59 protein-coding genes (2 of these 59 running past the window's edge) are annotated in these 55,463 nt (G+C 67.8%); 38 read left to right on the forward strand and 21 right to left on the reverse strand.

Features of this window, described 5'->3' with window-relative positions:
• Positions 1–132 carry the end of a bifunctional metallophosphatase/5'-nucleotidase gene (locus tag AC6CH0_RS08890; protein ID WP_498099828.1) on the forward strand. 1,692 nt of this gene lie to the left of the window's left edge, so 132 of the gene's 1,824 nt are visible here — the last part of the coding sequence; its start codon lies beyond the left edge, outside the window; its stop codon occupies positions 130–132.
• Between the two features lie 44 nt (positions 133–176).
• On the opposite strand, the gene AC6CH0_RS08895 is transcribed toward AC6CH0_RS08890, so the two are convergent.
• The 3 genes from AC6CH0_RS08895 to AC6CH0_RS08905 form a co-directional block, all read right to left on the reverse strand.
• A complete protein-coding gene (locus AC6CH0_RS08895; RefSeq protein WP_498099829.1) occupies positions 177–968 on the reverse strand; it encodes an aminoglycoside adenylyltransferase domain-containing protein in 792 nt (263 codons plus the stop codon).
• Positions 969–1,149: 181 nt separating this feature from the next.
• Positions 1,150–1,503, reverse strand: a complete 354-nt coding sequence (locus tag AC6CH0_RS08900; protein WP_498099831.1) for a Fe-S protein — start codon at positions 1,501–1,503, stop codon at positions 1,150–1,152.
• 81 nt (positions 1,504–1,584) lie between these two features.
• On the reverse strand, positions 1,585–2,283 hold the full coding sequence (locus AC6CH0_RS08905) for a TetR/AcrR family transcriptional regulator (protein WP_498099833.1): 699 nt from the start codon (positions 2,281–2,283) through the stop codon (positions 1,585–1,587).
• A 129-nt stretch (positions 2,284–2,412) separates the two neighbouring features.
• Between AC6CH0_RS08905 and AC6CH0_RS08910 the strand changes: the two genes are divergently transcribed.
• Complete coding sequence (locus AC6CH0_RS08910) at positions 2,413–3,075, forward strand: DUF4386 domain-containing protein (RefSeq protein ID WP_498099835.1); 663 nt, start codon at positions 2,413–2,415, stop codon at positions 3,073–3,075.
• A gap of 8 nt (positions 3,076–3,083) precedes the next feature.
• Positions 3,084–3,977 (forward strand): oxidoreductase, encoded by an 894-nt coding sequence (locus tag AC6CH0_RS08915; protein WP_498099837.1) that lies wholly within the window; start codon positions 3,084–3,086, stop codon positions 3,975–3,977.
• Between the two features lie 94 nt (positions 3,978–4,071).
• On the opposite strand, the gene AC6CH0_RS08920 is transcribed toward AC6CH0_RS08915, so the two are convergent.
• The gene (locus AC6CH0_RS08920; RefSeq protein WP_498099839.1) at positions 4,072–4,650 is read right to left on the reverse strand and encodes a hypothetical protein; all 579 of its coding nucleotides are present in this window, start codon (positions 4,648–4,650) and stop codon (positions 4,072–4,074) included.
• The gene (locus tag AC6CH0_RS08925) at positions 4,647–5,222 is read right to left on the reverse strand and encodes a helix-turn-helix domain-containing protein (RefSeq protein ID WP_498099841.1); all 576 of its coding nucleotides are present in this window, start codon (positions 5,220–5,222) and stop codon (positions 4,647–4,649) included. Before AC6CH0_RS08925 ends, AC6CH0_RS08920 begins: the two co-directional genes overlap by 4 nt.
• 195 nt (positions 5,223–5,417) lie before the next feature.
• Between AC6CH0_RS08925 and AC6CH0_RS08930 the strand changes: the two genes are divergently transcribed.
• Both AC6CH0_RS08930 and AC6CH0_RS08935 read left to right on the forward strand, forming a co-directional pair.
• Positions 5,418–5,930 carry a molybdopterin-dependent oxidoreductase gene (locus tag AC6CH0_RS08930; protein WP_498099843.1) on the forward strand — a complete coding sequence of 171 codons (513 nt, stop codon included), beginning with the start codon at positions 5,418–5,420 and terminating at the stop codon, positions 5,928–5,930.
• Between the two features lie 120 nt (positions 5,931–6,050).
• Entirely contained in the window at positions 6,051–6,500 is a 450-nt protein-coding gene (locus tag AC6CH0_RS08935; RefSeq protein WP_498099845.1) for a hypothetical protein, read from the forward strand.
• Positions 6,501–6,509: 9 nt separating this feature from the next.
• Here the strand turns inward: AC6CH0_RS08935 and AC6CH0_RS08940 are convergent, their stop codons facing one another.
• Positions 6,510–7,409 (reverse strand): NAD(P)H-binding protein, encoded by a 900-nt coding sequence (locus AC6CH0_RS08940; protein WP_498099847.1) that lies wholly within the window; start codon positions 7,407–7,409, stop codon positions 6,510–6,512.
• A 68-nt stretch (positions 7,410–7,477) separates the two neighbouring features.
• Between AC6CH0_RS08940 and AC6CH0_RS08945 the strand changes: the two genes are divergently transcribed.
• The 10 genes from AC6CH0_RS08945 to AC6CH0_RS08990 all read left to right on the forward strand — a co-directional run bounded on the left by AC6CH0_RS08945 (position 7,478) and on the right by AC6CH0_RS08990 (position 18,313).
• Positions 7,478–7,663 (forward strand): hypothetical protein, encoded by a 186-nt coding sequence (locus AC6CH0_RS08945; protein WP_498099849.1) that lies wholly within the window; start codon positions 7,478–7,480, stop codon positions 7,661–7,663.
• Between the two features lie 8 nt (positions 7,664–7,671).
• The gene (locus AC6CH0_RS08950) at positions 7,672–7,794 is read left to right on the forward strand and encodes a hypothetical protein (RefSeq protein ID WP_498099851.1); all 123 of its coding nucleotides are present in this window, start codon (positions 7,672–7,674) and stop codon (positions 7,792–7,794) included.
• A 158-nt stretch (positions 7,795–7,952) separates the two neighbouring features.
• On the forward strand, positions 7,953–9,656 hold the full coding sequence (locus AC6CH0_RS08955) for an ATP-dependent nuclease (protein WP_498099853.1): 1,704 nt from the start codon (positions 7,953–7,955) through the stop codon (positions 9,654–9,656).
• Complete coding sequence (locus AC6CH0_RS08960; protein ID WP_498099855.1) at positions 9,653–11,395, forward strand: ATP-dependent helicase; 1,743 nt, start codon at positions 9,653–9,655, stop codon at positions 11,393–11,395. The genes AC6CH0_RS08955 and AC6CH0_RS08960 overlap by 4 nt, the downstream gene beginning before the upstream one ends.
• Positions 11,396–11,514: 119 nt before the next feature.
• Positions 11,515–11,973 (forward strand): hypothetical protein, encoded by a 459-nt coding sequence (locus AC6CH0_RS08965; RefSeq protein ID WP_498099857.1) that lies wholly within the window; start codon positions 11,515–11,517, stop codon positions 11,971–11,973.
• A 66-nt stretch (positions 11,974–12,039) separates the two neighbouring features.
• A complete protein-coding gene (locus tag AC6CH0_RS08970) occupies positions 12,040–12,639 on the forward strand; it encodes a hypothetical protein (RefSeq protein WP_498099859.1) in 600 nt (199 codons plus the stop codon).
• Between the two features lie 198 nt (positions 12,640–12,837).
• Complete coding sequence (locus AC6CH0_RS08975) at positions 12,838–13,626, forward strand: ABC-three component system protein (protein WP_498099861.1); 789 nt, start codon at positions 12,838–12,840, stop codon at positions 13,624–13,626.
• A complete protein-coding gene (locus tag AC6CH0_RS08980) occupies positions 13,619–13,849 on the forward strand; it encodes an ABC-three component system middle component 6 (protein WP_498099863.1) in 231 nt (76 codons plus the stop codon). The genes AC6CH0_RS08975 and AC6CH0_RS08980 overlap by 8 nt, the downstream gene beginning before the upstream one ends.
• Positions 13,849–15,573, forward strand: a complete 1,725-nt coding sequence (locus tag AC6CH0_RS08985; RefSeq protein WP_498099865.1) for a DUF2326 domain-containing protein — start codon at positions 13,849–13,851, stop codon at positions 15,571–15,573. Before AC6CH0_RS08980 ends, AC6CH0_RS08985 begins: the two co-directional genes overlap by 1 nt.
• Before the next feature lie 88 nt (positions 15,574–15,661).
• On the forward strand, positions 15,662–18,313 hold the full coding sequence (locus AC6CH0_RS08990; protein ID WP_498099867.1) for an ATP-dependent Clp protease ATP-binding subunit: 2,652 nt from the start codon (positions 15,662–15,664) through the stop codon (positions 18,311–18,313).
• Between the two features lie 116 nt (positions 18,314–18,429).
• Here AC6CH0_RS08990 and AC6CH0_RS08995 read toward each other — a convergent pair whose 3' ends face one another.
• A complete protein-coding gene (locus AC6CH0_RS08995) occupies positions 18,430–19,035 on the reverse strand; it encodes a TetR family transcriptional regulator (RefSeq protein ID WP_498099869.1) in 606 nt (201 codons plus the stop codon).
• Positions 19,036–19,078: 43 nt separating this feature from the next.
• Here AC6CH0_RS08995 and AC6CH0_RS09000 point away from each other — a divergent pair, with 43 nt between their 5' ends.
• A complete protein-coding gene (locus tag AC6CH0_RS09000) occupies positions 19,079–19,993 on the forward strand; it encodes an SDR family NAD(P)-dependent oxidoreductase (protein ID WP_498099871.1) in 915 nt (304 codons plus the stop codon).
• 71 nt (positions 19,994–20,064) lie between these two features.
• On the opposite strand, the gene AC6CH0_RS09005 is transcribed toward AC6CH0_RS09000, so the two are convergent.
• A complete protein-coding gene (locus AC6CH0_RS09005) occupies positions 20,065–22,341 on the reverse strand; it encodes a serine hydrolase domain-containing protein (RefSeq protein WP_498099873.1) in 2,277 nt (758 codons plus the stop codon).
• Positions 22,342–22,437: 96 nt separating this feature from the next.
• Positions 22,438–23,331, reverse strand: coding sequence for a LysR family transcriptional regulator (locus AC6CH0_RS09010; RefSeq protein ID WP_498099875.1), 894 nt, complete (start codon positions 23,329–23,331; stop codon positions 22,438–22,440).
• A 114-nt stretch (positions 23,332–23,445) separates the two neighbouring features.
• Here AC6CH0_RS09010 and AC6CH0_RS09015 point away from each other — a divergent pair, with 114 nt between their 5' ends.
• From AC6CH0_RS09015 to AC6CH0_RS09060, 10 genes are all read left to right on the forward strand, one after another.
• On the forward strand, positions 23,446–25,041 hold the full coding sequence (locus AC6CH0_RS09015; RefSeq protein WP_498099877.1) for an ABC transporter substrate-binding protein: 1,596 nt from the start codon (positions 23,446–23,448) through the stop codon (positions 25,039–25,041).
• A 54-nt stretch (positions 25,042–25,095) separates the two neighbouring features.
• Complete coding sequence (locus AC6CH0_RS09020; RefSeq protein WP_498099879.1) at positions 25,096–26,130, forward strand: ABC transporter permease; 1,035 nt, start codon at positions 25,096–25,098, stop codon at positions 26,128–26,130.
• Entirely contained in the window at positions 26,127–27,026 is a 900-nt protein-coding gene (locus AC6CH0_RS09025; RefSeq protein WP_498099881.1) for an ABC transporter permease, read from the forward strand. Before AC6CH0_RS09020 ends, AC6CH0_RS09025 begins: the two co-directional genes overlap by 4 nt.
• A complete protein-coding gene (locus AC6CH0_RS09030; protein ID WP_498099883.1) occupies positions 27,023–27,982 on the forward strand; it encodes an ABC transporter ATP-binding protein in 960 nt (319 codons plus the stop codon). Before AC6CH0_RS09025 ends, AC6CH0_RS09030 begins: the two co-directional genes overlap by 4 nt.
• Complete coding sequence (locus AC6CH0_RS09035) at positions 27,979–28,818, forward strand: ATP-binding cassette domain-containing protein (RefSeq protein WP_498099885.1); 840 nt, start codon at positions 27,979–27,981, stop codon at positions 28,816–28,818. The genes AC6CH0_RS09030 and AC6CH0_RS09035 overlap by 4 nt, the downstream gene beginning before the upstream one ends.
• Positions 28,815–30,005 carry a serine hydrolase domain-containing protein gene (locus AC6CH0_RS09040; protein ID WP_498099887.1) on the forward strand — a complete coding sequence of 397 codons (1,191 nt, stop codon included), beginning with the start codon at positions 28,815–28,817 and terminating at the stop codon, positions 30,003–30,005. Before AC6CH0_RS09035 ends, AC6CH0_RS09040 begins: the two co-directional genes overlap by 4 nt.
• A gap of 228 nt (positions 30,006–30,233) precedes the next feature.
• On the forward strand, positions 30,234–32,816 hold the full coding sequence (locus AC6CH0_RS09045) for a lamin tail domain-containing protein (protein ID WP_498099889.1): 2,583 nt from the start codon (positions 30,234–30,236) through the stop codon (positions 32,814–32,816).
• A 173-nt stretch (positions 32,817–32,989) separates the two neighbouring features.
• Positions 32,990–33,331, forward strand: a complete 342-nt coding sequence (locus AC6CH0_RS09050; protein WP_498099891.1) for an ArsR/SmtB family transcription factor — start codon at positions 32,990–32,992, stop codon at positions 33,329–33,331.
• Between the two features lie 3 nt (positions 33,332–33,334).
• On the forward strand, positions 33,335–33,841 hold the full coding sequence (locus tag AC6CH0_RS09055; RefSeq protein WP_498099893.1) for an SRPBCC family protein: 507 nt from the start codon (positions 33,335–33,337) through the stop codon (positions 33,839–33,841).
• Entirely contained in the window at positions 33,841–34,461 is a 621-nt protein-coding gene (locus AC6CH0_RS09060; protein WP_498099895.1) for a dihydrofolate reductase family protein, read from the forward strand. Before AC6CH0_RS09055 ends, AC6CH0_RS09060 begins: the two co-directional genes overlap by 1 nt.
• A 43-nt stretch (positions 34,462–34,504) precedes the next feature.
• Here AC6CH0_RS09060 and AC6CH0_RS09065 read toward each other — a convergent pair whose 3' ends face one another.
• The 7 genes from AC6CH0_RS09065 to AC6CH0_RS09095 form a co-directional block, all read right to left on the reverse strand.
• Positions 34,505–34,900: a YybH family protein gene (locus AC6CH0_RS09065; RefSeq protein ID WP_498099897.1), complete on the reverse strand. Its 396-nt coding sequence runs from the start codon at positions 34,898–34,900 to the stop codon at positions 34,505–34,507.
• 155 nt (positions 34,901–35,055) lie between these two features.
• The gene (locus tag AC6CH0_RS09070; RefSeq protein ID WP_498099899.1) at positions 35,056–35,799 is read right to left on the reverse strand and encodes a YcnI family copper-binding membrane protein; all 744 of its coding nucleotides are present in this window, start codon (positions 35,797–35,799) and stop codon (positions 35,056–35,058) included.
• A gap of 73 nt (positions 35,800–35,872) precedes the next feature.
• On the reverse strand, positions 35,873–36,517 hold the full coding sequence (locus tag AC6CH0_RS09075) for a hypothetical protein (protein WP_498099901.1): 645 nt from the start codon (positions 36,515–36,517) through the stop codon (positions 35,873–35,875).
• Between the two features lie 9 nt (positions 36,518–36,526).
• A complete protein-coding gene (locus tag AC6CH0_RS09080) occupies positions 36,527–37,204 on the reverse strand; it encodes a response regulator transcription factor (RefSeq protein WP_498099903.1) in 678 nt (225 codons plus the stop codon).
• Positions 37,201–38,331: a sensor histidine kinase gene (locus AC6CH0_RS09085; protein WP_498099905.1), complete on the reverse strand. Its 1,131-nt coding sequence runs from the start codon at positions 38,329–38,331 to the stop codon at positions 37,201–37,203. Before AC6CH0_RS09085 ends, AC6CH0_RS09080 begins: the two co-directional genes overlap by 4 nt.
• A gap of 4 nt (positions 38,332–38,335) precedes the next feature.
• Positions 38,336–39,064, reverse strand: coding sequence for a DUF2306 domain-containing protein (locus AC6CH0_RS09090; RefSeq protein ID WP_498099907.1), 729 nt, complete (start codon positions 39,062–39,064; stop codon positions 38,336–38,338).
• Between the two features lie 152 nt (positions 39,065–39,216).
• Positions 39,217–39,939, reverse strand: coding sequence for a MerR family transcriptional regulator (locus tag AC6CH0_RS09095; protein WP_498099909.1), 723 nt, complete (start codon positions 39,937–39,939; stop codon positions 39,217–39,219).
• A gap of 43 nt (positions 39,940–39,982) precedes the next feature.
• Between AC6CH0_RS09095 and AC6CH0_RS09100 the strand changes: the two genes are divergently transcribed.
• Positions 39,983–40,471, forward strand: coding sequence for a DUF6194 family protein (locus AC6CH0_RS09100; protein ID WP_498099911.1), 489 nt, complete (start codon positions 39,983–39,985; stop codon positions 40,469–40,471).
• Between the two features lie 54 nt (positions 40,472–40,525).
• On the opposite strand, the gene AC6CH0_RS09105 is transcribed toward AC6CH0_RS09100, so the two are convergent.
• On the reverse strand, positions 40,526–41,197 hold the full coding sequence (locus tag AC6CH0_RS09105) for a class I SAM-dependent methyltransferase (RefSeq protein ID WP_498099913.1): 672 nt from the start codon (positions 41,195–41,197) through the stop codon (positions 40,526–40,528).
• A 138-nt stretch (positions 41,198–41,335) separates the two neighbouring features.
• On the opposite strand from AC6CH0_RS09105, the gene AC6CH0_RS09110 reads away from it, so the two are divergent.
• The gene (locus AC6CH0_RS09110) at positions 41,336–41,746 is read left to right on the forward strand and encodes a DoxX family protein (RefSeq protein WP_498099915.1); all 411 of its coding nucleotides are present in this window, start codon (positions 41,336–41,338) and stop codon (positions 41,744–41,746) included.
• Between the two features lie 100 nt (positions 41,747–41,846).
• The gene (locus AC6CH0_RS09115; RefSeq protein ID WP_498099917.1) at positions 41,847–42,527 is read left to right on the forward strand and encodes an NUDIX hydrolase; all 681 of its coding nucleotides are present in this window, start codon (positions 41,847–41,849) and stop codon (positions 42,525–42,527) included.
• 3 nt (positions 42,528–42,530) lie between these two features.
• Here AC6CH0_RS09115 and AC6CH0_RS09120 read toward each other — a convergent pair whose 3' ends face one another.
• Complete coding sequence (locus AC6CH0_RS09120) at positions 42,531–42,821, reverse strand: DUF4287 domain-containing protein (protein ID WP_498099919.1); 291 nt, start codon at positions 42,819–42,821, stop codon at positions 42,531–42,533.
• Between the two features lie 235 nt (positions 42,822–43,056).
• Between AC6CH0_RS09120 and AC6CH0_RS09125 the strand changes: the two genes are divergently transcribed.
• Both AC6CH0_RS09125 and AC6CH0_RS09130 read left to right on the forward strand, forming a co-directional pair.
• Complete coding sequence (locus AC6CH0_RS09125; protein ID WP_498099921.1) at positions 43,057–43,797, forward strand: SDR family NAD(P)-dependent oxidoreductase; 741 nt, start codon at positions 43,057–43,059, stop codon at positions 43,795–43,797.
• Between the two features lie 83 nt (positions 43,798–43,880).
• Positions 43,881–44,906, forward strand: coding sequence for a YihY/virulence factor BrkB family protein (locus tag AC6CH0_RS09130; RefSeq protein WP_498099923.1), 1,026 nt, complete (start codon positions 43,881–43,883; stop codon positions 44,904–44,906).
• Between the two features lie 29 nt (positions 44,907–44,935).
• On the opposite strand, the gene AC6CH0_RS09135 is transcribed toward AC6CH0_RS09130, so the two are convergent.
• The gene (locus AC6CH0_RS09135) at positions 44,936–45,820 is read right to left on the reverse strand and encodes a LysR family transcriptional regulator (protein WP_498099925.1); all 885 of its coding nucleotides are present in this window, start codon (positions 45,818–45,820) and stop codon (positions 44,936–44,938) included.
• Positions 45,821–45,929: 109 nt separating this feature from the next.
• Here AC6CH0_RS09135 and AC6CH0_RS09140 point away from each other — a divergent pair, with 109 nt between their 5' ends.
• Positions 45,930–46,865, forward strand: coding sequence for an aldo/keto reductase (locus AC6CH0_RS09140; RefSeq protein ID WP_498099927.1), 936 nt, complete (start codon positions 45,930–45,932; stop codon positions 46,863–46,865).
• A gap of 27 nt (positions 46,866–46,892) precedes the next feature.
• On the opposite strand, the gene AC6CH0_RS09145 is transcribed toward AC6CH0_RS09140, so the two are convergent.
• Entirely contained in the window at positions 46,893–47,252 is a 360-nt protein-coding gene (locus AC6CH0_RS09145; protein WP_498099929.1) for a hypothetical protein, read from the reverse strand.
• Between the two features lie 65 nt (positions 47,253–47,317).
• Between AC6CH0_RS09145 and AC6CH0_RS09150 the strand changes: the two genes are divergently transcribed.
• The 3 genes from AC6CH0_RS09150 to AC6CH0_RS09160 all read left to right on the forward strand — a co-directional run bounded on the left by AC6CH0_RS09150 (position 47,318) and on the right by AC6CH0_RS09160 (position 51,384).
• On the forward strand, positions 47,318–48,193 hold the full coding sequence (locus AC6CH0_RS09150; protein WP_498099931.1) for an LLM class flavin-dependent oxidoreductase: 876 nt from the start codon (positions 47,318–47,320) through the stop codon (positions 48,191–48,193).
• A 34-nt stretch (positions 48,194–48,227) separates the two neighbouring features.
• Positions 48,228–48,596, forward strand: coding sequence for a PLDc N-terminal domain-containing protein (locus tag AC6CH0_RS09155; protein ID WP_498099933.1), 369 nt, complete (start codon positions 48,228–48,230; stop codon positions 48,594–48,596).
• Positions 48,597–48,804: 208 nt separating this feature from the next.
• Complete coding sequence (locus AC6CH0_RS09160) at positions 48,805–51,384, forward strand: purple acid phosphatase family protein (RefSeq protein WP_498099935.1); 2,580 nt, start codon at positions 48,805–48,807, stop codon at positions 51,382–51,384.
• Between the two features lie 106 nt (positions 51,385–51,490).
• Here the strand turns inward: AC6CH0_RS09160 and AC6CH0_RS09165 are convergent, their stop codons facing one another.
• On the reverse strand, positions 51,491–52,270 hold the full coding sequence (locus tag AC6CH0_RS09165) for an alpha/beta fold hydrolase (RefSeq protein ID WP_498099937.1): 780 nt from the start codon (positions 52,268–52,270) through the stop codon (positions 51,491–51,493).
• A gap of 87 nt (positions 52,271–52,357) precedes the next feature.
• Between AC6CH0_RS09165 and AC6CH0_RS09170 the strand changes: the two genes are divergently transcribed.
• From AC6CH0_RS09170 to AC6CH0_RS09180, 3 genes are all read left to right on the forward strand, one after another.
• On the forward strand, positions 52,358–52,996 hold the full coding sequence (locus AC6CH0_RS09170; protein ID WP_498099939.1) for a TetR/AcrR family transcriptional regulator: 639 nt from the start codon (positions 52,358–52,360) through the stop codon (positions 52,994–52,996).
• A 124-nt stretch (positions 52,997–53,120) separates the two neighbouring features.
• The gene (locus AC6CH0_RS09175) at positions 53,121–54,062 is read left to right on the forward strand and encodes an alpha/beta fold hydrolase (RefSeq protein WP_498099941.1); all 942 of its coding nucleotides are present in this window, start codon (positions 53,121–53,123) and stop codon (positions 54,060–54,062) included.
• Positions 54,063–54,201: 139 nt separating this feature from the next.
• Positions 54,202–55,463 carry the 5' portion of a hypothetical protein gene (locus tag AC6CH0_RS09180; RefSeq protein ID WP_498099943.1) on the forward strand. The gene runs 361 nt beyond the window's last position, so 1,262 of the gene's 1,623 nt are visible here — the first part of the coding sequence; its start codon is at positions 54,202–54,204; its stop codon lies beyond the right edge, outside the window.

Below are 55,463 nucleotides of genomic sequence, written 5' to 3' on the forward strand. Positions count from 1 at the left end.
GATCTGCCGTTCATGACCCTCGGCGTCACCGACCAGCAGACCCTGGTTCAGTACCTCACGGAGGGCCTGGGCGGCGTGGTCACGACAGCGCAGTACCCGGAAGGAGGGTCGGGCCGCATCACCCGCCTCTGACCTGACTCGAGATCGCCGCGCAGGCCTGGCGTGATTGCGAACGGTTATGCGATCCCGTCGGCGGTTGCGAGTTGCCGCGCCTGCGCCGCCAGCGCGTGGCAGAGTGCGGTGACCTCGTCGCCGAGGCTCGTCCAGTCGTCGGCCGCCTCACCGAGGTAGCCGGCGCGAGCGAGCTCGAGGAGACCCCGTTCGTTCGGTTCCAACGTGGCCGCCACCGATGCGGCGGCGACATCCTTCGGTACGATCTCGCCGGTGCGGAGCGTCGTCACGATACGGGCGAGGGCGAGCAGCGTGTTCCGTTCGTCGCCATCGATCTCTTCGAGGATGTCTGGGATGGTCGCGAGCATCGCATCGCGCAGCACAGCGGGCGCCACCGGGTCGACGACTTCGGCGAGCGGGCGGCCGCGCAGCACCCGGTGCGCGGTCTGCGCCGTCGCGAGCAGGATCGGCACGTCGGGGTCGATGGTCGGCTCGAGCGTCAGACCGCCTCGGATGTCTGTGCGCAGCCATTCGCCGAACTGGAAGTCGTGTGCGGCGGGCTCCGGCCAGCGACGATCCTCGTCGATGACCACGCACGTCACTTCGAGCGGGCGGCCGCGACTGCCGTCTGACAGCGTGCGGGTGTGCGCCGATCCGCTCGAGGCGCCGAGCAGCACCCGCGTGAGCGCCTCGCGCTCTTCGTCGGTGAGCGAACGGCGCGTCACGACGAGGAGGTCGATGTCACTGTCTGGGTGGAGACCGCCCGACACGGCCGAGCCGTACAGGTAGACGCCGACGATCTCGCCGGGATCAGCCTCGTCGAGGTGGTCGAGCACGGGTGCGATCTGCTCCTCCATGCCGCCACGCTAGCAAGGCATGCCACGCAACGATGGGGCCTAGCGACTGACCCTCAGGTCCTTCCACCCGAAGCGGCCACCATCGGCAGGCAGCGCACTGCGAATCTGCTCGGCCGTGAACCTGCGCCGCGGCAACAGGTCGTCGGGCACGGGCGCCGCTTCATCGCGTCCCGACCTGTGCTCAGCGCCAGAGCACGGCGATCGCCGCGTTGGTGAGCGCCAGGATGCCGATCGGCCAGAAGATCGCCGGCGGTACGGCGCCGCTCTTACGCTGGCGGCCGGCGCCAATGCCGAGCAGCGCACCGATGACGATCAGGATCACGAGCTTCGTGCCCAGCTTCGCGTAGTTCAGGTCGTACTCGATGCCCCAGGGTGCGGCGAGCACGAGTCCTGCGACCGCGGCGATGGCGAGGCCCCAGTGCATGACGCGGGTGATGCCCCGCTTGCCGTTGACCAACTCGACGACCCAGGCGCCGAACAGCACGGCGAAACCGACGAGATGGACGAGCAGAACGATTCCGCGAAGGGTTTCCATGGTCGGCAGGTTACCGCGTCGTCGGATACACCTTGCGTGGGGATCGCCCACCGCACCGGATGTCACATGATGCGGCCAAGTTCAATTGTCGGCTGACTCGACCTCTTGGCGATGCACCCTCTCGATGCCGTCGAGAATCACCTCGAGCCCGAATTCGAACTCATCGCCGTAGGTGTAGCCGGGCTGGAGGATCAGCGTCGTTGCCATCTCCGCCAGGTTCGGGAACGCGTTCGACATCATCTCCCGCTGCGCCAAGATGTCTTCGGTGACGGCGCCGATGTCGCCCGAGTCATCGAGTGGCAGGGTCGCCTCCTGCATGGCGAACCCCTGCACGTAGCTGTCGAGCAACGACATCGCGTGGCCGACGAGGGGCATCGAGAGTCCGGAGGCGCGAAGCACCCCGATGGTCGCGTCGAGATGACCGAGCGTCGCCGGGCCAGGAGACGTGCGTGCGTCGAGGCTGATGGCCCACGGATGTCGCGCCAGCACCGCGCGCGTCGACGCGGCGCGTTCCACCATCGCCGTCCTCCATGCGACGTCGACGCCAGGTACCTGCATCTCGGAGTAGACGGCGTCGAGCATCCCGTCGAGAATGTCGTCTTTGCTCTTCACGTGGTAGTACAACGACATCGGCGTGATGCTCAGCTCCGTGGCGAGCTTGCGCATACTCACGGACTCGATGCCGCCGGCATCGGCGAGTTCGACGGCGAGTCGCACTGCACGATCGCGGGTCACCGGCTGCCTGGCCGCAGCCGCCGGCTCGATTGGCCTGCGTGGCATTGCCGCCTCCGGTTCTCGGCCCTTCTCGGCCATCCGTGATCTTCCTCTAGCCAAGACCATACAGTGTATGGTAGCTTTCGAGCAATCAACCATACAGTGTATGGTTTGTCACTTTCGAAAGAGGTCACCATGAACGCGACGCGAAACCCGGCACGGCTCACCGCACGCTGGGTGGGGGTGCTCATGTTGAGCGCCTTCCTCCTCTACGGCATCGGGAGCATGCTCGCGACGAGCGCTGCTGAGGTCGGGCCTGCTGCCGCTCCCGACTCCGGCGGCGCAAGCCTCCTCCTGATCACCGGCGCGGCGATGATGCTGCTCAACTCTGCCGCGGTCATCGCTATCGGCGTGCTCATGCTGCCGATCCTTCGGCCGCGCACCCCGATCATCGCGGTCGGCTACCTCGCCACCCGCATCTTCGAGGGAGTGGTGCTCGCCACCGGCGTCATCAGCCTGCTCACGCTGTCAGCGGGTGCTGTGGCAGGCAACTTCCTCGCCTACAACGTCGCCATGGCCGGCCTCGGCATCGGCAGCCTCTTCTTCTGCGTCGCGCTCTTCCGGTCACGCCTCGTGCCGCGCTTCCTCGCCGTGTGGGGCTTCGTCGGCTACGCGTCGTTCGCGCTGGGCTGCATCCTCGAACTCATGGGGTTCGCCGGGGCCGGCCTCGTGTCGACCGTACCCGGTGGGCTCTTCGAGCTGTTCTTCGCCGTCTGGCTCATCGTGAAGGGGTTCACTCCCGCGGCGATCACAGCGCCGACCGCGCCGGTTGCGGCCCGCACGTTCGCGACGCGATGATGACCGCCATGACGGCAGCTCGGCTGGGGTGGACGGCCGAGCAGATGCCTCGACTCGACGGCACGACCATCATCGTCACCGGCGCGAACAGCGGCATCGGCCTCGAAGCCACCCGTGCCTTCGCCCGCCACGGAGCGCACGTCGTGCTCGCGGTTCGAGACGAGCAGCGGGGCCGGGATGCCGCGGCGAACGTCGAGGGCTCCACCGAGGTTCGCCGGCTCGACCTGGCCGACCTGGCGTCGGTGTGCCGGTTCGCCGCGGAATGGACCGGCGACATCGACATCCTCGTCAACAATGCAGGCGTGCTGATGCCGCCATACGGTCTCACGACCGATGGCTTCGAACTGCACTTCGGCACCAACCACCTCGGCCACTTCGCGTTGACCAACCTCCTGCTTCCGCACATCACGGGCCGCGTCGTGACCGTCGCCAGCGGCGAGCACCGGTCGGGCACGATCGACTTCGACGACCTCAACTGGGTGACCCGGCGCTACGGCGGGGGATCAGCGGCCTACGGGCAGTCGAAGCTCGCGAACCTGCTCTTCACGCTCGAATTGCAACGGCGGCTGGATGCCTCTGGGTCGCACGTCGTGGCGACGGCCGCGCACCCGGGCATGGCCGCCACCAACCTCGGGTCGAGCATGACGAATCCCCTGCTGACCGTGGTCGCGAAGATCGCCCTGCGCCTGTTCGCACACGACGCCACAAGCGGAGCCGCGCCTACGCTCTACGCGGCGACCGAGCAGATGCCCGGCGCCGGCTACGTGGGCCCGGCAGGCCGCCGGGAGCTGACCGGGCCGCCCGTGCTCGTCGGCCGCTCCGATGCTGCCACGGATGCCGCGATCGCCGCACGACTCTGGGTGGCCTCAGAAGAGCTCACCGGCGTCGGCTACCCGCTGTAGATGCCAAATCACTGTCGAGGGCCTGCTGCCGTGTCGGCAGTGCCGCCTGGGACACTACGCCGCAGGCGTGCGCCCCCTTCGTCGGCAGCGCTCGTCAGTTTTCGAAATCCGGTCGCGGCGGTGGCGCCGGAATCTCAGGAAGACCGACCTGCAGAATCCGCTCGACCATTCGCACCGCGCGATCGGGCAGCAGGTCGGCCGGGTAGTAGGACTCGTAGAGCGTCTCGGCGTCATCGAGTGTCGTGACTTCGCAGATTGCCAGGAGGGTTGCGATGTCGCGCTCGTCACGCCCAGGGCGGTTCGCTCGAAGTTTCATCGCGAGCATTGCCTCGGCCGAGGCAACTTGGATGACGACCGTTCCATCGTCGTACAGCGTGTGCCATTCGGTCACAGTCGTTCCATAGTTGGGGATGAATCCAGACGCCTTCGCGTTGAGCCAGTCTTCGGGCCAACCGTTCTCGGCGGCGATCGCCCTGCCCGCTCCGAGCACCCGCTCGGCATCACCGATCGGTCGAGCGTCGATGTCGACGGTCGACTCGCGTTCGAAGTAGCGGAGCGCGAGTGCGGCGCCGCCGATGATGCGCACGCCGGTCGGGCCGTCGGACTCGCGGAGCTTCGCGATCAGCAGCCGAAGGCCGTCGATCAGGCCGTCGCGGTCGAATCGGATGGTCATACGCTCACCAGCGTGTCCGCATCGATGAGCACGCCGCGTCGCACGAACTCGGGCGGAACCCGGTGCTGCTCGGGCGTGAGCGTGTACGGGCCTTCGCCGATTGCCCACCGCCGGCGCAGCGTTCGTGTCGGACTGTTCGCCCAGTCGGGAACCGGAAGGCTCTCGGCAACCAGGTGGTGCGCCACGAGTGCGGCGATCGCGGCATCCCACTGCTTGCTTCCCGTGGTTTCGGGTTCCGAGATCGTGAGCGCGAATCGCACAGCTCCGTGCTCCGCGACGAGATTGTCGCTGAGCTGGATGAATCGCCGCAGCGCACGGTCTTCGCGACCATCGAGCACAGCGAATCGGATGTCGGCGGCGACGGCCGCGGCGTCGTCGCGAACGCTCGGCACGGCGATGAGGCGGTGTCCGGTCGCGCGGAGCGCCCGCTCGACCGCGTCAAATGACGGATTCTGGTGGCCACGCTCGATCAGTGAAAGGTGCGACTGCGACAGCTCGGCACGGTGCCCGAGTGCGCCCTGCGTCAGCCGGCGGCTCTTGCGGGCAGTTCGGATCAGGCTTCCTGCGCTCATCGTTTCACCTCCAAGTATTCGATACATCTCATAATACGCCTTGCTATGCCTGAAGCGCATCTCAAAACTACTCCCACCGGATGAGCATCGCGTCGAGGAGGCTCGACGGTCGGGGAAGTGGCAGGAGAAGCCGCCGTTGGTCACGCCGGAGTCCGCGGCCACTGGCTCGATGCCGTACGGCGTCGGGCCCGCCGGATGCCAGCACGTGAAAGCCCTGCTCGATACACCGTACGGAAAAGGAGAGCGATCGGGCTGCGATGGGAGGGGGTGCTGTTTCGCGACCTCTACGGTCTGGTGATCGAGCCCGCACTCGCCGAGGGCGCCAGCGTGAAATACCTCGTCTTCGTCGGACTCGACGACTACCGTTCGATCGTGACGCTCGAAGACGCGCTCGCCGATGACGTCTTGATCGCCGACGGGCTCGACGGCGAGCCCCTTCCGCCGGAGCACGGTGCGCCGGTGCGGCTCGTGAGCCCCCGACAATACGGTTACATCAACACCAAGCACCTCTGTCGAATCGAGCTGTACCGATCGGAGCCCGTCGGCTACTACCACCCGTGGAAGCCGGTGCAACGCGCATTGAGCGCGGTTCGACCCCACCGGCGCGCAAGGGTCGCGCACGAGGAACGCCGACGCCACCTGCCGTCCTGGCTGACGCGACAGGTCTACCGGTTGGTCGTGAAGCTGCCGGCTCCGCCGCTGAAGTAACGGTCAGGTGGGCGAATCGTTGGGGTCGCCGCGTCGCGTTTCGGTCACGTTCCGGCAACTCCTCGATAACGTCTTCCGCGACGCCCTCGCTGATGTGCCGAACACTGCCAGTATCCGATCATGGGTGCTCGAACAGCCCGCTTCCGGGTGATCACGTGTGCTGCTCTCGCGATTGGTGCAGGTCTCTCACTGACCGGATGCATCCGCGCGCCGGTGCTCGACGCATGCCCGGCGATCGGCTATCTGTACAGCGGCCCGGCCGTGGTTCAGTTCGAACCCGCACCACCGGAGTCGGCAGTGGTGACGGCATGCTTCGGAGCGGACTGCGTGCCCGCCGAAGTCGACCAGCTTCGAGGCGAGTGGGCCGTGCCGCAGGAGGCGCCGTACCTGGGGCCGGGCGTCTTCGCGGACGGTTCCGTGCAGACGTTGCGACTCGTTGTGGTCGATGGCACTCGCGCCCTGGTCGACGACGAGTTCGAGATCCCCGTGGCCGTGGAACGCACCGGAATATTCGGCCAGTGCACCGGGCCCTTCCGGTTCGAGCCGATAGAGGTATCGCTCGAGATGTGAGACCGGAACTCAGTGACTGATCCGCAGGTCCTTCCACCCGAAACGCCCGGGCTCGGGCAGACTCTCCCGGATCTGCTCGGCTGTGAACTTGCGCTGCGGGCGAAGGTCGTCGGGTACGGATGCTGCGGGCGGCGCGGCATCCGTCACGCCCTCGGCGAGCATGCGCACTTGCGCTTTCGCGACGAGCGGCACCTTCATGGTCCACTCGGTGACCTGCGCGAGCGCGTACTGCGCCCACACCGGCCACGGCACCACGATCACGCGGCGTCCGAGAACGGATGCCACGCGCCGCACGGCCTTCGACAGCGTGAGTTGCTCGGCGCCGACCACGGCGACGGTCGCACGCGTCATCCGCCCATTGACTGCGGCTTCGAGGATGTCGGTGAGGTCCTCGATCGGGATGGGCCGGATGAGCTTCTCACGAAACCCGACGGTCGCGAACACCGGCAGGGTCTGCACGGTGCGGCTGAGGTGGTCGATGAGGTGGTCGCCGCGGCCGTAGATCATGCCGGCCTTGAGGATCGTGTAGTCGAGGCCCGAGGCGCGGATGAGTTCTTCGGCCGCCCATTTCGTCTCGTGGTACGGCGATCCGCAGTGGGGCCTGGCGCGCAGGAAGCTCAGCATGATGATCTTGCGCACTCCGGCTCGCTTCGCTGCTTCGATGACGTTCGCGGTGCCCTCGATGTGCACGCGCTGGTAGGTCTGGTCGTTGATCTCGCGGTTGATGCCAGCGCAGTGCGCGACGACCTCGCACCCCTCGAACGCCCGCGTGAGTGCGTCGACGTCACTGGTGTCGATGCCGGTGCGGCGAGAGATGATGACGGATGCCTCGGGCCCGAGCCGTTCGGCCAGGTGGCGTCCGACGAATCCGGTGCCGCCGGTGATCGCGGTGCGGGGGTGGGTGGTCACATGGCGAGCCTAGGTGCGGCCACCGCACACGAGCGTGCACGAGATTGCGCTGCCGTAGTCTCGCGCCCATGACCGAAGCGACGTGCGCTGTCCTGACTGCTTTATTTTCCCTCGTGCTCATTACGAGTGTCCTTGAGCAGCGATCAGTGCACTTGAAGCTGCGCCGTCGACCGTGGTTCCGCTGCTTCACGACCGCGATCGTGTCGTCGTCGATCCTTGGTCTGCTCAGCATCCTCGGCGTGCAGCTGGTCTAGTGCTGATCGTGGGTGCGCTCAATTGGCTTGCAATGCTGGTGGCGATAGGCGGCCTGGGGTTCCTGCTCCTCGCGATGATCGCGACGCTGGAGAATGAGGAGGACGCCGCCACGCGTGCCGCGACCATCTGAACGATCCACTGGAGACGCGACCAAATTTGTGACGCACTCCATTCGGCGGGTGCGTTGCTGTGTTGAGGAGCGAGTAACTGGCGGCGTCAGTCTTTTGTAGCGATGGGGGTTGCAGCGATGCGCGGACATCCGCGAGAGCCGCGCTGTTACGTTGAGCCATGCGCATAGACCGGCTTCGGGTCAGGAATTTTCGAAATCTCGCAAATATCGACGTACGACTCGCTCAAAACGCAGTGATCGTCGGGGAGAATCGCTCTGGGAAGAGCAACCTTATCCAGGCGCTTCGACTTGTTCTCGACCCGGGGCTTCCCTTCTCCGAGCGACGACTCTCGCCGGAGGACTTCTGGGACGGCCTTGCCGGCAGCGATCCCAACTACGATCCCATGCGTAGTGGAGAGGTTATTGAGGTATCCATCGAGCTCACTGAGTTCGATAGCGATGTGCGGCTACTCGCTGTTCTGAGTGGTGGTTTGGTTGAGGTGGAGCCCATGCGGGCGCGCCTCACATATCGATGGGCTCCAGACCCGCAGCGGGAGGATCGTTACCGTGACGGCGTCTACTTCGGTAGCGAAGGGAGTTGGGATCGAGTCGGGTCGGACCTAAGGGAAGAGATATTCGTCGCCTACCTACACGCGCTTAGGGATGCCGAAGGTGATATTCGCTCCTGGAGAAGGTCACCGCTAAAGGGTTTACTGGATCGCGCAACTGGGGACTTCACCGAGGAGGAAGTGAGTGGCATTCGCGACAAACTACAAGACGCGAACGGTCTCCTTCAAGGAATGGCGCCCATCGCGGACCTAAGCCAATCTCTGGTAGACCACATCCGAAACTCGGTCGGCGATCGGCTTGAGCCTGGCCTTTCCTTGAGATCGACGCCGCTGGAGCCCCAGCAGATGATCCGCTCGATGCAGGTCTATGTCGATGGTGTCGCAGCCCGCCCCCTACGATCCGCGAGTCTAGGTATCCAGAACGTCCTGTACTTCTCGCTACTTCAGCTCGAGTATGCAAGACAAGCTGGTGATCGGGAGGTTAGTCATGCTGTCGTCCTTGCTGAAGAACCAGAGGCGCACTTGCATCCGCAGGTACAACGGAGCGTCCTCGGGTCGCTGGCGGCAGCCGGTCCTACTCAGTCGCTCGTCGTAACCACTCACTCCCCACACATCACGTCGGCCGTTGACGCGCGAGATCTCGTCCGGCTTGCGGTGTCCGAAGGTGCATCCACCGCCTTTTCCGCGCGAGACGCTGCGCTATCGGAGGCTGAGTGGAACGACATGAATCGCTATCTGGACGCGACTCAGTCTGAAATCGTTTTCGCCTCAAGGGTGTTGCTTGTCGAGGGGTACGCCGAGGCTGTTCTGGTGCCGGCAATGGCGTCGGCGTTGAGCGCTGACCTAGACAAGCTCGGAATCACCGTATGCGCCATTCATGGCACTCATTTCCGTTCTTATGTTGCATTCTGTGACGCAATGGGAATCGAGTGGGCGGTAATTACGGATGGCGATCCGGATCAAGCCGGTCACTCTCGGGGGCGACAGCGAGCTGAGCGACTCCTGTTGGACTTGGGGCGGACTGGGGCGACGGCAGACCACGGCGTCTTCGTAGGTGCTGAGACATTTGAGGTAGACGTGTATCGCACGCAGCCCAATACGCCGCAGATCGACGCAGTGCTCCGGGACCTCGGAAATAGCCGAACCCCTGCCCGAGTGGAAACATGGCAGGGGAACCCGACGGCTGCGGAACTTCTTTCCGAGATCGAAGTGGCTGGTGGGAAGGGTCGGTTTGCCCATCGACTAGCACGAGAGGCGGTTCAGGCGCCCGGGTATGTGGTGGCGGCGCTCAGCTTTCTAGGGGTGCACGCGTGACGGCGCTGGATGACGCGATCGGGGAACTCAATCAAGCCCAGCGATTAGCGTTCGACCAAGTTGGTCATTGCGTCGTCGTGGCACCACCCGGGAGCGGAAAGACAAGACTTCTGATTACGAAGTTTGCCGCCGATCTTCGAGACTCCATAAGACCACCCAGTGGCGCTGCTTGCATAACGCTTACCAACGCGGCGGCCGCGGAGCTGCAGGATCGGTTTGGGCTCCTTCTATCTGAGACTCGCTCGAACGTCTTTATCGGGACAGTGCACGCGTTCGCCCTTAACCGAATTGTTCGACCATTCGCTGAGGCGATGGGTGCGCCGGACCTGTCCACCGCGCGGGTCATGCTGAAGTCAGAAGCCGCTCAGCTGTGGGAAGAAGCCGTGGCGACGGCGGAGGTTCCCGCTGAGGACCAGCGACTCCTCGCGGCAACCGTGCAGCGCTTTCGCAATCTGATGGTCTCTGAGGAGGTGTGGCGCAGGCTTGGTAACAGCCCCGTGCGCGCCCGCGACGCCTACGTCGCATTGATGACCGAGCGGGGTCTGCTGGACTTCACCAGAATTATCGAAGTCGCAGCCGATTTTGTAGAGCGATCCGAGGAGGTGCGCAGAACCCTCCGCGCTACTTTCTCAGGCATCTACGTCGACGAGTACCAAGACCTGGCGCCAGGCCTAGACAGGATCGTCCGGTGCTTATGCTTTGCGAGCGAACCCATACCGTGCACGCTCTTTGCCGTCGGCGATGCGGACCAGGCGATATATGGGTGGACAGGAACCGATTCCCGACTCTTGCAGGAGGTGGCGTCCCTCCCCGGCGTGGTATCCATACCGCTCGCGATCAATTACCGAACTGGTGCCCACATTGTTGAGATCAGCCGACGCCTCTTCCCGGGTTCGATCGCATTACCCGAAGCTGCGAGGGAAGGCGGACTTGTGACCGTGGAAAAAGTCCCGGGGGGTGTTTCAGCTCAGATCGATCGCATTGTCGAATCGATTGGCGTGGCGCTAGAAGAGGGCATCGCGCTCCACGAGTCCGCCGTACTCTGCAGGACCAACGAGCTCGCGGTGCAAGTGGCCGACGCTCTGCGAGTCGAAGGACTGCCCGCATGGGTTCGTATTTCGGAGGAGTGGGAGACGCTCGCGACCCTCCTTTTCGAGCGACTGTGCGCATGGTGTGGTCAAGGTCGCGAGTCTTCTGGACACTCCTTGGTGTCCATCACGGCAGAGCTTCGCAGGGGACTTGGAATTTCCGGCACCGCCATTGGGGAAATAATCTCGGCAGCGCTGAGCGTCTCTCCTGACGCGCCCGCCGTCGACTTCATTGAGAGTCTCGTTGCCCGAATTCGCGGCGAATCGGTCGAAGCCGGAGCGACGCTCGACGAGGAGCTCTCGGGGCTTGTTGACAGTCTTCAGAGTGGTCCGATGGCGGGCTGGACGGTGGCCGAGCTGGGGTCCAGGCGGGTGACCCACGAGCAGGTGTACGTGACGACCCTTTCATCGAGTAAGGGCTTGGAGTTCAGCGACGTTTACATTCTGGATCTAGAAGATGGACGAATTCCGTTCTACTCGTCAGTAGATAACCCGGACGAGCTGGCTGAGGAGCGCAATAAGTTCTACGTGGGCCTTACGCGGGCCAAGAGTCGTGTCACTCTCTACTGGAGCGGATTTACAACAGACCGATATGGGCGACGGCACCAGAATCCTCTGAGCCGATTCGTCCGAACTCTGAACCTCGACTAGACGCAGGGGAATACATCGGCCAGCCTCACTCAATGTCTCACCGCAGGGGGCTGGCGTTAGGTAGATTCGGCCGTTCGTGAGAGATCGCTCACGAAGGCGGTACCGATAGTGTTCGACCCATGGACAGCGGACTGGCGCTCGTGCTCGGCGCGATCATTGCTCTCGTCGGCAGCGCGCTCGTGCCGTGGATCCGTGAGTCGCTCCTAGAGAAGCGGCGCGACCGCGCTGTAGCGCACGATCGTCAGCGAGCTGCCGCGCTCGCCGTTGTGAAGGCGCTGACAAACGTCAAGGTCCAGGGCAACTTTGGCACGGAGTACAACCGCATAAAGGCGGAAATGGCGCTGATACGCGCCCGTTCTCTCCTCGCCGCCTCTGTTGACACCGAGCATCGGGAGATTCTCGACCTTACAAGGCTCGTGAGCGCCGACTTACAGAAGGACCCGACGGCATTCATGGTGGATGCACTCGCGAGATACGAGGAACTGCTCACCGCTTGGCTGAGAGGCGAGGTCACGGCGAGAACGGCACACGCTGATTATCTTCGCGCTCGTGAGGGATTCGACAAGGCGATGGGGTAGTGGGCCGACGACTACCTGCAGCGCCGTCCTCGGGTCCGCTTTGCGGGGATATGACACGCTGACGTCATGGATTGGTCATGGATTGCATCACCAATGGTTGCGATAGCAGGTCTCGCTGGCGTCGTGATCACAGTCGTGGTGGGCAACCGCCAGGCGCTGCGTCGACTCGAGTTCGATGCCACGAGGGCTGATAACGACTACGCGAGGGAGCAGCGAGCTTCCACCCGCGCGGGCGTCGAGCGAATCGCCGAGGTGATGTTGGAGGCAAGGGACATGGCGGAAATCACCTTTCCGATTGACGACACAGATCCGCCCTTCGATCTAGATGAGGAGTGGGAGCGGTGGTGGGGAGAGCGTGAGAAGGAAGTGCGACGTAGTATCGCCCGCATCCGCGAGCAGCCCACGCGGTCGCTACTTGAGACTGTCTGTAATGCGTTGAGCTATGCGGGCGGTATCGCGTTCAGCAAGCCTCCGCAATTCAGACATACGGATGATGTCATCCGATACGCGTCAAATGTGGGCTTCGACATAGCGACGGCGTGGTTGCGCGAACAAGAACCACCCGATTCCTCCGTGCGGATAGTCCTGAGGCTTCAAGAGGCCCTTGAATACGAGCGAAGGGCCCCCCTGCGTGAATCAGAAGAGCGTGAAGGTAGTTCCGAGTGATCGCGCGTCGTCGTCGCTGATCGAGGGAAGTCGTTCGTCTGGAGCGACGTCCGTCGCATGACGATGGTTGGCTGGATCCGGTGAGAGCGCGCGACCCGATGGTACGGATGTGGCACTGACCAGTAATGGCGTCATGGCGTCATGGCGTTGTTCGGGACGGTCGGTCGTTCGGCCTCTTGGGCCCGATAGCCTACGTTCATGGGTCAGACCACCTCGCGGGATCGCGTACCTCCCGCCCAGGAAAAGGTTGTCATTGCGAGAAGCGGCAACAAGTGTGCGTACCCGGGGTGTGGGATGGAGTTGGCAATCAATTCTCAAAGCCTCGGCGATCGCCCTAAGGCGACTGGGAAGGTCGCGCACATCGCCGCAGCGAGCCCTGGAGGTCCCCGCTATGACAAGGATATGACGACTGTTCAGCGGGGCTCGGCGAACAATCTGATCTACTTGTGTAGCCCTCACCATGACGCGGTGGATTCACAGCTGGAGCACCACACCCGAGAGTTCTTGCTCGAGGCGAAACGTGCACATGAAGAAGCTGTCGCTCGTGCAGTTCGTAGTGCGCTCGGCGAGGTGACGTATGAGGAACTGAGTGTTGTGTGCGCTGTCATTGCCAGCGCTCCGGCCGCTGACCAGAGGTTGGGCCTTGAACGTGCGCTCCCTCTGCAAGACAAGATCGACCTCAATCGGCTGGGCCCAATGTCGGTACAGCGGATTACCGATGGTCTGTCGCAAGCGAACCGCGTCGCCGACTTCATCTCCTTTCAGAACACGATGGTCCCGTCGTTCGGGCGCAGTCTTGTTGCGCGTTTCAAGAGCGAGTATTACTCGGCGCAGGCAGACGGACTGGAACCGGATGCCATCTTCGATTACCTCGTAGAGAAGGCATACGAGAATGCTGGTCCGCGGGACACGGCACAAGTGCGGGCTGCCGCGCTCTCCGTGATCGCCTACCTATTCGAACTCTGTGAGATCTTCGAACGTGAGTGAGATCTTCCCGGACAAATTCACACCGCTCCGACAGACGGTTGTCGGAGAGGCAGCGACGCTCCTCTCACTCCTAGGCGAGAGGAGCGTCAGCGTCGGACAGCTCTACGTTGAGCTCAAGCAGGCGGCTCCATCGACAACGTTCGATTCATTCGCCGCTGCGCTCACGCTTCTCTACGGCGCCGGCGTACTCCAATATCAGGATCAGATCGTGAGACTCAACTAGTGTTCATCCGTTTGAGCGCCAACCGTGACGAATTCAGGCCCATCGATTTCAAGCCTGGCTTCAATGCAATCGTCGCTGATCGAGCGAGCGACTCGTCAGATCAGGACAGCCGCAACGCGCGAGGCAAGTCCACGATGCTGATGTTGATGAACTACGCACTCGCGGGCAACTTGAATAGCAGGTTGACTCCGCTCGCTGTCGATGGCTGGGAAGTTTCGCTGACTCTCGAGATGTTCGGCGGTGAGGTGACCGCTACTCGTGCCTTGGATAAGGGTACGAAGTTGTTGATTCGCGCCGACGGCCCTGCGGACGAGTTCCTGCAGCCGTGGCTCACCGACGGAAAGATTTCGCTCTCCGACTGGAAAGACGCGCTCGGTCTTGCCCTGTTCCGACTTGAGCCCAGTGCTCAGGCCGTGACCGGGGGCATTTCCGTTCGAACACTCCTCTCGTATGTGATCCGGAGCGACACGCCGAAAGACCCGCTCAAGGTAATGGCACAACAGGGTGCCACGAGCAGCCGCGAGCACGTCGCGTTCCTTCTGGGCCTCGACTGGTCGGTTGTCCATGAGCTGGCCGGTATTCGCAAGGGTCTCGAGCAGCTCAAAGCGATCACGGCCGCCACCCGTGAAGGACTCATCACAACACTTCGGCCCGAAGCTGATCTCGTTCTTGAGCGTGCAGCTCTTAAGAACGAGGTTTCGGAATGGGAGCGACGAATATCCGGCTTTCGGATTCTCGAAGATCCCAATTCTTTGGTTGAGCGTGCAGACGCCCTGACGGGTCAGATCTCTGTCCTTCGGGATGAAGCGGTCGTCGATCGGCGAATGCGCGAGCTCTACCTCGCGTCGCTGACTGACGTGAGTAACCCGTCCGAAAACACACTTGCCGTGGAAGAGATATTTGAGGCGGCTGGTGCCGTCCTTGCGGATGGTTTCAAGAGGCAGGTTAACGAGGTCAGGGAGTTTCACGCGTCGCTCATGGTCAACCGTCGGTCGTTCCTTCGTAACGAGATTGAAAACCTCGAAAATCGAATCGCGGATCGCTCAGCCGAGCTCCGGCGCTTAGATGAGCAGCGAGACAACGCACTTCGGACTCTAGACGCCGGTGGCGCGCTTGACGAGCTAAATGCGATGAGGGTCGAGCTGGCCGAATCGCAGGCCCGCATGGCTGCAGTTGATCTCCAGATCGAGCAGGCGAGAGAGCTCATCACGCGCCGAGAGGAACTAAAACTTGAGCAATCGACCAAGAGGAGTGAGGCGACCCACGAACTCGCCGGTTCGAGAGAAAAGCTCGACCGGATCGGAGATCGCTTCAGCCAGAAGATGAGCCAGCTGTACGGGAAAGATGCTGCGCTGACAGTTTTCGTTGACGACGGAGGCTACAAGTTCGCCATCCGAGCCACGGGCTCAGGCAGCACGGGTGTGGACCGAATGACGCTGTTCTGCTTCGACCTCACAATGCTTGAAGAGGGCATCACGACCGCGCATCACCCTGACTTCCTCGTTCATGACTCGTCGGTCTTTGACGGAGTCGATCCTCGGCAGCGGGCGGGAGCGCTGCAGTTTGCCCAAGCGATGGTCGAGTCCACGGGGGGCCAGTACATCTGCACGATCAACAGCAATGACGTCCCCGACGAGGTGCTGGACCAAGAGTGGTTCAGGGCCGGTGTCGTTCGCACGGTGCTCGATACCGAACATGGCGGGCTTGTCGGTCGCGAGTTCTGACCGTGGAGGTGAGGGGAACGGGAATACCCGCGCCCCCACCGTGTTGAACTTGAGCGTACCCAACTCAAGTTCCACTTCAGGAGGACTGGTGCCCGAAGACTTCACACCCCAGAGCGGTGACGAAACCAACTCGTTCGACGAGTTTCTGAGCCGCTACCTCGAGGGCGAGCGCTCGCGCCAGGCGCGTTCGATCGACCTCAGCCGTTTCCTGACGGCGCGCACCCAGGGCATCCTGCAGCGCGCCGGCAAGTTCGCGCTCGAGCGCGGGCAGACCGAGCTCGACGCGCTCCACATCCTGCGCGTGATCGTGGAAGACGACGCCGTCAAGCAGGCGATCGCCCGCGTCGGCGTCGCCCCCGAGCGGCTCATCACCGCGACCGAGGCGCGGCTGCCCGCGGCATCCGACGTCGCTGACATCAACTCGGCCACGATCACGCCGAGCGCGAGCCGTGCGCTGTTCCACAGCTACCAGGTCGCGCGCTCGAGCGGATCGACGTACATCGACCCCGAGCACCTCTTCTTCGCGCTCGTGCTGGGGCAAGACGCCCCGGCCGGCCAGGTGCTCGCACGCGCCGGCGTCACCGCCGAGGCGCTCACGCAGGGCATGCGCGAGACGGTCACGGCTGACGGCGATGACCTCGAGGGCATGACGGATGTCGCGGGCGGCAACGCCGAGGCATCCGACACCCCGATGCTCGACAAGTTCGGCACCGACCTCACGGCGCTCGCCGAGAACGGCGAGCTCGACCCTGTGATCGGGCGCGTCGACGAGATCGAGCAGACCATCGAGATCCTCAGCCGCCGCACCAAGAACAACCCCGTGCTCGTGGGTGAGGCCGGCGTCGGCAAGACCGCGATCGTCGAGGGCCTCGCCCGCGCGATCGTCGAGGAGCAGGTGCCAGAGGCTCTGCTCGGCAAGCGCGTCATCTCGCTCGACCTGCCCGGCATGCTCGCCGGCACCCGCTACCGCGGCGACTTCGAAGAGCGCCTCACCAAGACGATGGACGAGATCGCCGCCAATAAGGGCGAGCTCATCATCTTCGTCGACGAGGTGCACACCGTCGTCGGCGCGGGCGGCAACGGCGGCGGCGAGGGCATGGACGCCGGCAACATCCTGAAGCCGCGCCTCGCGCGCGGTGACCTGCACCTCGTGGGCGCCACGACGCTCAAGGAGTACCGCACCATCGAGAAGGACCCCGCTCTCGAGCGCCGGTTCCAGCCCGTGAAGGTCGGCGAGCCGTCGATCGAAGACGCCGTGCTCATCATGCACGGCCTGAAGTCGGCGTACGAAGCGCACCACGGTGTCGAGTACACGGATGCCGCGTTGCGCGCCTCCGTCGAGTTGAGCGCGCGCTACCTCACCGACCGGGTGCTGCCCGACAAGGCCATCGACCTCATCGACCAGGCCGGAGCGCGACTGCGTCTGCGGCTCGGCGTGAAGGTCGACGTGTCGGCGCTCATCGAGCGGCTCGCATCGCTCGAGGCCGACAAGAACGCCGCGGTCAGCGCCGAGCACTACGAGGAGGCGTCGCGCATTCGCGACGAGATCGCAAAGGTGCAGGCGAAGCTCGATGAGGCCACCGCCGCCGGTCGAGTAGCGACGAAGGAGCGTATCGAGACCCAGAACGAGGGTCTCGAGGGTCTCGATACGGCCACGGGCGGCCTACTCGACCGGCAGCACGTTATCGATGAGGCCGAGATCGCCGCGGTGATCTCGCGGGCCACCGGCATCCCGGTGAACCGCCTCACCGAGAGTGAGCGCGAGCGACTCGGCGACCTCGAGGGCGAGCTGCACGCGCGCGTCATCGGTCAAGACGACGCCGTGACCGCCGTCGCCAAGGCTGTGCGCCGCAACCGCACGGGCATGGGTGACGCGCACCGGCCGGTGGGTTCATTCCTGTTCCTCGGGCCGACGGGTGTCGGAAAGACCGAGCTGGCCAAGGCGCTCGCGTCGAGCCTGTTCGACGACGAGGCATCCGTGATTCGCTTCGACATGAGCGAGTTCGGCGAGCGGCACACCGTGTCGCGACTCGTCGGCGCCCCTCCCGGATACGTCGGCTACGACGAGGCCGGCCAGCTCACCGAGCGCGTGCGGCGCAACCCGTACTCGATCGTGCTGTTCGACGAGATCGAGAAGGCGCACCCCGACGTGTTCAACCTGCTGCTGCAGGTGCTCGACGACGGACGACTCACCGATGGCCAGGGCCGCACGGTCGACTTCCGCAACGCGGTGATCGTGATGACCTCGAACATCGGCTCGGAGTTCCTCGCGTCGCGGTCGGGTGCGCTCGGCTTCGTCGCCGGGGCGGATGCCTCGGGCTTCAGCTCCGAGAAGGACCTGCGCGACCGCGTCATGGGCAAGCTGCGCGAGGCCATGCGGCCCGAGTTCCTGAACCGCATCGACGAGATCGTGCTGTTCAAGAAGCTCGACCAGCCGCAGCTCGAGCAGATCGTGCGCCTCATGCTCGGTGCGTCGGCTGCCCGGCTCGCCGCGCGCGAGGTCGCCTTCGAGGTGACGGATGCCGCGGTGTCGCTGCTGGCCGAACGGGGCTACGAGCCCGAGTTCGGTGCCCGCCCGCTGCGCCGCGTCATCCAGCGCGAGATCGACGACCGCATCGCGGACCTCTTCGTCAGCGGCGCCGTCGGCGACGGCGAGGGCGTGCGGGTCGACGCGGTCGACGGCGAGTTCGCCGTGACGCCCGTGCCCCGCGCGACGGTGGGGCTGCCCGTCGCTGCGTAGGCTGCGGCATCCGCTCGGTCTGGGTTGACGACAGTTGTTGTGGGTGCCAGCCCATGCCGACCCGCAACAACTGTCGTCACCGAACGCCCGGCCCTCATCGCGAGGGCCGGGCGTTCTCAGTGTGGGCCGTGATTGAGCAGTTCGACCGCCGACTCGAGGTGTGCGGCGAGGTCGCCGCCCTGCGTGAGCCACGCGCGGTACCCGGCCGTGAATGTCGCAAAGGCCACTCCGGCCCACCATCGGGCGCGCAGATCATCGACGCCGACGCCGAACCGCGCAGCCAGTCGCTCTGCCACGAGCTCCTCCAGCCCGGCGCGCTTGGCGAGGTCGCGGTCGCGCAGTGCCGGGGTCTCCCTGAGGAGGCGCTCGCGGATCACGAGTTCGCGATGCTGGTCGCCGAGGCGCTCGGCGACGGCCGTGAGCACCGTGCGGATGAGCGCGACCGGGTCGGCATCGGCGGGAATCTGTTCGAGCGCCCCGATCATCGTCTCGCGCAGCTCGTCATCGCCGGCGAACAGCAACTCGACCTTGTCGGGAAAGTAGCGGTGGAACGTTCGGGGAGCCACGTCGGCCTCGGCCGCGATCTCGGCCACGGTGACGGCCGCGAACCCGTGGGCGGCGAACAGGCGCATCCCCGCGGCCACGAGCGCATCGCGCGTCTGGGCCTTCTTGCGCTCACGCAGTGATTCCGCAGGCCCGCCGCCCGGCAGTGGGTGATTCATGTCGCTATTGTGGCACATGGCGACTTGTGGCAGTGTGTGCCAAATGACACAGGCGGACAGAATTGTAATCGTCACCGGCGGCACGAGCGGACTCGGGCTCCAGTTGGCGCAACGCCTCGCGGCGACGACTGGATACTCCGTGATCCTCACCAGTCGCTCGGCAGCGAGCGCCGATGCTGCGGCACGCCACATGGGCGCGCGAGGCCTGCCGCTCGACCTCGGCTCGCTCGTCTCGGTGCGAGCATTCGCCGCCGAGATCGCAGCGTTCACCGAAGGCCGACCGGTCTACGCGGTGGTCTGCAACGCGGGTATCCAGGTCGTGCAGGAGCGAACCACCACCGTCGACGGCTTCGAGACGACCATCGGAGTGAACCACATCGGCAACGTCGCGCTCATCGAAGCCCTGCGGAGTACCACGGGCGCTCCCGAGCGACTCGTGCTCGTGGCATCCGGAACGCACGACAGCGAACAGATCACGGGCATGCCCAAGCCGCTCGAAGACGCCACGGTGCGCGAACTCGCGTTCCCGGGTGAGCGACACGCATCGGGCGATTCCCTGCAGCGCGAGGGCCGCCGCCGCTACGCGACGTCGAAGCTCGCGAACGTGCGTACCGCGATCGAACTCTCCCGCCGGCTCGAGGGAACGACGGTGGTCAGTTCGTTCGACCCCGGGCTGATGCCGGGCACCGGCCTCGCTCGGGATGCGTCACTGCTCGGGCGCATGCTCTGGGCGACGGTGTTTCGGCTGCTCGTCGTGGTACCGGGAGTGCAGAGTCCCCGTCGAGCGGCGCGTCAGCTCGCGCGCCTGGTGACGGATGTCTCGACGGTGCCGTCGGGCACCTACGTCGAGCGAGGCGGGCGCGGGCAGGCGTCTGCGGCGGCCCGGAACATCGCGGCGCAGCAGGCGCTCTACCGTGACACCCTCGCCCTGATCGCCGAGGCCGAGCCGGTCGAGTAGCGCGAAGCGCGTATCGAGACCCGAGCCCCCGGCCCTCATCACGAGGGCCGGGGGTTCGTTATGAGGCGCACTCAGCCGGTGATCGGCAACGTCACGTCGTCGATGACGAACGACGTCTGCAGCGAGTAGTCCTCGCTGCCCGTGAACGTGATCGTCACAGCCTGGCCCGCGTAGCTTCCCAGTGGAAAGCTCTTCAGGGCGTAGCCGGCCTCATCGAGGTTCGACCACTGGGCGAGCGTCATCGCGGCGCCGCCGCTCGGCGTGACCTTGAGCGTGAGCGTGTCGTAGATGTTTGCAAGGTTCTCGGCGGAGTCGATGCGCAGCCAGAACTTCAGCGCGGCCGAGGTGCAGCCTGCGGGAATCGTGACGGTCTGGCTCAGCGTCTCGGTGTTTGCCGTGCCGAAGCCGTTGAGCCACGCCTTCCAGCTGCCGGTGCGCGGCGGTTGCAGCGCCGTACGGTTGTCGACGACGCCGGCAGTCGCCGACCACGGACTCGCGGTGCCGGTCTCGAAGCCGCCGTTGCCGATGGCGTCGGCCGCCGTGCAGCTGCCGCCGCCTGAGCCGCCCATCGGTGTGAGCTTGTTCGACTCGGCGACGGCGCTCGACCAGGCGAACTCGTTGTTGTCGCTGAACACGTAGTAGGTCGACCCGTTCGGCATGAGCACCACCGAGATGCCACCGAAGCCCGACATGAACGGCACCGAGAAGGGTGAGGTGTAGGCGGGGTTGTCGGCTGCACCGAAGTCGCGCGCCCAGAACGCGTTGTTGTAGCGGAACGGCGTGGTGCCCGTCGTCGTGATGCCGCGGTTCGCCGGGTCGCGCTGCATGGTCGCGTCGAGCAGTCCCGGGTGCAGCAGCTGTGCACCGCCCGCGGCGCCGTCGTCGACGGTGAGGAGCTGCGCGACCTTCGCGATGTCGTCCTGCGTCCAGAACATGCCGTAACCGCCGAACGGTACGCCGGTGGCGGAGTTGGCGGTGCGCAGCGTCGTGAGCGCGTCGGGCCCGACCTTCGCCGGCTTCAGCACCTCGTCGCGCAGCATGGCGAACAGATCGGCGCCCGCCCCGGCGTGATCCTTCAGCACGTCGTCCATCGCCCGAGTCGCGAGGAACGTGTCCGAGGTGTGGTACGTCCAGACGCTCCCGGGTGCGGCCTTGCGGGGGAACGAGAGGGCCACGGACATCTTGTCGGCGTAGCTTTCGGCGAGGAAGAAGTCGAGCATCTTCGCCTCGGACTCGTCGCGTTCGAACTCTGCCGAGTCGTAGTTGCCGGTGGTCATGTTGAGGGCGTGCTGGATCGTGACGCCGTTCCAGGCCGTCTTGCCCACGGTCTCGCCGACGTGGTCCTGCAGCAGTTCCGAGGCGACCGTTGGGCCGTACTTCTGGGCGAGCCGCAGCAACGCGATGCCGCCGAACGCGGACTTCGCCGTGGAGTACGACGGCAACAGCAGCTGGCCGCAGAACGGATAGGCACCCTGTCGGGTCGGGCAGCTGCCCACGTAGTTCACACCCTCGTACAGGAACCCGTAGGTGCTGAGCGCGCTCGCGGTGATGCCGCCGCCGAAGGCGCTGAGGTTGACACCGGCGCCGGGATGGTCGGTGGCGAGCGCCGCGATGGGCTTCGTCGGGATGCGGTCGGCGACCTCTGCCGCGTAGGCCGAGCGGATGTCGTCTGCTGCCGTGATGCCGCCGGGGGTATAGCTCGCGCCGACCTGGCCCCACATGTCGAACTGGAAGTACTCGCAGGTCTCGGAGGTGACCTGATAGCGCACCTTCGAAACGGCCGAGTCGGTGAAGAGGAACGTCAGCACGCCGTTGTGCACGCAGTTCGCGTTGCGCTCGATGAGCGCGAAGGGCAGGGCGGCACGGCTCTGGCCACCGTCGCCGTTCTCATTCCACGCACGGCCCGCGCCGACCGCGAGGTTCCAGTGGGGGCTGCCGGTGAACTGGAGGCCGCGGACGGCCGGCACGAGGTGGCTGCCGTTCTGCACGAGTGGGATCGACATCGGCGGCAGGTGCTTCACCGCCTCGACCGTGGCGTAGCCATATGGATCCTTCACGGTTGCGAACCCGCCGGCCGTCGCGACACCGTTCAGGGTGAGCGTGCCCTCGAAGGAATGGGTGGGTGCGGCCGCGGCGGCGGGTAGCGCGAAGGCGCCATTCGAGACGGTTGCGGTGCTGGTGCCGCTCGTGAGCTGCGCGGCCGTGAGCAGTGTGCGGCTCACGGCGCCGGAACCCGTGAGTGGATCTCCCGGCACTGGTGGAGCAGTGGCCCCGGCCGGTGCCGTCGTTGCGCCGACGAGAGCGCCGACGAGGACGGTGAGGGCGATGATGGCGAGCGGACGACGCACAGTGGACCTCCATGGTTGAGGGATTGCGCCCAGTGTGCTCAGGTGTTCACCTGCCGTCCACGACCAATCCGGCCCCGCCCCGATGCCTGTCGAGCATCACCGCAGCTCGACGGTCCGCGGAGCGAGCTCGGCGTTGAACCGGCCGAGCTCCTCGAGACACGCTTCGATGCGCTCGCTCGCGTAGTGCAGCTCATCCCAGACGCCGTACAGGGTGATGATCAGATCACCGCCCGGCGCCGAGATGGGCACGGTCACGAGCTCGAAGCGCGAGTCGTCGGAGAGCACGCAGACCCCACGGCCCGCCGCTGCGAGGGCCTGGGCGAGCGACGGTGACTCGGTCTCCACCGCCGGCGTGAACGAGAGGCCGGCCCGCGCCGCGGCTGAGTCGAGCATCTGGCGCACGCCGTGCGCGCGGCTCATCACGATGAGCGGCTCCTCGACGAGCTCGGCGATCGGCACGCTGGCACGGGCGGCGAGCGGATGCCCCATCGGCATCTGCGCCCACAGGTACGCATGGCCGATGACCATCGAGCGCAGCTCGATCGGCGGGATGCGGGTGCCGACCGCGAAGTCGGCGTCGCCGCGGTCGACGGCGGCGTAGACGTGCTCGGGCATGGCCTCGATCACGTTGCCGATCACGCCGCCGAGCCCGGCGCGCACGACGAACGGCGAGATGATGTCGGTCACCGTCGTCGGCGCCGAGACGATCGTGAGATCCGAGACCGTGCCGCGCGCGATCGATCGCGCGGTCGACGTCGCCTGCGTCGAACGCGCGAGCAGGTCCTCGGCCACCGGCAAGAACGCGCGGCCCGCCGCGGTGAGTGCGAGACCGCGCGGCGAGCGCTCGAAGAGCTCGAAGCCGAGATCGCGTTCGAGCCGGCGGATCTGCCGGCTGAGCGAGGGTTGGGCCACATGCACGACGGATGCCGCTGCGTGCAGCGTTCCCGCCGCACAGACGGCCACGAAATAGTGCAGCAGACGAAGATCCATCCGATACCTCCCAGGCATCACTCTGACGGGAAACAAGTATTGGCCTGTTATGCCTCCCCGTCCATAGACTGGCCCAACTTCGCCCCCTCGGCGAACCCATTCCTGGAGGCAGACATGGCAGTCACCCGAGCGCGTTCCCAACGCGCGATCAGCTTCGCCGCCCTCGCCGCACTCAGTGTCACCGGTCTCGCCGGATGCACGGTCTCGGGCGCGGCATCCGAATCCGACACCTCCGTTCTCGCGGTCGCGGCCTCGGCGGCGATCACCACCTGGGACCCGGTGCGCTCGTTCTCGACCGAGGCGCTCTATCTTGGCAACGTCTACGAGCCGCTGCTCTGGAAGAACGCCGAAGGCGCCGACGAGCCCTTCACCCCCGGCATCGCCGAATCGTGGGACGTCAGCGACGACGGGCTCACCTGGACGTTCCACATCCGCGAGGGCGTCACCTTCCACGACGGCGAGAACGTCGACGCGGCCGCGGTCGTGGCCAGCATCGAGGCCGCCAAGGACCACGGCGGCGCCTCCTTCATCTGGGCGCCCCTCGAGAGCATCGAGGCGACAGATGACTCGACCGCCGTGATGCACCTGGCCTACGCCGCTCCGATGGACCTCATCGCGGCCTCGACCTACGGCGCGTGGATCGTCTCACCGAAGGCGCTCGAGGCCGCCGCCGCCGACGAGGAGTACTTCGAAGCCGGCATCGACGCCGGAACCGGGCCCTACACGGTCCAGGAGTACACGCCGGGCGAGGAGGTCGTGCTCGCCGCCTATGACGACTACTGGAACGAGGATGCCGCGTCGCACTACGACATCGTCGACATCTCGATCACGCCCGACGCGGTGACCGCCCAGCAGATGCTCACGGCGGGCGAAGTCGACCTCGCCACGAACCTGCCGCTCGAGAACATCGACTCCGTGGCAGCCGAGCTCGGAGCCGAGGTGAAGGTGGCGAACTCGCCGTTCAACTTCCTCGCCTACTTCAACACCACGCGGCCGCCGCTCGACGATCCGAAGGTGCGCCAGGCGCTCAGCTACGCGATTCCCTACGACGACATCATCGAGGTGGGCGGCCAAGGCTACGGCACTCAATCGCACGGCCCGGTGCCGAAGGGCATCTTCCCGTACTCCGAAGACGTACCGCAATACACACAGGACCTCGACAAGGCGACCGCGCTGCTCGCCGAGTCCGGTCACGCCGACGGCCTCACCCTCTCGCTGACGTACGCCTCGGAGAACTCCGCCGAAGCCCGCTTCGTGCCGCTCATCAAGGATGCGTTCGCGAAGATCGGCGTGACCGTCGACGTGCGCGCCGAACTGTTCAACCAGCAGTGGGAGAACGCGAAGGCCGACCCGGCGACGGCGCAGGACATCTTCGTCGTCTACTACTGGCCGACCTACAGCGACGCGGGCGCCGACAACCTATACTCGCTGTTCCACTCGAGCGAGGCGCCGTTCTTCAACCTCAGCTACTGGAACAGTCCCGAGTACGACGCGCTCGTCGATGAGGCGGGCACGCTGACGGGCAGCGATCGCGACGCTGCACAGGCGAAGTACGAGGAAGCTATGGGCATGCTCTACGAACAGGCCCCCGGTGCGTACCTCTACGACGCACAGTCGGTCACCGTGGTGCCACCAGGGCTCTCGGTCGGGGACTTCAACGAGAACTACCCGTTCACGACGTTCTTCGCCCCGATCCAGCCCGCAGAATGAATCCAGCCCGGGCGGGCTCACCGAGCCCGCCCGGCGCTCCCCTCAGGAGTCACCATGTGGCGCTTCATCGCCAACCGGCTCGGGACAGCCGTCATCGTCCTGCTCGTGCTCACCGTGATCGTGTTCGTGCTCGCGCGAGTGATCCCCTCAGACCCGGCTGTCGTCTACGCCGGCCCGAAGGCACCGCCCGACGAGCTCGAACGCATCCGCGAGAAGCTCGGCTTCGACCAACCCCTCATCGTGCAGTACTTCGCGTACCTCGGCGGACTCCTCACCGGCGACTGGGGCAACTCGCTCGCCACCAAGCGGCCCGTCCTCGACGAGCTGGCCGCCCGACTGCCCGCCACACTCGAACTGCTGTTCGCCGCCATGCTCATCGCGGTCGTCTTCGGCATCCTGCTCGGTGTGCTGGCGGCCCGCCGGCCGGGCAAGCTTCTCGACGGAAGCATTCGCTTCCTCTCCATCGGCGGAGTGTCGATGCCGGCGTTCTGGCTCGGCCTGCTGCTGCAGGTCGTGTTCGTCGGCCGCCTCGGCCTGCTGCCGGCGACCGGGCAGTTCAGCAAGGCGGTCGAGTACACCAGCCCCATCACGAGCGTCACCGGGTTCCCGCTCTTCGACAGTGTCATCACCGGCAACTGGACGGCATACGCCGACGGCCTCGCACACCTCGTGTTACCGGCGCTGACCCTCGCCGCATATCCGCTCGGCCTCGTCGCCCGCATGACCCGCGCCTCGATGCTCGAGGTGCTCGGCCAGGACTACGTGTTCACCGCAAACGCCTACGGGCTCCGCGACGGCGTCATCCGGTGGAGGCTCGCGCTGAAGAATGCGATGCCGCCCACCCTGACGATCATCGGGCTCGCCACGGCCTACGCGCTCACAGGTACGTTCTTCGTCGAAGTCGTCTTCAACTGGCCGGGCATCGGGCAATTCGCGACGGCCGCGATGCTCGCCGTCGACTACCCGGCCATCATGGCGATCACGCTGCTCGGCGCCATCGGCTATCTCATCGCGAACCTCATCGTCGACCTGATCCAGGCCAGGCTCGACCCCCGAGTGAGACTCGACAATCAAGGGAGTCCGGCATGAGCTCCGCTTCTGCCGTCGACCTGCCGCGCTTCGTGCCGGTCGGCGACGGCACGATCGCCCGCATCGGCCGGGTCCTGCGCACCGATCTCCTCGCGGCTCTCGGCCTCGCGCTCATCCTGCTCACGATCTTCCTCGCCGTGTTCGGCCCGTGGGTCGCACCCTTCCCTGCGCAGGGGTTCGGTGAAACCAACGTCGGCGACCGCAATCTCGCGCCGAGTGCCGCACACCTGTTCGGCACCGATCAGCTCGGCCGCGACATCCTGAGCCGCGTGATCATCGGGGCGCGACCGGCACTCACGATCTCGCTGCTCGTCGTCGCGATCGCTGCGTTCGTCGGCATTCCGCTCGGCGCCATCGCCGGCTACCGAGGCGGATGGCTCGACGAAGTGCTCATGCGCATCACCGAGGTCTTCCAGGCCTTCCCGCCGCTGCTGCTCGCCATGGTGACGGTCGCGATCCTCGGGCCGAGCCTCACGAACGCGGCCCTCGCGCTCGCGATCTGCTGGTGGCCCTGGTATGCGCGGCTCGTTCGGGCCGAGGCGCGAACGCTTCGCGACCGACCGTTCGTCGAGGCCGCGAGGTCGATCGGGGTGCCGATGTGGCGCATCCTGCCGCGGCACATCCTGCGCAACTGCCTCACCCCAGTGCTCGTGCAGGCCACCGTCGACATCGGCAGCGTGGTGCTCGCCGCCGGATCGCTCGCCTTCATCGGTCTCGGCGCGCAGCCGCCCGCCCCCGACTGGGGCCTCATGGTCGCCGAGGGCCGCGGCGCGATCTTCACCTCCTGGTGGATCTCGACCTTCCCCGGCCTCGCCATCTTCGTCACCGTGCTCGGCTTCAACCTGCTCGGCGACGCCCTCCGCGACCTCTTCGACCCACGGCAGGTGAAGCGATGAACGAACTGCTCCTCGTCGATGATCTCCGCATCGACTTCGCCGAGCGCGGCGCGCTCACCAACCGCCCGATCCGCGGCATCACCCTCTCACTCGCGCCGGGGGAGGTGCTCGGCATCGTCGGTGAGACAGGGTGCGGTAAGAGCCTCACCGGGCTGGCCGTGCTGGGCTTGCTGCCGAAGGGCGCACAGCCGAGCGGACGCATCGTGCTCGACGGTGAGGAACAGCGCTTCGACCGGCCATCGCCCGCCCGCGGCGACGTGATCTCGATCGTGTTCCAGAACCCCGGCACCGCGTTCAATCCCGTGTTCACGCTCGGCCGGCAGATGCGCGACGTCGTCGCCCGGCACCGCAAGCTCAGCCGTCGTGAGGCGACCGATCACATCCTGCACTACCTCGAGCAGGTCAGCCTGCCCGACCCCGAGCGCATCTTCCGCAGCTACCCGCACGAGCTCTCGGGCGGCATGCTGCAGCGCGCGATGATCGCGATGGCGCTGCTCTGCGAACCGAAGCTGCTCATCCTCGACGAACCCACCACGGCGCTCGACGTCACGATCGCGAAGCAGATCCTCGACCTCGTGCTGTCGCTGCGCAACCGCTTCGGGTTCGGTGTGTTGCTCATCACCCACAACCTCGGCGTCGTGCGCGAGGTCTGCGACAGCGTCGCAGTACTCTACGCCGGCCGTGTGGTCGAGTCGGGGCCGACCGAGGTGGTGCTGTCGAGCCCGACGCATCCGTACACCATCGGGCTGCTCGGGGCGCTGCCCGCGCGGCACCTGCCGGGCGAACCGCTCGACGCGATCCCCGGCTCCGTGCCGGCGAACCTGCTCGGAATCGCCGGCTGCGCGTTCGCCGACCGCTGCGCCCGAGCCGTCGATCGCTGCCGCACGACCGACCCGCAACTCGAACCCGTCGCACCGCTGCACGAGGTCGCCTGCATCCGGGTGGGCGAGCGATGAGCGCCATCCTCAGCCTCGATCGCATCGTCAAGGTCTACCGGTCGCATGGCAACGAGGTGCGCGCCGTCGACGGCGTCTCCTTCGACGTCGAAGAGGGCACGACCTTCGGCCTCGTGGGCGAATCGGGTTCGGGCAAGAGTACGATCGCTCGGTGCGCGCTGCGGCTCATCGAGCCGACGTCGGGCGTCAGCCGCGTCGACGGCAACGACATCGGCCGCCTGCGCGGCGGCGAGCTGCGCCGGCTGCGCGCCCGCACCGGCATGGTGTTCCAGAACCCGGTCGCGGCGCTCAACCCGCGACTCACCGTTCGCGACTCCATCGCCGAGCCCTTGCGCACCCACACCGACCTCCGGCGTCGCGCCATCGAAGCCCGCGTCGACGAACTGCTCGACGAGGTCGGACTCGCCACCGCCCACGCCACGCGCCTGCCCCACCAGTTGTCGGGCGGGCAGTGCCAACGCGTCGGCATCGCCCGGGCACTCGCAACCCGGCCCAAACTGCTCGTGCTCGACGAGCCCACGAGCGCCCTCGACGTGTCGGTGCAGGCGCAGGTGCTGAACCTCCTGCAGCGGCTGCGCAGCCAGTACCAGCTGACCTACCTGCTCATCTCGCACGACCTCGACGTCGTGCGGTACATGAGCGACACGGCGGGCGTCATGCGCAGCGGGGCGCTCGTCGAGGTCGGCCCGGCGCGCACGGTGCTCGTCGAACCCCGGCACGAGTACACGCAGCGGCTGCTCGCGGCGATGCCGCCGACACCCGGCGCGATCGCGACGCCCGTGGCCCGACCAGCACCCCAGAAGAACAACCAGAGCGAAAAGAGCACTCTCCAGTGACCGACCTCCTCGGCCGAGCAAGCCGTATCGACGCCCACCTGCCTCGGCACGACCATGCTCCCACCGGCGAACCGACCCTCGACACCTGGCAGGACGCCCCCCACAACCGATGGGCGCTCGCACACGTCGATGAGTTCGTGCCGACGGTGGCGATCGCCCGGCAGGGCGACGAGGCCACAGCAGAACGCGCCGTGGGACTCGACCGGTTGCGCCGTGGGATCCGCGATCTCGACCGTCGCCTCGCCGACTCCTACACCGACGCATTCCTCGTCGTCAGGAGAGACGGCACGGTCGTGGCGGAGCAGTATCGTGACGGCTTCGCGATGCGCGACCGGCACCTGCTGATGAGCGTGTCGAAATCGATCTGCGGGCTGACGATCGGCACGCTCGTCGACGCTGGACTCATCGACCCGGGCCGGCGCATCGACCACTATGTCACCGCGCTCGCCGATTCGGCGTTCGGCGACGCCACCGTACAGCAGGTGCTCGACATGACCGTCGACGTCGACTACGACGAGAACTACCGCGACCCCGCCTCGCACGTGCAGGCCCAAGACCGGGTGGCCGGCTGGCGCACCCGCAGCGACGGCGACCCGGCCGATACCTACGAGTTCCTCGCCTCACTGCAGGGCGGCGGCGATCACGGCCGCGTGTTCCGCTACTGCTCGGCGGGCACCGACGTGCTCGCGTGGCTCATCGAGAACGTCACTGGCCGCCGCTACGCCGACGCCGTCTCAGCGCAACTCTGGTCGCACCTCGGCTGCGCCGACGACGCCACCATCACGATCGACTCCGGCGGCTTCGGCTTCGCGAACGGCGGCATCTCGTGCACCGCACGCGATGCCGCTCGCGTCGGCCGACTGCTGCTCGGCGACGGCGAGATCGACGGGCGCCGAGTGGTCTCGGCCGACTGGGTGCGGCGCACGATGGCCGGCGGCGATGCGGATGCCGCTGCGGGGTCGATCTTCCAGCGGGTGCACCCGCACGGGTCGTACACGAATCAGTGGTGGGTCACCGGCAACGATCGCGGCAACATCTACGCGGTCGGCATCCACGGCCAGTACATCTGGGTGGACCCGCCGAGCGGCACCGTCATCGTCAAGTTCTCGTCGTGGCCCGAGCCGGTCACCGAAGAATGGAACCGGGTGCATGCCGCCCTGTTCCGCGAGGTCTGCGAAGCGGTGTAGGCCGCGGCGCCGGCCTCTGCCGCCTCCGCCGGAGTACCCACGGCGAGGACGGCGGCAGGTGCCGTGAACGACGTGCAAGGGATTCGCGGTTCGCGCCATCACGGCGCCGGGGCGCACTGCGCTCCCGCCATGGGACGGACACCGCTCGTTCACCGGCCGGCCGGATTCTCGTCATCTGCGAGCGGTCGAGTACGAGCGACCCCCGTTCAGCCCGACAGGAGCGCCCGCATGTCGTTGACCCGTCCCGTCCGCAGGAGCGCCGCGATCCTCGCCGCGCTCGCGGTCTCCGCCTCCGGAATCGCGATCGCCGCGACGCCGTCGATCGCCCTCGGCGCCGAGCCCGGCGTCGTCATCAACGAGATCTGGTACGACGGATCGCCCTCCGACGCGATCGAGCTGTACAACACGTCTGCGGCAGCCGTCGACGTGTCGGACTGGAAGGTGCAGGACGAAGACCGCGACCCGCTGAAGACCGGCACCATCCCGGCCGGGACGACGATCGCGCCCGGCGGCTACCTCGTGCTCGCGAAGGATGCCACGCCGCTCGGCTTCCCGTTCGGGCTCGGCAAGGGCGACGAGGTCGTGCTCCTCGATGCATCCGGAGCGGTCATCGACAACCATCCGTACGAGGCGACCGCACCGCTCAGCGACTGGTCGCGTTGCGCCGACGGCGGCGAGTGGGCCCACGCGACCGAGGTCACCCTCGGCGCAGCCAACGTCTGCACCGCGCCCGAAGTGCCGGCGAGCGTGCTGCTCAACGAGATCGACTCGGGCCCGGCCGACTGGATCGAGCTGATCAACCCCGGCACGAGCGACCTCGACCTGTCGGGCTACGAGATCCGTGACAACTCCGACGACCACCGCTGGTTCTTCGCGGCGGGCTCGACCATCGCGGCCGGCGCACGACTCGTCGTCGAGGCATCCACTCCCGGTGTCGACACGAACGGGGCGGCACAGCAGTTCCAGGCGGCCATCGGCATCGGCGGGTCGGACTCCATCCGGCTGTACGACGACGCGGGCAAGCAGCTCGACACGTACTCGTGGACGGGGCATCCGGCCATCGACGGCAACGAGGCGATCGCGAGCTGGGCTCGCTGCCCCGACGCGACCGGCGCCTTCGCGCTCGCCGAGGCGACGCCCGGCCAGCCCAACACCTGCGTGCTGCCGGCCGTCGCCATCAACGAGGTCGAGTCGAACGGCGACGCGACCGACTGGGTCGAGGTCGTCAACACCGGCTCGCAGCCCGTCGACCTCACCGGCTGGACGCTCATGGACAGCGACCCGATCGGACACGCCGCCGACGTCACGCCCGTCGCGGCCGGCACGACGCTCGCCCCCGGCGCCTTCTTCGTCTTCGACGGCGGCACGCACTTCGGCTTCGGGCTCGGGGGAGCGGATGTCGCAACCATCCGCAATGCCGCCGGCCTCACGGTCGTGGAGTACTCGTGGGCCGACCACGCCGCGGTCACGTGGGCGCGTTGCCCCGACGGCACCGGCGAGTTCGCCGCTGCATCCGTCGCCACCAAGGCACAGCCGAACGCCTGTGGCGGCACCGGCGGCCCGGGCGAGCCCGACCCCACCGTGAGCGTGTGGCCCGGCGCTGCCGACGTCACCGTGATCGACGAGACGCAGATGTTCGAGGGCGACTCCTCGGGCCTCGACGTGCAGCAGACGGCGAACGGCGTCGTGCTCTGGGCCGTCGACAACGGCACGGGCATGTTCTGGAAGCTCGACGCGAGCGCCGACGGCTCGGTCGCCTTCGCCGACGGCTGGAGCGCGGGCAAGCGCGTGCGATTCGAGCGCGACGCCGGCAACGCCGCCGCGGCCGGACCCGACGCAGAGGGCATCACCGTCGACGACGGCGGGCGGCTCTACATCGCCTCCGAGCGCGACAACTCCAACAAGGGCGTCAACCAGAACGTCATCCTCGCGCTCGACCCCGAGGCCGCGGGCCCCGACGTCGTCGCCGAACAGGAGTGGGACCTCACGGCATCACTGCCGCAGGTCGCCGCGAACACCGGTCTCGAAGCCGTCGAATGGGTGCCGGATGCCGCGCTCGAAGGCCTGCTCGTCGACGCCAACACCAGCGCACCCTACGACCCGGCCACCTACCCCGGCCACGGTGACGGGCTGTTCTTCGTCGCCGTCGAAGACAACGGCGTCGTCTACGCCTACGCCCTCAACGCCGACGGAACGAGCCAGCAGGTCGCGGCGATCGACCCCGGCCTCGGCGGCGTGATGGCGCTCGACTACGACACCGTGCTCGACGAGCTGTGGGCGATCTGCGACAACGGCTGCGAGGGCCGCGGCGCCCGCATCGCCTTCACCGGATCCGCGCCGACGATCGAGCTCTTCGCTCGCCCCGCCGGCATGCCGAACCTCAACAACGAGGGCTTCGCCACGGCGCCGGCATCACTGTCGACGGTTGCGGACGCTGCAGCGGCCGGCACGCTCGACGAGGCCGCCGCGGCGCCGCTCGCTCGCGTCAGTGCAGCAGCGGATGCCGCGGCGACGGCGCGCCCCGTCTGGTGGTTCGCCGACGGCGAGCAGCCCGCTGCGTTGCGCGCAGGCACGGTGCCCGGCGCCGCAGTGCCCGGCGGGGAGCCCGGCGGCGAGCCCGGCGGGCAGCCCGGAACGCCCGGCGGCGGTGGCAACGGCGGCGGCCAGGCGGGATCGGGTTCAGACTCGGCCGGCGCGCTTGCATCGACCGGCGTCGACTCCGCCCTGCTCTCGTTCGGCATGTTCGCGGCACTCGCCGTCGCCCTCGGCGCGGCAATGCTGGTGCTCGCGCGACGGCGTCAGCGAGCCTGACGCTCGAAAGCGCAGCGCTTCGCAGTCGACGGATGCCCCGAACCGGTCTCGGTTCGGGGCATCCGTCGTCGGTGCCGGCGAGCTCGCGGTTCGCGATCGCCGTTCGCCGTCCGAGGCCGGTTCGATCGGAAGGCCCGTTGCAACACTTGCCGATATGGGTATATGTTGTGGTCATGGCACGAGCAGCGACGACCTCAGACGTCTTCAACGCGATCGCCGAACCACACCGCCGCGACATCCTGGCGCTGCTGCGGGCCGGCGAGCGGCCGGTGACCGAGGTCGCCGACGCGCTCGGGTTGACCCAGCCCGGGGCGTCCAAGCACCTCCGGGTGCTCCGAGAGGTCGGGTTGGTGCGGGATCGCCGGCTGGGCAAGCAACGCCTGTACGACCTCGACGCCCGTGGACTGCGAACGGTTCACGAGTGGACCGGCGGATTCGAGCAGTTCTGGAACGAGAGCTTCGACCGGCTGGACGCGTACGTGCAAGAACTCAAACAGGAACGGCAGAAGGAGTAGCTGATGCAGACAACCGGACGAGCAGCGCAGGCGCAGTCCGCGACCGCCGACCGCGAGATCGTGATCTCCCGAATGATCGACGCCCCGCGCGAGCTCGTGTTCGAGGCGTTCACCGAGGTGCGGCACCTGTCGCAGTGGTGGGGACCCAACGGGTTCACCACCACGACGCGGTCGTTCGAGTTCCGCGTCGGCGGCGACTGGGACTTCGTGATGCACGGACCCGACGGCACCGACTACAGCGAGTGGATCACCTGGACCGAGATCGTCTCGCCCGAGCGGATCTCGATGCTCCATGGCGAACACCGCGGTGACCCGAATGCGTTCGAGTCGGTGCTCACGTTCGAACCCGACGGGGAGACGACCCGCATCGAGATGGTCACGGTGTTCCCCAGCACAGAGCTGCGCGACCAGGCGATCGAGAAGTTCGGCGCCATCGAGGGCGGTCAGCAGACCCTCGGCAACCTGGCCGACTACGTCGCAGAGATCGTGCGGAAGGGAGCGGGGCGCTGATGGCCGGAACGATGTTCTTCAGCGTGTCGATGTCGCTCGACGGGTTCATCGCGCCCGATTCCCCCGACGAGTTGATGGGGCAGCAATGGATGGAACTGCAGCGGTGGGTCTTCAGGCAGCGGTTCTTCCGCGAGAACCTCAAGCTCGGCACGGGGGGAGAGGAGGGGCGTGACAACGACATCGTGCGGGAGACGTTCGAGCGCACGGGCGCAAGCGTGATGGGCAAGCGCATGTTCGACGCCGGCGAGCAGATGTGGCCCGAGGAGCCCCCGTTCCACACGCCGGTGTTCGTCGTGACGCACGAGAAGCGCGAACCCTGGGTGCGGCAGGGCGGAACCACCTTCCACTTCGTCAACGACGGAATCGAGTCCGCGCTCGACCAGGCTCGCGAGGCGGCCGGCGACCGAGATGTCCGTGTCTCGGGCGGCGGCCAGACGATCGTCGAGTACGTGAACGCCGGCCTGATCGACGAGTTCCATGTAGCGCTCTCGCCCGTGCTGTTCGGCTCAGGAGTCCGCTTGTTCGAGGGTGTGGATGCGAGCCGAGTGGCGCTCGACCTGGTCCGTGCAGAGCCTTCGCCGAGAACGACGCATCTTCACTACACCGTGCGTTCGCGGTAAGCGCGGAGGGCGGCGCGAGGAGACCGCGCCCGAACGGCGCGAGCTAGCCGACCTTGTCGGCGTGCCGGTGCACGATGCGCCAGCCGGCGGGCTCGACGCGGTACACCTGCGTCGCGCGCAGGGTGAAGGTGCGCGGCTCGCCGTCGATCGACGCCGAGACGCGCTCGTAGCCCACGGTGTAGGCCATCTCACCGCGCACGTCGAAGGCGATCAGTTCGAACGCGTAGTCGGTGCAGTTCGAGAAGCTCGCCGAGAGCTCTTCGAACGCCTCGACGAGTTCGGCGCGATCGGCGGCGTTGCGCCACGCGCCGAGCACGCTGACCGGCTCGCCCTCCGACCAGATCACGCGGCGCGGACCGTCGTCGCCGTTGAACATGGCGCGCTCGGCCCGCACGAACTCGCTGTGCAGCCAGACCAGGAACTCTTCGCGGTCGCTCATGACATTCAGGATGCTCCGGTCTGCCGCCGCGCACAATCACCCAGTCGCTTCGAGGGCGTCATCACGCCGGTCGAGTAGCGCGAAGCGCGTATCGAGACCAGACCCGAACGCCCGGTCCTCGCGAGGAGGGCCGGGCGTTCATGTCGAGTCGAAGGCTACGCCTGCTTCTTGGCCCGTCCTGCAGTGATCGCGAGCACGATGCCGACCGCGGCGACGAGCAGCCCGCCGACGCCGAGCACACGTGCGAGCGCGTCGTCGGTCGAGCCGTCGGCGTTCGTCGACCCCGACGAACCCGCTGTCTCGGACCCGTGCTCGGCCGAGGCATCCGCTGCGACCGCCGCGCCGTGGCCGTCGCCCGTCGCCTCGGTGACCGTGATCGCGGGAGCGGGGTGCTCGGGCTCCTCCTCGCCGTCTTCGGCGACGTCACTCCAGTCGGTCTGGCCCTCGGCGCACTCCTGCAGCACCGGGAAGGCGAGCGTCTCGCCCGCGGCATCCGCCGGCAGCTGCAGCGAGAGGGCGATCTCGTCGCGCAGTTCGCTCGGCAGCGGGGTCACCGCCGTGTAGACGACCGAGCTCACGCGCTCGGTGATGTTCGCCCCGTGCGAGTCCTTGCGGGGTGCGTCGAGCTGCTCGACGATCTTCTCGATCGTCCAGCCGGGGTTGACGGTCGGCGTGACCCGGTCGACGCCGTCGGGCATCGTGAACGTGAGCTTCGTGGTCGGGCTCTCGCCGCAGCCGTGCGGGATGCCGAAGCTCAGCACCGTGTAGGCGCCGGCAGCGGTCTCGGTGGAGTCGACGCCGACGTGGGCGCTCGCCGCGAGCGGGGCGGCGAGGGCGAGGGCCGTGCCCGCGCCGAGGGCGAGGGCGGCGGCGAGGGTCGTGCGGATCTTGCGGGTCATGTCTCTGCTTTCAGGGTGTGCGAACGCGCACACCGTCGAGGTGTGGTTCGGAGCGTTCGCGAATACGGATGTGTCAGCGTGCCGCTGCGAGGGCGGCGCGGCGCTGACGTGGTGGTCCGCGATATCGCAGGGCGGTGCAGCGCAGTGACGTGGCGTCGGGGCCGACCTCGCGCGGGGCTGCGGGCGCGAGGTGCGCGCGCAGCGGCGGCACGAGGGGGGCGGCGAGCATGACGCAGGCCGTGCGGATGCCGCGCGCGGCGAAGCGCACGGCGGCGCCCACGCGATCGGCGAGTACCACCGCGAGGATCGTGAGCACGGCGGCGACCGCGTGGGCCACGAGCATCGCCGGGCCGAAGTGTGAGTCGTGCACGGGGGCGGCGGTCGTGAGGAGCATCCCGGTGTCGGTCGAGTGGTGGTGCGCTCGGTCGGCCGGAGTCAGCCCCGGCGCGGCGGCGATCGCGCTCGCTCTCGGGGTCAGCGAGTAGAGCGCGTGCAGCGCGAGCTGTGCGGCGACGGCGGCGAGCGCCGCACGTGGCGTGCTCTGCCGGCCGCCGACGATGACGATCGCGAACGGTGCCGAGAACGCCAGTGCCAACGCGATCGTCACGGCCCCTGGCGGTGCGCCACCGCCGACCGTGTGCGCGAGCGAGGCGAAGAGGATCGCGGAGCCGGCGACGGCGAGCGCCCGGATCACCTGGGCGCCGCGACCGATCTGCACCCTGAGATTCTATGGGCGAGACTTCGGCACGCGACGTTCATGGGCCCAGATCGCGAGCTCGACGCGATTGCGGGCGTCGATCTTCGACATGAGGCTCGCGAGGTGCGTCTTCACCGTGCTGAGCGAGATGTGCAGCTCGCTGCCGATCTCGGCATTGCCGAGGCCGCGCGCGACAGCCGCGAGCACGTCCTCCTCGCGCTCGGTGAGCGGCGACGAGGGGCCGGCCGGCGGCTCGTGCGCGGCGCCAGCCGGCCCGGCAGACCCCGCGAACGCCTCGATGAGCCGCACGGTGACGTTCGGGTCGATGAGCGCGTCGCCGCGTGCCGCCGCGTGCACCGCCTCGCTGAGCATCACCGCGCCGGCGTTCTTCAGCAGGAATCCGCGGGCGCCGGCGCGCAGCGCGGCGTACACGTACTCGTCGAGGTCGAAGGTCGTGATGACCACGACGGGAATCGGGTCGGCGACGCCGGGCCCCGCGAGCTGCCGGGTCGCCTCGAGACCGTCGGTCACCGGCATCCGGATGTCGATCAGGCACACATCGGGTCGGATGCGTCGCGCGAGCGCCACGGCCTCGGCGCCATCGGATGCCTCGCCGACGACCTCGATGCCGGGCTGGGCGTTCAGGATCATGCGCAGGCCGGCGCGGACGAGCTCCTGGTCATCGGCGATCATCACCCGCACAGTCACGCCGCCCATCCCACCCGCGGCAGCACCGCGGTCACCGCCCAACCGCCGCCCGGCAGCGCGCCCGCCTCGCAGGTGCCGCCGAGTAAGGCGGCGCGCTCGGCCATGCCCGTGATGCCGTAGCCGGGCAGGGCGGATGCCGCGGGCTCGCCGTCATCGCGAACGTCGAGCCGCACTCCGGCGCCGTCGACGTGCACGCGCACCTCGATGCGGGTCGCGCCCCGCGCGTGGCGCTGGGCATTCGTGACGGCCTCCTGCGCGAGCCGGAACACCGCGGCGCCGACTGCCGGTGGCAGTGCATCCAGTTCGCCGTCGACATGCACCTCGACCGACGGGCCGCCCGCCTGCGGTCGCGCGAGCAGGGCGAGGTCGCGCGTGCCGGGGGTGGGCGCCAGCTCCGCGGCATCCGCTCGCCTGAGCACCCCCACCATCGAGCGCATCTCGTCGAGGGTGCGCGACGCCTCGACTTCGATGATGCGCAGCACCTCGGCCGCGGCATCCGGATCATGCGGCGCCACCGCCGTGCCCGCCTGCGCCTGGATCGCGATCGCCGATACGTGGTGGGCGACGGTGTCGTGCAGGTCGCGCGCGAGCTGTTCGCGCTCGAGCAGCCGCACGCGGTCGAGCTCGCGTGCCTTCGCCGCGGCGCGCCATCGGAAGGCCACGCCCAGGGTGGTCGTCAGCACGACCACCGCGAGGCCGCCGATGAGATCGACGGGCGTCATGTCGCCGTACGGCAGCGACAGGAAGGTGCTGGCGACGACGATCGCACCGCCCGCCAGCATCGCGCGACCGCTGCCCCACCGCATCACCGAGTAGATGAGCACCAGGAAGTACCCGGTCGTGACGAGCTGCGGGTCGCCCCCCGCGATCAGGCCGACGACCGCGCCCACCGCGAAGGCGATGGCGACCATCGTCAGCGGGCGGGCGCGACGCCACAGCAGGGTGGGCACGAGTGCGATGAGCACCACGGCCCAGAGCCACCGCCACGGAACCTCGGGTCGTGCCGCCGCCTCGATCAGCACGAGGGGCGGAAGCAGGCCGACGAGGAGCCAGTCGCGCCAGACCCGGCGGGGCGGCCGGGGCGACGCCGCCGGTGCGTCCCACAGCGCGCGGAGTGGGCTCGTCATGCCCTCATGATAGGCGGGCACGCGCTGCCGCCGACCGATCGGGCGCGCGTGACGGCGCGACGGGGTGAGCGGGCCGGGCGGGCCGAGTGGGCCGCCGGTTCCGTCGGCGGATGACGAACTCGGCGACGATGAGGTTGATCACCCAGCCGGCGCCCATCAGTGCGGCGTGCGCGAGCTCACCGGGCGCGCCGAACGCGATGGTCCATGGAAGGAACGTGAACACCTGCGTTCCTGCACCGAGGCCGATCGCGTACGCGCGGGTCATCCAGGCACTGTGCGTGCGCACATCGCCGCGACGAATCGCGAGGAATGCGACGACGATGCCGGCAACCATCGCCACGCCGAAGACGAGCCGCATCGCGAAGAGCACTCCACTGCCGGTTTCGGGTATGTCGTAGAACAGCGTCATCCAGAGCGCCGACATCGCCGAGACGAGACCAGCGGGTGCCACGATCCGCCCGGCGATGCGGTGCCACCGGCGGCGGCGCAGGGACGGTGCGAACTGGAGCGCACCGAGCACGAGGAAGACGACCGAGCTGATGATGTGCACGATCACCGGCGCCGGCGAGTCGAAGAAGCGCGCATTCTCGGCGGTCACCGCCGCGCCACTCGTCAGTTCGGTGAGCCGCGCCGCCCCGCCCGCCATGGGCACGAGGCTCAGCGCGATGAGCCCAGCCGGGACGAGCCACTCGGGGCGACGTCGTGGTGCTCGAGGCTTCGATGCATTGGTCATGCCTCGATGCTGGCGACATCGCGCGATCGCGGCATCGGCCGCGTGGCTCGACCTGCCTCGGCCGTTCGGCCGACGCGGCCGGCGGCGCCGAGCAGCGCGGCTCGCGGCGCGCACCGCGAGTCGTCGCCGGCCAGGAGGCTATCGACGTCTGATCAACGCAGGAGGCCGGCGATGTCGGTGCCGGCCAGGAGCAGTGCCTCGGACTGTGCGGCGATGCTCTGCAGGCGCTTCTGGAGGGCGTCGCGAGCATCCGTCGCGTCGTGAACCGTCCACAGTGACGCCATGACGGCGTGCACGGCCGGGATCCGGTAGCCGCCGGCGCGGAGGGAGGCGACGATGCGGGCGTCCCTGATCGCATCGGGCGGATACCGTCGTGCGCTGAGGCCCGCTGGACGTTCGGGAGTGATCAGCCCCTGCTGTTCCCAGAAGCGGAGCGTGGAGGAGCGCACGCCGAGCGCAGCGGAGAGTTCGGTGATACTCATCGAATCCTCTGGCGCGGGAGTTGCCTCGTGGGCGCTTTCGTCGACGATGCTGTCGAGAGCACGGAGTGCAGAGAGCGTCTCGTCACGGGAGCGGGCGAGGTCCACGTGAAGTGCGACGATGCTCGCGACCGCCTCGTCGTAGGGCAGATCGCGCATCTCGCGCATCGTCGCCCTGGCGATGACGGGGCCGACCGCGATCGCCAGATGGCGGTATGCACGCAGCGCGGTCACGTGCGCGGTGGTGAACTGGCGGTATCCATTGGGCTGTCGTGCTGCCGGTGGGATCACGTCGAGTCGTTCGAGGTCACGGACCTGCTGCACGGAGTAGCCGGCGACGGCGGCGAGGCGGCTGGTCGTGTATCGCGCGGAGCCGGACTCGTTGGTGTCCTTCACTGGCGAGAACCCTCCATAAGCACTTCAACATCACACTTGAACCATGTCTCTCGAACAGATCCTGTCAGAAGTCCGAACCTACGACGGCCTCCTCGAGCTCGCGCCCGTTCCAGGGAGCGAGCACCCCAAGATCTCATGGGGTGACTACTTCTTCTACTACGCGCCCGACGGCAAGGTGCCACGCAACCGTCAGCCCTACGCCACGATCGTGACGAAGAACTACTTGGACGACGCGGACTCCCGCCTTGACGCAGCTGATCGTTGGCGGCTGAACATCCACGTCGGATCGCAGATCTTCACCGAACTCATCGGCTACGCGCCCGAGGGGATCAGAGAAGCAGGACTGGACTACAGCGCCGAGGATGTGTTCAACCCTCACCCGCTGTATGGCGCGTACGGGTGGGTATGCGTCGTGAACCCCGGGACCGCGACGCTCGATCGTGCTCTGGAGGCGCTCCGTGGTGCCCACCTCGCTGACCGGAGGCGCGTCGAGCGCCGACAGGGCCGACGCGAAGCCGCGGAGAACGAATGAGCGTCAGCCCACCGCGACCGCCGGCGCGCTGATTGCGAGATCGAGAAGATGCGTCTAGTGCAGGCGGCGCGCGAGCAGCGTGGCGTCGTGCACGTCGACCGTGACACCGTCGCGCACCACGGTTCTCGGGCGCTGCTCGACCACGACGGGCTCGAAGTCGGCGGGCAGGGCGGGCAGCAGGTCTTCGGCGAGGAACATCGCGTCGCGATGCCCCTTCGTCAGGTGCGTGAACACGCCCATCGGCGCGTGCCCGACCACGAGCAGGTGCCCGCCCGGTGCGACAGCTTGCGCCAGTCGGCGCGCGACATCCACCATTCCGCCGTCCGGTGGATGCAGGAAGTGCGTCGTGACGAGATCGTACGACCGGCCGTCGGCCGCGAAGCTGCGTGCGTCGACCTGCCACCAGCCGGTGCGGTCGGCGACGCCGGCCTGTTCGGCGTGTCGGGCGGCGCGTGCGAGACCGTTGGCCGAGAAGTCGGCGCCCGTGACCGTCCAGCCCTGCTGCGCGAGCCAGATCACGTCGCCGCCCTCGCCGCAGCCGACGTCGAGTGCTGTGCCGGGAGCGAGCTTCGATGCCTCGGCGACGAGCTGCGGGTTGGGCCTGCCGCTCCACATGTTCTGGTCGCCCGTGTACCGCTCCTCCCAGCTCGACGGCTCGAACATCTCGGTCGCTTCGGATGCCGCCTCGCCCGCTGTCTCGTCGTGCTGGTGTTCGTGTCGGCTCATCGTGGTGCGTCCTTCCGCTGCTGCACGAGCGTACGGAGGCGGCCGCCGAATGGCACGCCCGCTTGCCGATTCGGCAACGCAACCCTCGACCGAACGCGCCGACGTAGGGTGGGCGTACGTCACGCACCGGAGGTCGAGATGACACGAAACGGCATTCCCGCGAGCACCGCGCCCCGCACGATCGCTCGCGTCGCGCTCGCCGCTGCGCTCGTCTTCGCCGGGCTCAGCCACCTGTTCTGGGCCCGCAAGGAGTTTCGTTCGCAGGTGCCGTCGTGGGTGCCGATGGATGCCGACGCCGTGGTCGTGGCGTCCGGCGCCGTCGAGATCGGACTCGGCGGCGCCCTCGTCGCGCTGCCGCGCGAGCGCCGGCGCATCGGCTGGATCGTGGCGGCGTTCTTCACCGCGATCTTCCCGGGCAACATCGCGCAGTTCACCGAGAAGCGCGCAGCCTTCGGCCTCGATTCCGACCTCGCACGTGGCATCCGACTGCTGTTCCAGCCGTTGCTCGTGGCGCTCGCGCTCTGGTCGACGTCGGAACCCCGCCGCTGACGAAGCGTGCCCGGTCGCCGCGCCTGGCCGCGATCGACGGGCGAGCAGCGGGTAAGTGGCAAGATGGCCTCGTGTCACTCCGCCGTACTCGGGAGGAACCGTGAACGCCATCGCCGACGCTCGCGCCGAGCTCATCGCACTCTGCGAACGCGGGCTCGAGTGGCACCCGGGTGAGGCTCGACGGCCGGATGTCGCAGCCGCACGATCCGCCGCAGTGCTCGTGCTGTTCGGCGTACTCGACGCGGTGCCCGCCCGCACCGGCGCAGCGGTCGCTCGCGACCTCGACGTGCTGCTGCTCCGCCGCGCGGCGACGCTCCGAAGCCACGCGGGGCAGATCGCGTTCCCGGGCGGCCGGCTCGAGGCATCCGATGACGGGCCGATCGCCGCTGCGATCCGCGAAGCCCACGAGGAGACCGGTGTCGACGTCGACGGCATCGAGCCGCTCGGCACGCTGCCGACGATGCCAGTGCCCATCAGCAACCATCTCGTCACGCCGGTGCCGGCATGGTGGACACGCCCGTCCGAGGTCGCGGCCGTCGATCATGACGAGTCGGTCGATGTGTTCCGCGTGCCGATCGCCGAAATGCTCGACCCGGCCAATCGCGCGAACACGCAGCACACCTGGGAGCACCGCACCTACCGTTCGCCGGCGTTCACGGTCGGCGGCCGCATCGTGTGGGGCTTCACCGCCCTCGTGCTCTCGCGCATGTTCGACGAACTCGGCTGGGCCGAGGCATGGGACCCCGAACGCATCGTGGAGCCCGACCACCTCAGCCGCTGAGGTCTACGGGTTCGGGTTCGTCGCAGCGCCGTCGAGCCAGAGCGTGTCGGTTGCGTCGCGGTGCACTCCATCGGTGCCGACGTGCTTCGTGCTGATCTGCGGGCCCTTCGTGATCACGTGCACGAGCGCCATCGCGTGCCCCTGGCCGAGACCGTAGTCGGACTTCAGCCACGCCACGATCGGGGTGGCCTTCGTGCCCGCGCCGAAGCCCTGCTCGGTCGCCAGGTCGACGAGCTGCCGGGGCGTGAGACCGGTCTTCTTCTCGATGGTGTCGAGGTAGGCCTGGAATGACATGCGGTGCTCCCTTGGGTGAAGCGGATGCCGCGTGGCATCCGTCGATCACCAGACTCGCGCCACGCGGCATCCGTGCGCCAATGTTTCGACCTGGGTCGAAAGTCTCGGGTCGGAGGCGCATCGGGGATGCTCGAGACGCCCTCGGCAAGGGGGTGCCGTCGCGACACCCGTTGCGTAGACTCACTCGTTCCGAGGCGAGCGGAGGCATATGGCATCGCAGAGAACAGTCGTGCTGGTGACGGGCGCCGCCCGGGGCATCGGCCGCAGCATCGCGCTTCGGCTCGCGCGCGATGGTGCGGCGGTGATCGTCGCCGACCTCCCCGATCACCCTGACGCTCCGCAGACCATCGATGAGCTGCGCGCCACGGGCGCTGAGGCCGTGCTCCTCGCGACCGATGTCAGTCAGGTGGCCGAGGCTCGCCGACTCGTCGCCGCCGGGGTCGAGGCATTCGGGCGCATCGACGTACTCGTGAACAACGCCGGGGTGCAGCGTCGCGCCCCGTTCCTCGATGTCGAAGAGGACGACTACGATCTCGTGCTCGGCGTCAACCTCAAGGGCCCGTTCTTCGTCGCACAGGCGTTCGCCCGCCACGTGAAGGAGCGTGGCGGTGGCGGGCGCATCGTGAACATCAGCTCGGTGCACGAGGAACTGCCGTTCCCGAACTTCGCGAGCTACTGCGCGAGCAAGGGCGGTTTGAAGATGCTCACGCGCGATCTCGCCGTGGAGCTCGCACCACTCGGCATCACGGTGAACAACATCGCCCCCGGAGCCATCCGCACGTCGATCAATGAGAACCTGCTGGCAGATGCATCGAAGGCGCAGGCGCTCCGCGAGGACATCCCGGCCGGACGGATGGGCACGCCCGAAGAGGTCGCCGAGGCGGTGAGCTTCGCGGTTTCTTCGGGAACCGCCTACATGACCGGCAGCACGATCACCATCGACGGCGGGCTGACGTGGAACTATCACGAGCAGTGAGCCCAGATCCCGACGGTCAGGTTCCGGCGTCGGATGATCCACGCAAGGCGACGTGGCCGACCCGAATCCGGAAGAAGACGTGGGTGTATGCGCTCCGTCGGGCTCGTCACGAATTCGTGCAGGATCGCGCGTTCGACGCTGCTGCAGGTCTCACGTTCTTCGCCGTGTTGTCCGTGTTTCCGGCGCTGTTGGCGACCGTGTCACTGGTCGGGGTCGTCGGCGACGGCGAGGACGTCGTCGACCGCTTCCTCGCACTCCTGAACCAGGTGGCTCCGGCGGCCGTCACCGACGTGCTCGGGCAGGCGCTTCACGAGATCGCGACGACGTCGGCCGCCAGCGTCACGCTCATCGTGGGCATCCTGGCGGCAGTCTGGTCGGCTTCCGCGTATGTGAGCGCGTTCGGTCGCGTGATGAACCGGATCTACGAGGTCGAAGAGGGCCGGCCGTACTGGAAGCGCAAACCCGCGCAGATCGCCGTGACGCTCCTGATCATCGTCCTTGCGCTGTTCGCCGTCGTCATCGTCGCCCTCTCCGGTCCGCTGACGCACGCGATCGGTGACGCGCTCGACATCGAATCGTTCGCTCTCGCGGCGTGGGATGTCGGGAGATGGCCGATCCTCGGAGGAGTGGTGGTCGCAATCATCGCCGTGCTCTATTCCGCCACCCCGAACATCCGTCAGCCCCGTTTCCGGTGGCTGAGCGTCGGCGCGGTTCTGGCGGTGGCGATCATCGGCCTGGCATCCGCAGGGCTCGGCTTCTATGTCGGCAACTTCGCGAACTACAACCGCACGTTCGGCGCGCTCGCGGGAGTGATCATCTTCCTCATCTGGGTGTTCCTGGTGAACCTCGCACTGCTGCTCGGAGCGGAGTTCAACGCCGAACTCGAACGCGGCCGACAGCTCCAAGCGGGAATCAGAGCCGAAGTCGCCCTCAAACTCCCCGCCAAGGACACCACCGCGAGCGACCTCGCCCAGCGGACCGCCGAGGTCGATGAGCACCACGGCTCGCTGCTGCGTACCGGTCAGGAACTCCCCGCCCGAACGGACACCTTGGTTCCGCGCCTTCGCCGCAGACTGCATTCCCTCTGGGAGTACGTGACGCGTCGCTGACTCCGAAGGGTCGCCGCCGCCGGGGCGAGTCAGGCGTTCAGCGCGAGCTCCGCATCGAGCAGTTCGAGCAGCAGCGAGGCGGATGCCGCGGACGGCTCGCCCGTGATCGCCGACACGACCCACTGCGGTGCGGTCGGCGGCAGTGGCACGGCCACGAGGCCGGCGGCCTGCGGCTTGGCGGCGATGTGCTGGGGAACGAGGGCGACACCCAGCCCGCGCTGCACGAGGTCGAGCAGCGTGCGCACGTCGTTGACCGTGCACCGCACGCGCCGGGTGACGCCGTGCTTGAGGCAGGCCTCGTCGTTGAGCGAGCGCACCGCCCACGACTCCTGGAAGTCGACGTAGTCGTGATCTCGAAGGTCGGCCCAGTCGAGGGCGCCACCGGAGGCGAGCGGATGCTGCGGAGTGCACAGCAGCACGAGCGGTCGACGCCCGAGCTCGATGCGGCGCACTCGCGCGAGTCCATCGCCCGCGGCGACGAATGCGATGTCGAGGCTGCCGTCGCGCACTCGTGAGATGAGCTCGTGCGAACCGGCCTGGGTGAAGTCGAGGTCGACCAGGGGGTAGCGTCGCCGGGCGCGCTCGAGCAGTGCCGCGACGTCCACGAATCCGAGGCACTGCTCGGCGCCGACCCGGATGCTGCCCGACAGCTCATGGGTGGCGCGCACCACGGCGTCTCGTGCCGCCGTCGCCTGGGCGAGCATCGTGCGAGCGTGGGGGAGCAGCGCCGTTCCCGCATCGGTCGGCTCGACCCGGCGGGTCGTGCGGTTGAAGAGCGTGGTGCCGAGCTCGTCTTCGAGGGCGCGGATCGCGGCCGACAGGCCCGACTGCGACACCCCGCACACGGCCGCGGCGCGCGTGAACTGCTGCTCGTCGGCGAGGGTCACGAGGTACTCCATCTGCCGAAGATCCATCTATCTAAAATCCTTCTGAATCGCATCACCAATAGTTGTTGGACTTCTAGTTTGCGGCTCCGTAGGGTGAATCCGCAACACCCGGAACCGAGAACATCAGGAGCAGACCGTGAAGACCATTCCCCTCGGCGGCGGCGACCTCACCGCACCCAACGTCGTACTCGGACTCATGCGCATCCAGCGGAAGAGCGACGAGGCCGTGCGCGAACTCGTTCGCGCCGCCCGCGACGCCGGCATCGACTTCTTCGACCACGCCGACATCTACGGCGACGAACTGCACGGCTGCGAGCGGCGCTTCGCGGAGGCCATGCAGCTGACCCCGGCGCAACGCGACGAGATCACCCTGCAGACCAAGGCCGGCATCGTCAAAGACGGCCCCTACTTCGACTTCTCGTACGAGCACATCATCGAGTCCGTCGACGGCTCGCTGCGCGCACTCGACACCGACCGCATCGACGTGCTGCTGCTGCACCGCCCCGACGCGCTCGTCGAGCCCGACGAGGTCGCCCGTGCATTCGACGAGCTCGAGGCATCCGGCAAGGTGCTCGCCTTCGGCGTCTCGAACCACACCCCGCGGCAGATCGACCTGCTGAAGAAGTCGGTCGGCCAGCCGCTCGTGGCGAACCAGTTGCAGCTGTCGATCACGCACTCACCGATCATCGCCGAGGGGGTCGCAGCGAACATGCAGGGCCTCGAGCAGTCGATCACCCTCGACGGCGGCGGCATCGTCGACTACTGCCGGCTGCACGACATCACCATCCAGGCATGGTCGCCGTTCCAGGCGGGCTTCTTCAACGGGGTCTTCCTCGGCTCGCCCGACTATCCCGAACTGAACGCCGCGATCGACCGCCTCGCCGCGAAGTACGCGGTGCCGGCCATCGCGATCGCCACCGCGTGGATCACCCGCCACCCCGCGAACATGCAGGTCGTGCTCGGTACCACGACGCCCGAGCGCGTCACCGGCGCGGCTCAGGGTTCGGACGTGCCGCTCACGCGGCCCGAATGGTACGAGCTGTTCCGCGCCGCCGGGTACCGCGTGCCCTGACGCTGCTCGGCGCCGCGCACTCCGGCATCAGATGAAGTTGAACATCGCGGTCTGGCCGAAACTGATCAGGGCGGTGAAGACCTGCGCGCCGCCGAGCGCGGCGCCGGCCGCGGCGAAACCCCTCGGTGCGTCTTTCTTGAGCAGCACGATGAGGCCGAGGATGAGGGCCGCCAGACCGAGCACGAGTGCGAGCACGGTGCTCCCGATGCCGAGCACGCTCACGAGCGTGTACGACGAGACGTCGCTCCGCACCAGGAACGGGATCGCGAGAGTGAAGATGCTGGTCAACACGACCCCGGCGGCGCCGGCGATGAAGGAGATGAGGCCGAGGAGCTTTCGATCGGTGCTCGGAGCAGGGGCGGCGGTCGGTGCGTCGGTGTGGGTCATGGCCTCATCATGCCCGACGCCGGTGTCACCGCGCCGCGACGGTGGGTGCTGACAGAGTGGGAGCCATGCGACGAATCGGTGCGATCTTCCAGCCCGCCTTCCCACCCGAGCGACTGCGGTCCGCAGTCGAGGCGGCCGAGGCCGGCGGAGTTCCCGAGCTCTGGCTCTGGGAAGACTGCTTTCAGCAGTCGGCGTTCGCCACGGCCGCGGCGGCACTCGCCTGGACCGAGCGGCTCCGGGTCGGCATCGGCGTCGCGCCGATGCCGCTGCGCAACGTCGCCATCACCGCGATGGAGATCGCGACCATCGATCGCATGTTCCCGGGTCGACTGCTGCCGGGCGTCGGGCACGGCGTGCAGCGATGGATGGGGCAGACCGGCAGCCGGGTCGCCTCACCGCTCACGCTCATGCGCGAGTACGTGCCGGCGCTACGGCAGTTGCTCGCCGGTGAAGAGGTGACGACGAGCGGGCGCTACGTCACGCTCGATCGCGTGCGGCTCGACTGGCCGCCCGCCACGGCACCGCAGGTGTACGCGGCGGGCGAGGGCCCGAAGACGCTGCACCTCACGGGCGAGGTCGCCGACGGCACGGTGCTCACGGGTGGCACCTCGGTCGAGCGCGCGGCGCAGGCCGTCGCGACGATCGCGGCGGGTCGTGCGGGCGCCGGCCGTGACGGCCGCAGCGAGACGGTCGTCTACCTCATGGCGGGCTTCGGCGGCGCCGAAGCCGAGTCGCGGGTCGCGAACGAACTCACGAAATGGAACATGCCGCTCGACCAGCGCCTGGCCGCCGTCGGCGATGCATCCGTCGTCGCCGAAGCGGCCGGGCGGTTCTTCGACGTCGGCGTCGACGCCGTCGTGCTGCAGCCCACCTCAGACGAACCCGACCTCGAGGCGTTCATGGGGCACGTCGGCGAAGTGGCACGACGGGTCGCTTCGTAGCGCTCGCCGCACGCCGCCCAATATGCTGACGGCCATGGCCGCCGTCTTCCCTGTGATCCTCGTCGCTGCAATGGTGATCGCGCTGATCGACATCATCATGCGCGACGACTCGCAGGTGCGACACCTGCCGAAGTTCGGGTGGATCCTCCTCGTCATCCTGCTTCCGCTCATCGGCACGCTGCTGTGGTTCATCATCGGCCGCGAGTACGGCGCTGCGGCGTCGACCGAGGGCATCGGATCGCTCATGGCGCAGCGCTCGCGACCGAACCCGCTGCCGCCGGCACCGCAGGTGAGCTCGACCGAGCAGCAGCTCGCCGAGCTCGACCGCGAGATCGAGTACTACCAGCGCCGAGCCGAGCTCGAGCGGCTCAAGCGCGAGGCCGACGGCGGCGCGGCGAGCTAGGGGCGCGACCGGCATCCGTTCGCCCGAGCTGCTCCGCCGCTCGGGGAGCAGCGACGGGTTCACCTCGCGGATGCCTCGCGGCCAGCCCCGAGACATCCGACCCCGATTGCATGGCGTGAGGCCACATCGCGAGGCCTGCACCCGTCGTACCGGCCGGTGCAGGCCGCGCGCGAGCGTGCCCGCCCCACCCCTGCGACGAAGGAAGCACATGACCACGACGAACAACGCGACACGCTGGGGGAGGCGAGGCGCGGTCTCCGCTGCGCTCCTCGCACTCATCGCCGGTGTGATCGCGGCGCCGGTTCCGGCGCTCGCCGCCCCCGACGTTCCGACCGACCCGGTGATCAGCACCGGATCGACCACCTGGAAGTACCTCGACGACGGCACCGACCCGTCGCGCGGCGCCGAGCCGCTGCGCGTCTGGACCACGCCCGGCTTCGACGACAGCACCTGGAAGTCGGCGCAGGGCAGCTTCGGCGCGAAGGGCGGCAAGCTCGCTCCCGTCGGTCCGCAGACCCCGAAGACGCTGCTGAACCAGTACCTCAACGGCACGTCGGCACCCAACGTGCCGACCTTCTTCTTCCGCGCGAGCTTCGAACTCGCGGCCGGCGTCTCCGACGAGGTCGGATCGATCGTCGGAGACCTGCTCTACGACGACGGCGCCGTCGTCTGGATCAACGGCGAACGCGTCGCCGGGTTCGACGCCGAGCGCGTCACCGAGACGAGCAACGTGCAGTACGCCGGATCAGGCTCGTCCGACCCGGCCCCCGGTCACTTCGAGGTCGCGGGCGACGTGCTCGTCGACGGCAGCAACACCGTGGCCATCGCGCTCTACCAGGACCGCGAGACGAGCTCCGACATCTTCCTCGACGTGCCGTCGATCCGGCTCACGCCGAAGTCCGACCCGGGCGTGGTCGTGCCGACTCCGCCGACCCGCGTGATCCTCACGCCGACCGAGACGCCGACGACCTCGCAGTCGTTCTCGTGGCTCGCGGGCGACGTCTCGCACGAGTCGGGGCAGGTGCAGCTCCGCACGGCGGGCGGCAGCGACATCCGCACCGTCGACGCCTACTCGGCCGGTCTCGTCAACGGCAACCCGAAGCAGCACTTCTCGGCGACCGCCGACGCGCTGACCCCGGCGACGGCGTACGAATACCGTGTCGGTCTCGAAGGCGCGTGGAGCGAGTGGCACGAGTTCACGACCGCCGACCCGAACGACACCGACTTCCAGTTCCTCTACTACGGCGACGCGCAGATCGGCCTCGACTCCACCTGGCCCTCGGTCGTGCAGCAGGCCGAGGCGACCGCACCCGACTCGATCGGCTCGGTGCACGCCGGCGACCTGATCAACACGGGCAGCAACGAGACCGAGTGGCTCAACTGGTTCAAGGGCATGGAGACCTCGGCCGCGACGACCAACGTCATGGCCGCCCCCGGCAACCACGAGTACTCGGGCGACAAGCTGCTGAAGTCGTGGAAGGCCAACTTCGAGTACCCGCACAACAACCCGACGACCGCGACCACGGGCGACCTCGCCGACCTCGCCGTCGGCGACACGGATGTCGCGAAGCAGTACGCCGCGTACTTCGAGCACTGGACCCGGTTCGCGGCCGAGACGGTGTACTTCACCGACTACCAGGACATGCGCTTCATCACCCTGAACGCGACGCGCGACACGACGTTCCTGACGCCCGACGCCCTGCCCGGTTGCATCGGCACCGACTGCCCGTCGGCGAAGGTCGGCGAGCTGTGGACGCAGTTCCAGGCCGCGTGGCTCGACTACGTGCTCGAGGCGAGCCCGTCGAAGTGGAACGTCGTGACGTTCCACCAGCCGGTCTACTCCGCGTCTGAGGGTCGCAACGAGCCGGTGCTGCGCCAGTACTGGGTGCCGATCTTCGAGAAGCACAACATCGACCTCGTCATGATGGGCCACGACCACACCTACGCACGTGGCTACAACAACGACGACCGCACCGAGACGCCCGGCATCACCGACGGCCCGGTCTACATCGTCTCCAACTCGGGTGCCAAGCACTACGAACTCGAGACCGACGAGAAGAACGTGTGGACGAACAACAACGCGACGCAGGTGCTGCGCGGTGCCGGCGTCACGACGTACCAGGTCATCGACGTGACGGCCGACGCGCTCGTCTACCGTTCGTACCTCGCCGAGAAGCAGCCCGACGCGACGACCGAACTGCCGGTCGGCGCCGTCTACGACGAGTTCACCGTCACGAAGAAGGACGATGGCCGCAAGTGGGTCACCGAGGCGGGCGTCACGCCGCCCGTCGACCCCGAGGGCCCCGGAACCGGTGAGCCCGGTGCCACGCCGGAGCCGATCGACCCGTCCGAGCTGACCGAGGCGACCCGCGGCGGCGTGACCGTGCCGTCGAACGTCACGATCGGGGTGCCGTTCACCGTCGGACTCGGCGAAGCGCATGACGGCGCGAAGGTGTGGGCGTGGCTCCACTCCGACCCGACGCTGCTCGGCGCGGCGACGGCGAATGCGAGCGGCGACTTCACGACGGTCGTGCCGGCCGGCACGACCACGGAGGAGCACCGCCTCGTCGTGCAGGCGGCCGATGGTTCGCTGCTCGGCTGGGCATCGGTGCGGGTGAACGCGGCTGCTACGGCCGGCGCCGGAACCGGTGCTGACCTGGCGAGCACGGGCGCCGAGGCATCCGCTGCGCTGTGGGCCGCCGGTGTGCTGCTCGCGCTCGGCGCACTCGTGACCGCGCTCGCGATCCGCCGTCGCAGGCTGTCGAGCGGCTCGGCCTCACTGGGCTAGCATCCGAGCGGATGTCGCGGGGCCCGCGACATCCGCTCGTCGACCGACGAACGCCCGACCGGGGAGACCGGCCGGGCGTTCGTCGTCGGTGGCCGACTCGGGGCGCTCATCGCGTCGAATCGACGAGTGCCGCCAGCTCAGCGGCCATCGCCTCGGGCTCCCAGCCGTGCTCGCTGCCGGGCATGGCCTTCCAGCGGGCGCCGGGGATGTCGGCGGCGATCGACTCGGCGGCGGGCGTCATGATGTCGTAGGTCGCTTCGCCGACCATCGCGAGCACCGGCACGCGGATGCCGCCGAAGAGGTCGGCGTGCGGTGCGGACTCAGCCCAGGCAAGCGATTCACCGTCGGGGCGGAGGCTCGGAGCCTGCTCGATCATCGCCGGGATGCTCCGGACGATCTCGAGGATCTCGGGCGGCATGTCCGTCATGTACTCATCGAGCGCGGCGCCGAACTCGCCGGCGTCGATGAGGCGGTTCACCTCGTCGGCCCACTCGCGCGCGCCGCTGTTCGGCGGTGCGAGCGGGGCCTCCCAGAGCGCGAGGCCCGCGACGGGGAGGCCCGCCACAACGGCGCGCAATGAGATGGAGCAGCCAGAGGAGTGACCGCAGAGCACGGCGCGACCGCCGGCGGCGTCGATCAGCGCCTCGATCGCCGCGAGCTCGCGCTCGAGCGTGATCACGCCGTCTGCCGTGCTCTCGCCGCGACCGACTCGGTCGTACACGATCGTCGTCGCGCCGCGCTCGGCGAGCAGTTCAGCCGTGCGAGTCGTGTCGGGATCGATCTCGCGCCAGGGACCGGCGCCGGCGACGAAGATCAGCGCGGGTCCCTCACCCCGGCGGTCGAAGGCGACACGGTCACCGGCGGTGGTGGTCACGAACTCGGACATGGTTGGGTTCCCTTCCTCAAAATGGACTGACCAGTTTGATTTCTTCAAACTAGACTGTCTAGTACTGATCGTCAAGAGGAGGCACGCATGGTCGTCGTGAACGAGTCCAAGCAGCCCACGCGCTCGGAGCGCAAGCACCTCGCCATGCTCGCCGCGGCCGAGGAGCTGTTTCTGCGCCACGGATACCTCGGCACGAGCATGGACGAGCTCGCCGAGCTCTCGCAGGTGTCGAAGCAGACGGTGTACGCGCACTTCGGCAGCAAGGAGGCGCTCTTCGTCGAGCTCGTCTCGTCGATGACGAGCGGCGCCGGCGACGGACTGCACGACCTCGACGGCGAACCCGCCGCCGACGGCGATGTCGCGGGCTACCTCGAGCGCTACGCGGTCGACGAGCTCACCGTGGTGATGACCCCGCGACTGCTGCAGTTGCGGCGCCTCGTGATCGGCGAGGTCGGCCGGTTCCCCGAACTCGCCCGCGCCCTCTACGAGAACGGCCCCGATCGCGCCATCCGCTCGCTCGCGAAGGTCATGACGTCGTTGACCGAGCGGGGGCTCCTCGCCGCCGACCGTCCCCTCGAGGCGGCGACGACGTTCAACTGGCTCGTGATGGGCGCGCCGATGAACGAGGCGATGCTGCTCGGCGACGGTGCGATTCCCGAGCCGGCGGCGCTCCGACGGCACGCCGCACACGTCACCCGGGTGTTCCTCGCCGCCTACGCCGCCTGAGGGTCATGGGGGATCGCGTCTACTGCGAGAGGGCGTAGAGGAACAGGGCCGGGCCGTGCGGCAGCAGATCGGCCTGTGGAGAACCGCCGAGGTTCCGCTGCCGGAGCTGACATGATCGACCCTGATGCCTACCTTCGCTGCGTTTGACGGAACCGAACTCGCGTACCACCTGCACGGAGAGCAAGGGCCGCCGCTCGTCTGCGTGCCGGGCGGGCCGATGCAGGATTCGGTATACCTCGGCGATCTGGGCGGGCTCGCAGGCGAGCGCCAACTGGCGATGCTCGACCCGCGGGGCACGGGCAGCTCGGGCCTCCCGTCCGACCTCTCGACGTATCGCTGCGATCGACTCGTCGACGACATCGAAGCCCTGCGCGAACACCTCGAGCTCGAGCAGTTCGACGTGCTCGCCCACTCCGCGGGCACCAACGTCGCCGTCGCGTACGCCACGAGGTATCCGAGTCGCGTCGAGCGACTCGTGCTCGTGACGCCGAGCGCCTCGGCCGTGGGCCTGACCGTCACCGCCGAGACGCGTCTCGACGCCGCTCGGCTTCGCGCCGACGAGCCGTGGTTCGACACGTCGTTCGCCGCACTGCAGTTGATCGTCGCGGGCGAGGCGACCGACGACATCTGGTCGGCGATCGACCCCTTCTCCTACGGCCGGTGGGATGCCGCGGCGCAAGCCCATCGCGACGCCGGCGACCGTCGTCGCAACGACGAGGCGGCGGCCGTGTTCGGCGCCGACGGCGCATTCGATCCCGAGGGCACGCGGGCCGGGCTCGCCGAACTCGCGGTGCCCGTGCTGTTCGTCGCGGGCGCGCTCGACCTCAACTCACCGTTGCCGATGGTCGTCGAGTACGCGGGCATGCTGCCGGGCGCCGAAGTCTCGGTACAGCCGGGCGCCGCGCACTTCCCGTGGCTCGACGACGCCCAGGCGTTCTCCTCGACCGTCGCGGCATTCCTCGACGATGCGGCAGCGCGAGCCACGAATGACGAGGAGGCTCGCGGGAATCCCGACGCCGAGCCGGTAGATTCGGAACGACAGACCGGCGTGCCCGCCGTTCGATAGGGGTCTGAACCGCGGGGGCACCACAGCTTGGCAACGGATCACGGGGGGTCGTGTGACTGCACTGCAGCGCTCACGCGACGTTCCGAGCAGCACCAGTCCATCCGATCCGAAGAGCCCCAGCCGTCGTTGGGCAGCATTCATGCGCCTCCTTCTCGGAGTCGCGCTGCTCGCGACACTCGGAATCGCCGCGCCCGCACCCGCCTTCGCGGTCGTCTCCGGCGATTGGGGCTGGGGAACACCCGATGCGAATGAGCTGACCACCTTCGGTCAGCAGCAGGACCGAGTGCAGGCGTTTCCGTGCGATGCCGGCGGATGCTTCGCCAGCGCCGGCACCTCCTTCACCTCGATCGCGTCGAACGGGGCGACCTTCACCACACCCGTCGGGACGACGATCCCATTCGTGCACTCCAGCATCGGAGTCGTCGGCTCCTGCGCGGTGCAGTCGTCGACGCTGCTCGTCTGCACCAACTCGCAGCCGCTCGAGATGGGCGCCGGGCAGACCGTCGCCACGCAGACGCCGGTCGGAATGAGCAGTCCGGCATCGGGAGTGGCGAACGGCACCACGGTGTTCCAACTCGCGATCTCCGACCCGGTGATGACCGATCCCGACCCGGCAGACAACACCTACAGCCTTCGCATCCGGAACATCGCCGACCTCACGGCGACGGTGGCCGCATCGACCCTCGCTCCACCGCTCGGCGGCAACGTGACGCTCACGCTCACCCTCGCCAATGCAGGTCCCGATCCAGCGAGCGCGCCGACCGCACTCGTCGCGCTCCCCGCGAACCTGGCGGTCGTGTCGGCACCTGCGGAGTTCGACATCGGCTCGAGCACCTGGAATGCCCCGTCGACACCTGCGGCAGGGAGTGCGGCGCTCGAGATCGTCGTCGCGGTGACGTCTCCCGACGCAGCAACCGTCACGGTCGCGAGTGCCGAGCCCGGTGGGGGCGCGACAGACCCGACGCCGTGCGGCGCGACCTGTGCGGCGGTCGGCCCGGTTGTCGCGGTGGTGCCGCCCCAGCCGCCGCAGCCGCCGGCACCGAATCCGCCGCCTGCTCCCGCTCCTGCTGCACCGCCGTCCGCCCCTCGACTGCCCAGTCCGGCCCGCCCGACAGCGCCGGCGCCAACGCCCGCGCCCGTCATGCCTTCGACGCCGTCGCCGTCGCCCGAGCCCGCGCCGGCGCCCATCGACACGACCGCGCTGCCGATGGATCTCGGCTTCGCGTCGGTACGCATCGCTCCCGGCACGGCGTCGACCATGCGAGGCACGATCGGGCCGAACGCCTCTGAAGAAGCCGTCACGATCACGCTCACGGGCCGAGTGGGTCAGGGCATGATCTACCGGGCCGTCGGCGTGCTCATCGACGGCGAGCCGATCGCAGAACCGTGCGTCGTCGACAC

The organism is Agromyces sp. GQ35, from assembly GCF_059758475.1.

Bases quoted from the DNA above. Each gene is read 5' to 3' on its own strand.
- AC6CH0_RS08895 (WP_498099829.1), bottom strand. From the start codon at position 968: ATGGAGGAGCAGATCGCACCCGTGCTCGACCACCTCGACGAGGCTGAT.
- AC6CH0_RS08900 (WP_498099831.1), bottom strand. From the start codon at position 1,503: ATGGAAACCCTTCGCGGAATCGTTCTGCTCGTCCATCTCGTCGGTTTC.
- AC6CH0_RS08905 (WP_498099833.1), bottom strand. From the start codon at position 2,283: ATGCCACGCAGGCCAATCGAGCCGGCGGCTGCGGCCAGGCAGCCGGTG.
- AC6CH0_RS08910 (WP_498099835.1), top strand. From the start codon at position 2,413: ATGAACGCGACGCGAAACCCGGCACGGCTCACCGCACGCTGGGTGGGG.
- AC6CH0_RS08915 (WP_498099837.1), top strand. From the start codon at position 3,084: ATGACGGCAGCTCGGCTGGGGTGGACGGCCGAGCAGATGCCTCGACTC.
- AC6CH0_RS08920 (WP_498099839.1), bottom strand. From the start codon at position 4,650: ATGACCATCCGATTCGACCGCGACGGCCTGATCGACGGCCTTCGGCTG.
- AC6CH0_RS08925 (WP_498099841.1), bottom strand. From the start codon at position 5,222: ATGAGCGCAGGAAGCCTGATCCGAACTGCCCGCAAGAGCCGCCGGCTG.
- AC6CH0_RS08930 (WP_498099843.1), top strand. From the start codon at position 5,418: ATGCCAGCACGTGAAAGCCCTGCTCGATACACCGTACGGAAAAGGAGA.
- AC6CH0_RS08935 (WP_498099845.1), top strand. From the start codon at position 6,051: ATGGGTGCTCGAACAGCCCGCTTCCGGGTGATCACGTGTGCTGCTCTC.
- AC6CH0_RS08945 (WP_498099849.1), top strand. From the start codon at position 7,478: ATGACCGAAGCGACGTGCGCTGTCCTGACTGCTTTATTTTCCCTCGTG.
- AC6CH0_RS08955 (WP_498099853.1), top strand. From the start codon at position 7,953: ATGCGCATAGACCGGCTTCGGGTCAGGAATTTTCGAAATCTCGCAAAT.
- AC6CH0_RS08965 (WP_498099857.1), top strand. From the start codon at position 11,515: ATGGACAGCGGACTGGCGCTCGTGCTCGGCGCGATCATTGCTCTCGTC.
- AC6CH0_RS08970 (WP_498099859.1), top strand. From the start codon at position 12,040: ATGGATTGGTCATGGATTGCATCACCAATGGTTGCGATAGCAGGTCTC.
- AC6CH0_RS08975 (WP_498099861.1), top strand. From the start codon at position 12,838: ATGGGTCAGACCACCTCGCGGGATCGCGTACCTCCCGCCCAGGAAAAG.
- AC6CH0_RS08995 (WP_498099869.1), bottom strand. From the start codon at position 19,035: ATGAATCACCCACTGCCGGGCGGCGGGCCTGCGGAATCACTGCGTGAG.
- AC6CH0_RS09000 (WP_498099871.1), top strand. From the start codon at position 19,079: ATGACACAGGCGGACAGAATTGTAATCGTCACCGGCGGCACGAGCGGA.
- AC6CH0_RS09010 (WP_498099875.1), bottom strand. From the start codon at position 23,331: ATGGATCTTCGTCTGCTGCACTATTTCGTGGCCGTCTGTGCGGCGGGA.
- AC6CH0_RS09015 (WP_498099877.1), top strand. From the start codon at position 23,446: ATGGCAGTCACCCGAGCGCGTTCCCAACGCGCGATCAGCTTCGCCGCC.
- AC6CH0_RS09020 (WP_498099879.1), top strand. From the start codon at position 25,096: ATGTGGCGCTTCATCGCCAACCGGCTCGGGACAGCCGTCATCGTCCTG.
- AC6CH0_RS09025 (WP_498099881.1), top strand. From the start codon at position 26,127: ATGAGCTCCGCTTCTGCCGTCGACCTGCCGCGCTTCGTGCCGGTCGGC.
- AC6CH0_RS09030 (WP_498099883.1), top strand. From the start codon at position 27,023: ATGAACGAACTGCTCCTCGTCGATGATCTCCGCATCGACTTCGCCGAG.
- AC6CH0_RS09035 (WP_498099885.1), top strand. From the start codon at position 27,979: ATGAGCGCCATCCTCAGCCTCGATCGCATCGTCAAGGTCTACCGGTCG.
- AC6CH0_RS09045 (WP_498099889.1), top strand. From the start codon at position 30,234: ATGTCGTTGACCCGTCCCGTCCGCAGGAGCGCCGCGATCCTCGCCGCG.
- AC6CH0_RS09050 (WP_498099891.1), top strand. From the start codon at position 32,990: ATGGCACGAGCAGCGACGACCTCAGACGTCTTCAACGCGATCGCCGAA.
- AC6CH0_RS09055 (WP_498099893.1), top strand. From the start codon at position 33,335: ATGCAGACAACCGGACGAGCAGCGCAGGCGCAGTCCGCGACCGCCGAC.
- AC6CH0_RS09060 (WP_498099895.1), top strand. From the start codon at position 33,841: ATGGCCGGAACGATGTTCTTCAGCGTGTCGATGTCGCTCGACGGGTTC.
- AC6CH0_RS09065 (WP_498099897.1), bottom strand. From the start codon at position 34,900: ATGAGCGACCGCGAAGAGTTCCTGGTCTGGCTGCACAGCGAGTTCGTG.
- AC6CH0_RS09070 (WP_498099899.1), bottom strand. From the start codon at position 35,799: ATGACCCGCAAGATCCGCACGACCCTCGCCGCCGCCCTCGCCCTCGGC.
- AC6CH0_RS09085 (WP_498099905.1), bottom strand. From the start codon at position 38,331: ATGACGAGCCCACTCCGCGCGCTGTGGGACGCACCGGCGGCGTCGCCC.
- AC6CH0_RS09090 (WP_498099907.1), bottom strand. From the start codon at position 39,064: ATGACCAATGCATCGAAGCCTCGAGCACCACGACGTCGCCCCGAGTGG.
- AC6CH0_RS09100 (WP_498099911.1), top strand. From the start codon at position 39,983: ATGTCTCTCGAACAGATCCTGTCAGAAGTCCGAACCTACGACGGCCTC.
- AC6CH0_RS09105 (WP_498099913.1), bottom strand. From the start codon at position 41,197: ATGAGCCGACACGAACACCAGCACGACGAGACAGCGGGCGAGGCGGCA.
- AC6CH0_RS09110 (WP_498099915.1), top strand. From the start codon at position 41,336: ATGACACGAAACGGCATTCCCGCGAGCACCGCGCCCCGCACGATCGCT.
- AC6CH0_RS09120 (WP_498099919.1), bottom strand. From the start codon at position 42,821: ATGTCATTCCAGGCCTACCTCGACACCATCGAGAAGAAGACCGGTCTC.
- AC6CH0_RS09135 (WP_498099925.1), bottom strand. From the start codon at position 45,820: ATGGATCTTCGGCAGATGGAGTACCTCGTGACCCTCGCCGACGAGCAG.
- AC6CH0_RS09145 (WP_498099929.1), bottom strand. From the start codon at position 47,252: ATGACCCACACCGACGCACCGACCGCCGCCCCTGCTCCGAGCACCGAT.
- AC6CH0_RS09150 (WP_498099931.1), top strand. From the start codon at position 47,318: ATGCGACGAATCGGTGCGATCTTCCAGCCCGCCTTCCCACCCGAGCGA.
- AC6CH0_RS09155 (WP_498099933.1), top strand. From the start codon at position 48,228: ATGGCCGCCGTCTTCCCTGTGATCCTCGTCGCTGCAATGGTGATCGCG.
- AC6CH0_RS09160 (WP_498099935.1), top strand. From the start codon at position 48,805: ATGACCACGACGAACAACGCGACACGCTGGGGGAGGCGAGGCGCGGTC.
- AC6CH0_RS09165 (WP_498099937.1), bottom strand. From the start codon at position 52,270: ATGTCCGAGTTCGTGACCACCACCGCCGGTGACCGTGTCGCCTTCGAC.
- AC6CH0_RS09170 (WP_498099939.1), top strand. From the start codon at position 52,358: ATGGTCGTCGTGAACGAGTCCAAGCAGCCCACGCGCTCGGAGCGCAAG.
- AC6CH0_RS09175 (WP_498099941.1), top strand. From the start codon at position 53,121: ATGCCTACCTTCGCTGCGTTTGACGGAACCGAACTCGCGTACCACCTG.